Annotated in this window: 54 protein-coding genes and 1 pseudogene (1 of these 55 only partly in view); 4 read left to right on the top strand and 51 right to left on the bottom strand. The window is 36.1% G+C overall.

Going from position 1 to position 57671, the window contains the following annotated elements:
* From ESZ47_RS00275 to ESZ47_RS00175, 21 genes are all read right to left on the bottom strand, one after another.
* Positions 1 to 1740: the start of a PD-(D/E)XK nuclease family protein gene (locus ESZ47_RS00275; protein WP_148603702.1), read on the bottom strand. Its footprint begins 1740 nt before the window's first position; 1740 of the gene's 3480 nt are visible here — the first part of the coding sequence; its start codon is at positions 1738 to 1740; its stop codon lies off the left edge, out of view.
* On the bottom strand, positions 1740 to 2531 hold the full coding sequence (locus ESZ47_RS00270) for an alpha/beta hydrolase (protein WP_148603700.1): 792 nt from the start codon (positions 2529 to 2531) through the stop codon (positions 1740 to 1742). Before ESZ47_RS00270 ends, ESZ47_RS00275 begins: the two co-directional genes overlap by 1 nt.
* A 90-nt stretch (positions 2532 to 2621) precedes the next feature.
* Positions 2622 to 4403 (bottom strand): DNA-binding protein, encoded by a 1782-nt coding sequence (locus ESZ47_RS00265; RefSeq protein ID WP_148603698.1) that lies wholly within the window; start codon positions 4401 to 4403, stop codon positions 2622 to 2624.
* A 103-nt stretch (positions 4404 to 4506) separates the two neighbouring features.
* On the bottom strand, positions 4507 to 4911 hold the full coding sequence (gene rpsP, locus ESZ47_RS00260) for a 30S ribosomal protein S16 (RefSeq protein ID WP_148603696.1): 405 nt from the start codon (positions 4909 to 4911) through the stop codon (positions 4507 to 4509).
* Positions 4912 to 5042: 131 nt separating this feature from the next.
* The gene (locus ESZ47_RS00255) at positions 5043 to 5246 is read right to left on the bottom strand and encodes a hypothetical protein (RefSeq protein ID WP_148603695.1); all 204 of its coding nucleotides are present in this window, start codon (positions 5244 to 5246) and stop codon (positions 5043 to 5045) included.
* 183 nt (positions 5247 to 5429) lie between these two features.
* Positions 5430 to 8222, bottom strand: coding sequence for an isoleucine--tRNA ligase (gene ileS, locus ESZ47_RS00250; RefSeq protein ID WP_148603692.1), 2793 nt, complete (start codon positions 8220 to 8222; stop codon positions 5430 to 5432).
* A gap of 297 nt (positions 8223 to 8519) precedes the next feature.
* Positions 8520 to 9182: a DivIVA domain-containing protein gene (locus ESZ47_RS00245; RefSeq protein WP_148603690.1), complete on the bottom strand. Its 663-nt coding sequence runs from the start codon at positions 9180 to 9182 to the stop codon at positions 8520 to 8522.
* 53 nt (positions 9183 to 9235) lie between these two features.
* Positions 9236 to 10033 carry a YlmH family RNA-binding protein gene (locus ESZ47_RS00240; protein ID WP_148603689.1) on the bottom strand — a complete coding sequence of 266 codons (798 nt, stop codon included), beginning with the start codon at positions 10031 to 10033 and terminating at the stop codon, positions 9236 to 9238.
* Positions 10030 to 10293 carry a YggT family protein gene (locus ESZ47_RS00235; RefSeq protein ID WP_148603687.1) on the bottom strand — a complete coding sequence of 88 codons (264 nt, stop codon included), beginning with the start codon at positions 10291 to 10293 and terminating at the stop codon, positions 10030 to 10032. The genes ESZ47_RS00240 and ESZ47_RS00235 overlap by 4 nt, the downstream gene beginning before the upstream one ends.
* Positions 10294 to 10296: 3 nt before the next feature.
* Entirely contained in the window at positions 10297 to 10743 is a 447-nt protein-coding gene (locus ESZ47_RS00230) for a cell division protein SepF (protein ID WP_148603685.1), read from the bottom strand.
* Between the two features lie 9 nt (positions 10744 to 10752).
* Positions 10753 to 12045 (bottom strand): cell division protein FtsZ, encoded by a 1293-nt coding sequence (ftsZ, locus tag ESZ47_RS00225; RefSeq protein WP_148603683.1) that lies wholly within the window; start codon positions 12043 to 12045, stop codon positions 10753 to 10755.
* 23 nt (positions 12046 to 12068) lie between these two features.
* Positions 12069 to 13400 carry a cell division protein FtsA gene (gene ftsA / locus ESZ47_RS00220; RefSeq protein ID WP_148603681.1) on the bottom strand — a complete coding sequence of 444 codons (1332 nt, stop codon included), beginning with the start codon at positions 13398 to 13400 and terminating at the stop codon, positions 12069 to 12071.
* Between the two features lie 91 nt (positions 13401 to 13491).
* Positions 13492 to 14196: a cell division protein FtsQ/DivIB gene (locus ESZ47_RS00215; protein ID WP_148603679.1), complete on the bottom strand. Its 705-nt coding sequence runs from the start codon at positions 14194 to 14196 to the stop codon at positions 13492 to 13494.
* Positions 14196 to 15287: an undecaprenyldiphospho-muramoylpentapeptide beta-N-acetylglucosaminyltransferase gene (gene murG, locus ESZ47_RS00210; RefSeq protein ID WP_148603677.1), complete on the bottom strand. Its 1092-nt coding sequence runs from the start codon at positions 15285 to 15287 to the stop codon at positions 14196 to 14198. The genes ESZ47_RS00215 and murG overlap by 1 nt, the downstream gene beginning before the upstream one ends.
* 2 nt (positions 15288 to 15289) lie before the next feature.
* Positions 15290 to 16648 carry a UDP-N-acetylmuramoyl-L-alanine--D-glutamate ligase gene (murD, locus tag ESZ47_RS00205; RefSeq protein ID WP_148603675.1) on the bottom strand — a complete coding sequence of 453 codons (1359 nt, stop codon included), beginning with the start codon at positions 16646 to 16648 and terminating at the stop codon, positions 15290 to 15292.
* 45 nt (positions 16649 to 16693) lie between these two features.
* Positions 16694 to 17656: a phospho-N-acetylmuramoyl-pentapeptide-transferase gene (gene mraY / locus ESZ47_RS00200; RefSeq protein ID WP_148603673.1), complete on the bottom strand. Its 963-nt coding sequence runs from the start codon at positions 17654 to 17656 to the stop codon at positions 16694 to 16696.
* A gap of 9 nt (positions 17657 to 17665) precedes the next feature.
* Entirely contained in the window at positions 17666 to 19804 is a 2139-nt protein-coding gene (locus tag ESZ47_RS00195; RefSeq protein ID WP_148603671.1) for a penicillin-binding protein, read from the bottom strand.
* 2 nt (positions 19805 to 19806) lie between these two features.
* Positions 19807 to 20181, bottom strand: a complete 375-nt coding sequence (ftsL, locus tag ESZ47_RS00190; RefSeq protein WP_148603669.1) for a cell division protein FtsL — start codon at positions 20179 to 20181, stop codon at positions 19807 to 19809.
* Positions 20182 to 20223: 42 nt separating this feature from the next.
* Entirely contained in the window at positions 20224 to 21162 is a 939-nt protein-coding gene (rsmH, locus tag ESZ47_RS00185) for a 16S rRNA (cytosine(1402)-N(4))-methyltransferase RsmH (RefSeq protein WP_148603667.1), read from the bottom strand.
* Between the two features lie 36 nt (positions 21163 to 21198).
* Positions 21199 to 21630 (bottom strand): division/cell wall cluster transcriptional repressor MraZ, encoded by a 432-nt coding sequence (gene mraZ / locus ESZ47_RS00180; protein WP_148603665.1) that lies wholly within the window; start codon positions 21628 to 21630, stop codon positions 21199 to 21201.
* A gap of 150 nt (positions 21631 to 21780) precedes the next feature.
* Positions 21781 to 22122, bottom strand: a complete 342-nt coding sequence (locus ESZ47_RS00175) for a DUF3397 family protein (protein WP_148603663.1) — start codon at positions 22120 to 22122, stop codon at positions 21781 to 21783.
* A 100-nt stretch (positions 22123 to 22222) separates the two neighbouring features.
* Here ESZ47_RS00175 and ESZ47_RS00170 point away from each other — a divergent pair, with 100 nt between their 5' ends.
* Entirely contained in the window at positions 22223 to 22429 is a 207-nt protein-coding gene (locus ESZ47_RS00170; RefSeq protein WP_148603662.1) for a DUF4044 domain-containing protein, read from the top strand.
* Positions 22430 to 22470: 41 nt separating this feature from the next.
* Here ESZ47_RS00170 and ESZ47_RS00165 read toward each other — a convergent pair whose 3' ends face one another.
* From ESZ47_RS00165 to ESZ47_RS00065, 21 genes are all read right to left on the bottom strand, one after another.
* Positions 22471 to 24177, bottom strand: a complete 1707-nt coding sequence (locus ESZ47_RS00165) for a DAK2 domain-containing protein (protein WP_148603660.1) — start codon at positions 24175 to 24177, stop codon at positions 22471 to 22473.
* 8 nt (positions 24178 to 24185) lie between these two features.
* A complete protein-coding gene (locus ESZ47_RS00160; protein ID WP_148603658.1) occupies positions 24186 to 24545 on the bottom strand; it encodes an Asp23/Gls24 family envelope stress response protein in 360 nt (119 codons plus the stop codon).
* Positions 24546 to 24743: 198 nt separating this feature from the next.
* A complete protein-coding gene (rpmB, locus tag ESZ47_RS00155) occupies positions 24744 to 24944 on the bottom strand; it encodes a 50S ribosomal protein L28 (protein WP_004900506.1) in 201 nt (66 codons plus the stop codon).
* Positions 24945 to 25034: 90 nt separating this feature from the next.
* Positions 25035 to 25349 carry a thioredoxin gene (gene trxA / locus ESZ47_RS00150; protein ID WP_148603656.1) on the bottom strand — a complete coding sequence of 105 codons (315 nt, stop codon included), beginning with the start codon at positions 25347 to 25349 and terminating at the stop codon, positions 25035 to 25037.
* A gap of 1 nt (position 25350) precedes the next feature.
* A complete protein-coding gene (locus ESZ47_RS00145; protein ID WP_148603654.1) occupies positions 25351 to 25998 on the bottom strand; it encodes a thiamine diphosphokinase in 648 nt (215 codons plus the stop codon).
* Positions 25998 to 26654: a ribulose-phosphate 3-epimerase gene (gene rpe / locus ESZ47_RS00140; protein ID WP_148603652.1), complete on the bottom strand. Its 657-nt coding sequence runs from the start codon at positions 26652 to 26654 to the stop codon at positions 25998 to 26000. Before rpe ends, ESZ47_RS00145 begins: the two co-directional genes overlap by 1 nt.
* Before the next feature lie 14 nt (positions 26655 to 26668).
* On the bottom strand, positions 26669 to 27556 hold the full coding sequence (rsgA, locus tag ESZ47_RS00135; RefSeq protein WP_148603650.1) for a ribosome small subunit-dependent GTPase A: 888 nt from the start codon (positions 27554 to 27556) through the stop codon (positions 26669 to 26671).
* A 51-nt stretch (positions 27557 to 27607) separates the two neighbouring features.
* Positions 27608 to 29530 carry a Stk1 family PASTA domain-containing Ser/Thr kinase gene (gene pknB, locus ESZ47_RS00130; protein WP_148603648.1) on the bottom strand — a complete coding sequence of 641 codons (1923 nt, stop codon included), beginning with the start codon at positions 29528 to 29530 and terminating at the stop codon, positions 27608 to 27610.
* A 2-nt stretch (positions 29531 to 29532) separates the two neighbouring features.
* Entirely contained in the window at positions 29533 to 30267 is a 735-nt protein-coding gene (locus ESZ47_RS00125) for a protein phosphatase 2C domain-containing protein (protein WP_148603646.1), read from the bottom strand.
* Positions 30267 to 31613: a 16S rRNA (cytosine(967)-C(5))-methyltransferase RsmB gene (gene rsmB, locus ESZ47_RS00120; protein ID WP_148603644.1), complete on the bottom strand. Its 1347-nt coding sequence runs from the start codon at positions 31611 to 31613 to the stop codon at positions 30267 to 30269. Before rsmB ends, ESZ47_RS00125 begins: the two co-directional genes overlap by 1 nt.
* Positions 31606 to 32568 carry a methionyl-tRNA formyltransferase gene (gene fmt, locus ESZ47_RS00115; RefSeq protein WP_148603643.1) on the bottom strand — a complete coding sequence of 321 codons (963 nt, stop codon included), beginning with the start codon at positions 32566 to 32568 and terminating at the stop codon, positions 31606 to 31608. The genes rsmB and fmt overlap by 8 nt, the downstream gene beginning before the upstream one ends.
* A gap of 105 nt (positions 32569 to 32673) precedes the next feature.
* Positions 32674 to 35085 carry a primosomal protein N' gene (priA, locus tag ESZ47_RS00110; protein ID WP_148603641.1) on the bottom strand — a complete coding sequence of 804 codons (2412 nt, stop codon included), beginning with the start codon at positions 35083 to 35085 and terminating at the stop codon, positions 32674 to 32676.
* 2 nt (positions 35086 to 35087) lie between these two features.
* Entirely contained in the window at positions 35088 to 35636 is a 549-nt protein-coding gene (locus ESZ47_RS00105) for a GNAT family N-acetyltransferase (RefSeq protein ID WP_148603639.1), read from the bottom strand.
* A 38-nt stretch (positions 35637 to 35674) separates the two neighbouring features.
* Positions 35675 to 36817, bottom strand: coding sequence for a nicotinamide-nucleotide adenylyltransferase (locus ESZ47_RS00100; RefSeq protein WP_148603637.1), 1143 nt, complete (start codon positions 36815 to 36817; stop codon positions 35675 to 35677).
* 48 nt (positions 36818 to 36865) lie between these two features.
* The gene (gene pnuC, locus ESZ47_RS00095; protein WP_148605684.1) at positions 36866 to 37630 is read right to left on the bottom strand and encodes a nicotinamide riboside transporter PnuC; all 765 of its coding nucleotides are present in this window, start codon (positions 37628 to 37630) and stop codon (positions 36866 to 36868) included.
* Positions 37631 to 37727: 97 nt separating this feature from the next.
* A complete protein-coding gene (gene msrB, locus ESZ47_RS00090) occupies positions 37728 to 38165 on the bottom strand; it encodes a peptide-methionine (R)-S-oxide reductase MsrB (RefSeq protein WP_148603635.1) in 438 nt (145 codons plus the stop codon).
* Between the two features lie 105 nt (positions 38166 to 38270).
* Positions 38271 to 38855, bottom strand: a complete 585-nt coding sequence (yihA, locus tag ESZ47_RS00085; protein ID WP_148603633.1) for a ribosome biogenesis GTP-binding protein YihA/YsxC — start codon at positions 38853 to 38855, stop codon at positions 38271 to 38273.
* Positions 38856 to 40106, bottom strand: coding sequence for an ATP-dependent Clp protease ATP-binding subunit ClpX (gene clpX, locus ESZ47_RS00080; protein ID WP_148603631.1), 1251 nt, complete (start codon positions 40104 to 40106; stop codon positions 38856 to 38858).
* Between the two features lie 131 nt (positions 40107 to 40237).
* Complete coding sequence (tig, locus tag ESZ47_RS00075) at positions 40238 to 41533, bottom strand: trigger factor (RefSeq protein WP_148603629.1); 1296 nt, start codon at positions 41531 to 41533, stop codon at positions 40238 to 40240.
* Between the two features lie 346 nt (positions 41534 to 41879).
* Positions 41880 to 43295 (bottom strand): dipeptidase PepV, encoded by a 1416-nt coding sequence (pepV, locus tag ESZ47_RS00070; protein WP_148603628.1) that lies wholly within the window; start codon positions 43293 to 43295, stop codon positions 41880 to 41882.
* Between the two features lie 102 nt (positions 43296 to 43397).
* Positions 43398 to 44615, bottom strand: a complete 1218-nt coding sequence (locus tag ESZ47_RS00065; protein WP_148603626.1) for a DUF2075 domain-containing protein — start codon at positions 44613 to 44615, stop codon at positions 43398 to 43400.
* Between the two features lie 104 nt (positions 44616 to 44719).
* On the opposite strand from ESZ47_RS00065, the gene ESZ47_RS00060 reads away from it, so the two are divergent.
* Both ESZ47_RS00060 and ESZ47_RS00055 read left to right on the top strand, forming a co-directional pair.
* Positions 44720 to 45541 (top strand): NAD(P)H-hydrate dehydratase, encoded by an 822-nt coding sequence (locus tag ESZ47_RS00060; RefSeq protein ID WP_148603624.1) that lies wholly within the window; start codon positions 44720 to 44722, stop codon positions 45539 to 45541.
* Between the two features lie 55 nt (positions 45542 to 45596).
* Positions 45597 to 46415: an exodeoxyribonuclease III gene (locus ESZ47_RS00055; protein WP_148603622.1), complete on the top strand. Its 819-nt coding sequence runs from the start codon at positions 45597 to 45599 to the stop codon at positions 46413 to 46415.
* Positions 46416 to 46451: 36 nt separating this feature from the next.
* On the opposite strand, the gene ESZ47_RS00050 is transcribed toward ESZ47_RS00055, so the two are convergent.
* The 8 genes from ESZ47_RS00050 to ESZ47_RS00015 form a co-directional block, all read right to left on the bottom strand.
* A complete protein-coding gene (locus ESZ47_RS00050) occupies positions 46452 to 46985 on the bottom strand; it encodes a 3'-5' exonuclease (protein ID WP_148603620.1) in 534 nt (177 codons plus the stop codon).
* A gap of 1 nt (position 46986) precedes the next feature.
* Positions 46987 to 47475, bottom strand: a complete 489-nt coding sequence (locus ESZ47_RS00045; protein WP_148603618.1) for a GNAT family N-acetyltransferase — start codon at positions 47473 to 47475, stop codon at positions 46987 to 46989.
* The gene (gene tsaE, locus ESZ47_RS00040; RefSeq protein WP_148603616.1) at positions 47472 to 47921 is read right to left on the bottom strand and encodes a tRNA (adenosine(37)-N6)-threonylcarbamoyltransferase complex ATPase subunit type 1 TsaE; all 450 of its coding nucleotides are present in this window, start codon (positions 47919 to 47921) and stop codon (positions 47472 to 47474) included. The genes ESZ47_RS00045 and tsaE overlap by 4 nt, the downstream gene beginning before the upstream one ends.
* 69 nt (positions 47922 to 47990) lie before the next feature.
* Positions 47991 to 49145, bottom strand: coding sequence for a class C sortase (locus ESZ47_RS00035; protein ID WP_148603614.1), 1155 nt, complete (start codon positions 49143 to 49145; stop codon positions 47991 to 47993).
* The gene (locus ESZ47_RS00030) at positions 49138 to 50325 is read right to left on the bottom strand and encodes a class C sortase (protein ID WP_148603612.1); all 1188 of its coding nucleotides are present in this window, start codon (positions 50323 to 50325) and stop codon (positions 49138 to 49140) included. The genes ESZ47_RS00035 and ESZ47_RS00030 overlap by 8 nt, the downstream gene beginning before the upstream one ends.
* A 138-nt stretch (positions 50326 to 50463) precedes the next feature.
* Entirely contained in the window at positions 50464 to 51990 is a 1527-nt protein-coding gene (locus ESZ47_RS00025; protein ID WP_148603610.1) for a SpaH/EbpB family LPXTG-anchored major pilin, read from the bottom strand.
* Positions 51980 to 53104 (bottom strand): pilin N-terminal domain-containing protein, encoded by a 1125-nt coding sequence (locus tag ESZ47_RS00020; protein WP_148603608.1) that lies wholly within the window; start codon positions 53102 to 53104, stop codon positions 51980 to 51982. Before ESZ47_RS00020 ends, ESZ47_RS00025 begins: the two co-directional genes overlap by 11 nt.
* On the bottom strand, positions 53101 to 55785 hold the full coding sequence (locus ESZ47_RS00015) for a SpaA isopeptide-forming pilin-related protein (protein ID WP_148603606.1): 2685 nt from the start codon (positions 55783 to 55785) through the stop codon (positions 53101 to 53103). Before ESZ47_RS00015 ends, ESZ47_RS00020 begins: the two co-directional genes overlap by 4 nt.
* 476 nt (positions 55786 to 56261) lie before the next feature.
* Here ESZ47_RS00015 and ESZ47_RS00010 point away from each other — a divergent pair, with 476 nt between their 5' ends.
* Positions 56262 to 57359, top strand: coding sequence for a helix-turn-helix domain-containing protein (locus ESZ47_RS00010; protein ID WP_148603604.1), 1098 nt, complete (start codon positions 56262 to 56264; stop codon positions 57357 to 57359).
* 78 nt (positions 57360 to 57437) lie between these two features.
* On the opposite strand, the pseudogene ESZ47_RS09415 reads toward ESZ47_RS00010, so the two are convergent.
* Positions 57438 to 57671: pseudogene (locus tag ESZ47_RS09415) on the bottom strand (hypothetical protein); the annotation flags it as partial.

The raw sequence follows: 57671 nt of genomic DNA, 5'->3' as shown, positions 1-57671 counted from the left end.
TCCAGCTTGCAATGTAGTCACCATATCTATCAACGAGACTTGACGTGTTCCATCAATGTTGACCATTTCATCTAGAGTTTGCGTAAACATTTGCCAAACTTCTTCTATTTGTTGTGCACGTGATAAATCACCTTGCGCAATAAAATCATTTTTCTGCTCAATAAGTGCCTCGGTAACATGATATTTTTGTAACCATAGTATAAGATGCGTTACTGATTGACGTAGATTTTGTGCCTGTGAAAATCCTTGATCTAATTCATCAAATGCGTCAACAATAAAATGGCGTAGATATTCTAAACGATGATTTATTTTTTCATCTTTAGATACTTCTGTATCATCATTGTCACGAGTTACTTGAAATAATTTGAATTCTCGTGAAAAATCACGCCATTTTGACTCATAAGGTCGATAAGCGTACAAATAATTATCCATATACGAAACAATATCAAAAAACTCATCACGCGACACCAATTTATTATCAGATATTGGTCGTAATAAACCTGTTTTTAAAATGGCTAAAATAGTTTGATAATTAAATTTATTTGGTCCAAGTAAATTTAAAATTAATTCTACTAATGGATGATTCATCATATTGATGTCAACATCTAAAAAATATGGTAAATCAAATTGTGCCATAATTGCTTTAATATGTGCTTCATAAGGCGTTAAGTCTCTAGCTAAAATAATAATATCACGTAAATGCAACTCTGGATTTTCAGCCAATGATGCTCTAATACGACGGGCAACTTCTTTAATTTCAGTAATTGGATTTTCAGCAGCAAAAGCTTTTAAATTAACATCATTGCGTGAACCCTTAAATGGCCGATACTCACCTAAACTTTCCCATGCTTCCAAAACTTGCCTACTTGTTCTAGATTGTTTTCTTTCTTGTTTAGCAGCCACCACTTTCACTTCTTGTTGCGCCATCTGCGCTACATCTGTCAGTTGTTGCACGGTAGTCATTGGTTTAAAAAAGACATCGCCTGATTGCTGGTGGCCTAATTGTTTAGTATTCCCAAGAATTGAAATTGTTACGGGATATTTTATTACAAGTTGATTAACAACCATCATCTCTGCACTAGTAAAGCCATTAAAGCCGTCGAAATAAAAAGCAACATTGGACAAATCAAAAGTACTTAACTGCTTTGCAAAAGTTAACAGCACCTCTTGATTAGTAATTTGATTGTTACCCATTAGTTGATTAAAAATCTCTGATACAATTGCTAAATCGCGTAATTTAGCATTCAATGTTTGACGTAAGAATACATTGTCAGCAGATTGTTCCAAAATCTCTAGTAAATTTTCTGGCGTAACATTACTAGCACGCAACTCAACTAATTGAGATACAAGTGCTGCAACAAAACCACTTTTAGCTTGCATACGAGAAAAGACCGGCAATTTATCAGCTTGCTCGCGTAAAATATTTGAAACCATCATAAATAAACCAGTTGGTGCAATAATATCTGGTTGATCTTCAGGAGTATTTTTCATCAAAGCCCAGGCCAAACGAGTTAATGAATAAACCTGTAATCGACTTTGTGCATACAATTTAGTTTCATCGTTACCATTAATTATAGAAAAACGTTGCAGTACATCTACTTCACTATCAAATTTCACGTGATTAGGAACAATGTAATAAACTGCTAGTGCACTGTGTTGTTGAAATTGTTGTTGAATATTCTCCAACATTTCACCACGTAAATCGTGTCGGCCATTTCCCATCAAGATGTTGAGTGTCATTAACTCAATCTCTCTTCCTGAACATAATCAATTGGTAACCATTCTAGCACACGTTCTATCTGTTTGTTCCAATAATACCATTCATGTTTACCAGGTGCGGTTTCATAAACAATATCGTAATTTAGTTGTTTCAAAGTTGCTATTGTCTGATCATTCATTGGCTTCAAGAAGTCTTGTTCACCAATCCATGCATATAATTCTGGACGCTTTTCACATTGATTTGCTAGTGCCAGAAGATCATTTTTGGAACCTGAAAAGTCCTTAAAACTACCGAATATGCCTTCCCAATAAGGTAACTTACCCATACTTAAAAAATCTTCTTCTCTTGCTTGCCCTACCAAGGCCCCAGACAAGGAGGCAGCATAACTAAATTTATTAGTTCCTAGTGCCAATTTAAATGCACCATATCCACCCATTGACAATCCGGCAACAAAATTTTTTTCTCTCTTAATCGACAGTTGTGGAAATAATGTAGCCACTTTCTCTGGTAATTCGTTCGCAAGAGCATCAAAATAGTTTAAACCATAAGTCGTATTTGTATACCATGCTAAATCAGTAGACGGCATAATAATCGCTATAGGTGTTTGTCTCACTAAACGTTCAATTGATGTTCGACGTTGCCATGTCGCATAATCTCCAGACATACCATGAAGTAAATAGAGTACAGGAATATCTGTTAATGTTTCTGACGTCCATGTGGGATTATGATCTGATAATTCAGGTAAAATCACACTCATCATGCGATCCATACCAAGTACTGTTGAATAATAATTAACCTCTAAATAAGCCATTTCACACCACTTTCCATTTATTTATTACTGTTATTTTAACAGAAAAAGCGTACGAGTGTTCGTACGCTTTTGACAATCTAGATCATCAAATTAATTTAATCCATTAATTTTAATTTCTTCGATTGTTGCTATTTTAGCATTATCTAACATATTAGCTCTAAAACTTACCTTATCACCTTCTTTTAAGAAAACTGCTTTCGGTTCGTTATTTGTGTCAATTTTAAAGATAGCTTTTTGCCCTTCAACCATGAAATTAATAATTGTATTTTTACTATCATTAACGATTGCAACACGTGTCACACTGCCACTAATACTTTTATCGTATTTCTTATTAGTTGAATGATTATTTGTCCCATTAGAAGCTAAATCATTACGATAAGCATCGAGTGCTTCTTGGGCATTATCACCATCGATAACAATATCATTGTCGATAGCATTGATATAAACATACTTCTTAAATATCCCTTTACTATCTAACAAAGATATAACCCACGTTGGTGTACCATCAATGTTATATAAAATAGGCATCTGTGCAACCCATTTTTTCTCAGGATAAATTTTATCAGCAATGCTTATTGCACCATCTGAGTCCATTAATCCTGTATGTTTGTCACGATAATAAGTTAGTTGCCCTGTTCGAGCGTTGATTAAAGAATATCCTAATGCAGAATCTTGATTATTATTACCAGAAGTAAAATCAGTAAAGTACAATAAGTTCCCCTTTGAATCAATTAAAGGGGTAATTTGACCGGCTGCATAAACGCCATTGTCAGTAGGTACTTTTACATTACGCTTGGCACCAAAAGAGGTTTGATTCCACCATCCATTTTGGTACCGACCATAAAACTCATTCATTTTATTGGCTGCAGAACTCGTAATTGGGGCATCTACAAATTTAGGTGCCTTATTGGCTTGATAGACTTTAACTTCGCCAGTCTGTGCATTTAAAACAGCCGTCTTAAATTCATTAAATTTCATTCGCCCAGAAACACCATATTCACGATATAATGTTTGAACATAATATGGTGTACCCTTCTCGTCAATTTCTAAGTTCATACGCCCCATACTAGCATATGTGGGTGCTGCTGCGTAAATTTTACGGGCTGCATCATTATTTAAGTAAGCTGACGGACTATACTTCAATGGCTTTTTAACAAATTTAGGCTGCGCATTTACATCAGTTGCACTAATGATAAAGTATCCTGGTACTGATTTATTTTTCAACCATTTGAAAAATCCATTAAACTCGACTGTCGCTACATACACATACTTTCCATCAACAACTTGTGCTGTTATCCCATCCAATTCATACATATTTGAATTTGGAATCACACTAAATTTTTGTTGCATTTTTCTTTTCGCTGTATCGGGTGCCAAAGCAATAGGCATATCCTTTGCAGATGTCAATAATTCAGCAGATTCTTTTGTTTTAGATGGAATAGATTGATACACGTTATTAATACTCGTTATTTTTGTAACGAACGCAATCGCACCAACAGTAATCCATAATAAGAACAGCGCAGCTACTACAAAAATATAGCGACGAAAAAAGTAAGTTTTTGTTCTATCACTTACATTTTTGGTACCATTTTGATTCATCCAACTATTAATTTTGTTAAATGAAGAAATACCAGCGTAACCAATTAAATTGATTACTGCTGCCACAAAAGCAAATAAAAGATTAATATTAATTAATGTTGTTAAATTTTTAGGTGGTAATTGAATATACAATACAAAATACGCCAAAATAAATTCAATCACTGTACTCATAATGAACCATTTTATTTTACGATTCAATAGTAAAGCGACCACATTAACAATCAACGTACCAATCAAAAATACCAAGGTAACATTTATAAAACTTAGTAGCATATTAACTCTCTCCCTATTAATAGTGTTACAAACAACAAATCTTATCTAAATAAAGAAAAACAGCCACTTCTAATTTCTAGAAGCGACTGTTTGATCATTTATATTAAACAAGTGCTAATAAATCAGCTTTCTTAGCTGAAGATGGGTATGAAGTACCTTCGGCATCCAAATATGCTTTGATTTCTGCAACTGTATTCTTATCAGTTGGCTTCTTAGCTGAAGATGGCTTAGCTGACTTTTTACCAGACTTTGATTCGTTGTACTTTGCCAAAATACCAGCATTGCTCAACAAATTGCGAACTGTGTCAGAAGGTTGTGCACCATTACCCAACCATGACAAAATTTTTGCTTCATCTAGCTTAACTTCTGCTGGTTGTGAGATTGGGTTGTATGTACCAACTGTTTCAATAAAACGACCATCACGTGGTGAACGTGAATCTGCAATAACGACACGGTAGAACGGACGCTTCTTTGCACCCATGCGCTTCAAACGAATTTTAACTGCCATTGTGGTAGTCCTCCAAATTTCTTTTGTGTTTTTTACACATCAATTTACTATATAAGTATGCCACAAGTTTTAATTTATGTCAAGTAAAAGTCCTTGACATAAATTACTTTTTTGAGCCGTGTTAATGATGACTACTGTTTCTCATCATCATGACGCGCTGTATTCATTTCTTCACTTAAAATAATTAATTTGTCTAGTGCACGGCGTGCTAATATGGAATCATGCTTACGATTTGCTGGATTCGTAATACCACCAAGTGTGTGTGGCGTGTTTAAATCATTAATAACCTTTATCAATTCATCTTGCCAAATTCTAAGCTGATCATTTCCAACCATTATCCTTACTCCTATAAACACTTTAACAACTATTCTATCAAAATTATAATAAAATAACAAACAAGTTACCATATACTAACTCTTCATAAAATAAACTTAATCCAATTTAACATTTTTGATATATTGTCATGAATTTCATGGTTATAAAAAGCATTACACTTAACAAGTGTAATGCTTTTCTATTTATTCAAAGCCTTCAGTGATGGCTTCAGGATAGAATTCACGAATAATTTCAGCTTCATGCCTTGATAATTCTGGGAATGTTGGATCAGCTCCTAAATCTTCATGGAACATACGATCACGCGGCGAAACACTACCATCTGCATGAGCAACAGATAGTTTCCAACCATCGTACTCCTTAATATTATCAGTAGTATCAGTATCATTAGTGTGTAACTGTGAAACCATCAATAATAACCGAACATCTGCGTTTAATGTATCCAACCATTGCTTTTGCTCAGCAGTGAGATAAATTGTCAATGCAGCTTCCGCGTTTTTTCCAATCAAATCTGCTTCACGAGCTTCTTCTAAGACTTTATTTACTGCATCACGCAGGTTCATAAATACTGACCAATTTTCAAACAATTCAGTAGTATCACCCAGATTCTCTGCATCAGGCATTTCTGTCAAATAAGCAAATTCAGCTGTTTCATGTGGCAAATATTCCCAAACTTCTTCAGCCGTATGTGGCAAAATAGGTAATAACAAACGTGTAAGATCGGTCAAAACCTTATAAAATACTGTCTGCATTGAACGACGAGCATGTCCTGTTGGTGCTTCAACATACACTACATCTTTAGCAATATCTAAATAGAATGCTGACAAATCGACATTAACGAAATTAATCACACGCTTGAAAATATCATTTAAGGCATACTTATCATACGCTTCACGTACATCACCAACAAACCTGTTTTCCAACGCATAAAAATACTGATCATGCGCAGCCAACTCACTATATTTTACAGCATCTTTTTCAGGATTAAAATCTGCCGTATTCGCCATTAAGAAACGCAATGTGTTTCTTAACTTTCGATAATTTTCTGAAACTTGTTTTAATATTTCATTTGATACGGGCATATCTTGTGAAGTATCGACAGAAATTGTCCACAAACGCAAAATTTCAACACCTAACTTATCTGCCACTTCAATTGGTGAAATTGTGTTACCAAGTGACTTAGACATTTTATTGCCTTTACCATCTAATGTAAATCCTTGTGACAATACTGATTTATACGGTGCAATTCCATTCACCGCAACAGAAGTAATCAAAGAAGAGTTGAACCAACCTCGATATTGATCAGAACCTTCTAAATACATATCTGCTGGGTAATCCAATTGTGGCCGTGTGTTTAAGACACCATTCCATGAAGATCCAGAATCAAACCAAACATCCATGATATCTTCTTCTTTAGTAAATTCACCGTTTGGAGAGTGTTCGTTAGTATATCCTTCTGGTAGTAATTCTTTAGCTTCATGCTCAAACCAATAGTTCGAACCATGTTTAGCAAATAATTCAGCAACATGTTCAATTACTTGTTCATCCAAAACAGCTGTGCCATCTTCTGCGTAAAAAATTGGCAACGGCACACCCCAAACACGTTGACGTGAAATAACCCAATCACCACGATCACGAATCATGTTATGCAGACGAACTTTACCCCATTCTGGGAAATATTCAACTTTATCTAGCTCTGATAGAATTTCATCACGAAACTTTTCAACAGACGCAAACCATTGTGGGACTGCGCGCCAGATGATAGGCTTTTTTGTTCGCCAGTCAAATGGGTACGAATGTGTAATTTTTTCTTTAGCTAAAAATAAGTTAGCTTCTGTTAATTTGTTAATCACAATGCCAGTCACATCATCATAGAATTTGCCTTCGAAATCATCACCAGCAGCGGCAGTCATAAATCCTTTGGCATCAACCGTGACATCAACTGGTAGATCGTACTGCTTACCAACGTTATAATCATCTTCACCAAATCCTGGCGCTGTATGGACCAGGCCAGTTCCTGAATCTAATGTTACATGATCTGCATTCATAACAACCTCTTGTTGATCAGCATCCCATGGATGATAGGCTGTAATTTTATCAAGTTCTTGGCCTTTGTAAGAGGCCACAGTTTCCCAAGAATTCCAACCAAATTTAGGAGCTACCGTTTCAAGTAATTCAGTCGCCACAACGAACCTACGGTTTTCACCCTCAGGTTGAACAACAGAATAATCAAAATCAGGTCCTAATGTGATTCCTCGAGAAGCCGTAACCGTAAATGGTGTTGTTGTCCAAACCACAAAGTAGGTATTATCATCTAAAATACCGTGACCATCTTTTACCTTATTAGCATAAAATAGGGATGTTGAATCAATATCATGATATTCAATTTCGGCCTCAGCTAAAGCAGACTCAGAAGACCATGACCAATAAACAGGTTTAGCACCTTTGAAGATATAACCTTTGGCAACCATTGTACCGAATACTCGAACTTGTGCTGCTTCAAATTCAGGTTGTAAAGTGATATATGGATTATCCCAGTCGCCTAATACGCCTAGTCTTTTAAAGTCAGAACGTTGTGTATTAACCTGCTTTAGGGCGAAATCTTTTGCTAAATTACGCCACTCGTGCTTTGGCATACTTTTACGATCATGCCCTAATTTTGTCAATTGTTGCTCAATAGGCAAACCATGTGTATCCCATCCTGGTACATATGGGGCATAGAAACCTGACATATTTTTATAACGAACAATAATATCTTTTGTAATCTTATTTAATGCGTGACCAATATGAATGTTTCCATTAGCATATGGCGGTCCATCATGTAGGTTAAAATGTGGCTTTTGTTGATTTTGAGATAGTCTTTTCTGGTACAAATTCTGTGCATACCATTTAGCTTGACGCTCTGGTTCAGTTTTAGGTAAGGAACCACGCATCGGAAAACCTGTTTTCCCGAGGTTCAATGTATCTTTATACTTCATTAATAATTCTCCTTAATTTATAATTTGTTAGCCATTCAATATATTTAAACAATAATGAAAATGCGTCCCTATGCTCAAAAGCATAGGGACGCATTAGCGTGGTACCACCCAAGGTTTTAGTAATATATCAAATATTACCCTCAAAATAGTTTTAACGGACTTCACCGTTTTAGCTTACTTGAAAGTTCAGCTAAACAAAAAGTAACTGATCCGATTGACGACAGGGACGATCATCTCTAACCACCATGACTCGCTGCGCGTATGAACGCCAACCTTGCTGTGTTACGCTTTTTATAATTAATTATTGTCTTCTTTTTGTTCTTCTTCCGGAAACACTACAACCGGACCTTGTACATTATCCTGTCCTGAATCTTGCTCGGTATCATCTGATTCCGAAAAAGCTACTGGCTCAGGTTTTGCAATTTCTCCAACACGATTAGCAGTTATTTGCCCTATTGGTAAACGATGAACTGCTTCTGCCAACTCACCGCTTTCTAATAGTTTACGCTGAGATTCCAATAATTGCAAGAATGAATTTTTAAAATTCTCAACTTCTTCACGTAATTGGTTTTGCTCATTTGTTAATTCAGCATTTTCTTGTGCTAAACGAATTACATCTGCATCTGCTTTTGCACGTGCATCATTAATAATTTTTGTAGCTGATTCTTGTGCATGCGTTAACTGCTTTTTAACTTCAATATCAGCATCTTGCTTTAAACGATCTGCAGCTTCTTGGGCAACAAATATGGATTGATTAACTTGATCACGCTTTGCCTCAAGCTCATCAATTTTCACCTGTGCTTGTTCATTTTGTCGCTTAAGGTCATCTCGTTCAGCAATAAGGGCTTCATAATCACCGTTAATTTGATCTAAAAATGCGTCAACATCTGTAGCAATATACGCCTTGCTTCCTTTTTTGGTAAATTCATGAGTTAAAATTTCATCAGGTGTGAGTGCCATAATTTTCTCCTTTAGTATGTTTTTGTGAACTATAGATATTTATCCCTATTTCCCTAACGTCGAATAATATTAATGATGGACTTAATTTTATTTTTTTTACTCAACCCATCCAATAATTTAATTTGAATTCGACCATACTTTCTCACTGAAATAATATCTCCGATTGCTACTTCGACATTAGCTTTAGATATTTCAGTCCAATTCATTCGAACATGATTTTCTTCAATTAAATTTTTAGTATTAGCACGTGTCAAGCCAAAACCTGCCGAAATAACTGTGTCAATTCGTAAGGAAGAAATCAATAAGAATTCTTCTTTCCAATCACATAAAACTGGCATTGCCTCAGCGATATCACGGTTAACTAACGCCACCTTTGTACGTCCAATCTGAGTAACTGTGTCTTGGATATAATTCAACATTTTAGAGTCAACTATTACTTGCCAGTGAGTATGATCTGAATCATATAAAATATCACCAACAACTGTTCGGCCGACACCGCTACTTAATATGGCTCCTAAAATCATTGCATGATGTAACGTGACAAACTTATAGGAATAGTCTATTTCAAGAAGAGATAATTTAAAATCTAAATTATCTATTGGATAACCTTTTGGTAAGATAATAGCTCTTTGGCTCTCAGCACCGAAAGTACCCCCACTAAAATGTATGGACAATTCGTTTGAATGATTTATTAGAGACTTCAGTATATACTGTTCTCTCGGATTAAGAAATTGTGTTAATACAACACGATAGCTATCCTCTGCTTGTTGAATCCAATTACTAGCTTGCCTAATAAAAGACTGTTCGTTTGAACGAAAATGCTGTTCAATAACTGCTAGATTGTTTGTCATAGGAACAAATTAACCAAATGAGCCAAGCCATTTCGTGCAAAATTTAAAGCAATAATTGCAACAATTGGTGAAAAATCAATCATTGCGACCGGTGGAATAAATCGGAACATGTTCAAGTATGGCTCAACAATTCTACCAAGAAAACGTCCTAAACCAGATTCACGCGCGCCAGGTAACCAAGACATCAACACGTATACAACAATTGCGTACTCATAAATTTGAATTAATCCGAAAACCCATTTAATAATTTCTACTATCATATACTAGTACCGACTATTGGGTTCAAGGTTATCTGTTAAAGTACCAGAAATCTCAAATGTATTTGGCGTAACCAAGAATATAGACTGTCCAATGCGCTCAATTTCTCCATTAACAGCGTATATTGTTCCGCCTAAGAAATCCAAAATTCGCTTAGCTTGAGCTTCATCAATTTGGGTAAAATTAACAATAGCTGCTTCTCCACCTAATATTTGTGAAGCAATTGAACGAGAATCTGAGTATACTTTCGGCTCGAACAACGCAATTTTACTGTTGGCGCTGTTCAATCCTGTAGTAGCATGCGTTTGTGGATTTTGACGAACAAATCGTGTTTGAGAAGCGTTCTGTTGACCTGTTTGATCTTGCTGATGGCTTTGTTCATAGCCATCTTCTTCATAATAATCGTCTTCTTCATTACTGAACAGACGTTTTATTGTATCCCCTAATGCCATGAATTCTCCTTAACGCTTCTTGAAAAATGGTGGTTGATCAACATCGTCATCATTTGACAAATCAATTGATGTACTTGAAGTGGGTGTGTTAAACACGTCAAATGACTGCTTTTGAACGTCATCAAAACGTTTTTCTTCAGTAAACACATCCTTTGTATCGTTCGTAATGTTCCAATCTGCAAATGGATCATTTTGTGTTATTGTTGGTTTTTGCGTCACATTGGTTGGTACTGGATTTTCAAATACAGAGTTAGTTGTTGGTGCCTCATTGCTATTCTTTGTGTTTGTACCAAAAACTGTAGCAGCTGAGGCAGCTGTCTGTTCAGTCATTTGAGGTTTTTCAGTAATATTTTGTAATCCTGTTGCAATCACTGTTACTCGAATAGAATCCTCTAGGTTTTCGTCGATTGATGTTCCAAAAATAACGTTAACATCATGACCTGCTTCTTGGCTAATCACTTCTGAAGCTGTTTGTGCTTCAAATAATGACATATCCAAACCGCCTGTAATATTTAACAAAACATCTTCGGCTCCTGCCATATCTACTTCCAAAAGGGGAGAAGAAATAGCTTGCTTTGTTGCATCAGCAGCACGTGTTTCACCACTTGCTTGCCCGACACCCATCAAAGCAGGTCCAGCATCTTGCATTACTGTTTTAACATCCGCAAAATCGAGGTTAATGAATCCAGGATTTGTAATTAATTCTGAAATACCACGAACACCTTGAGCCACAACTTCATCAACTACTTTAAAGGCCTCTGATAGCGGTGTGCGTAAATCTATACGATCTTTCAAACGTTCATTTGTAATTACAATCAAAGAATCAACAGATTCCGACAATGCTTGTAGTCCTTCTGCGGCATAACGGCCACGCTTAGGGCCTTCCCACTTAAATGGACGTGTAACAACAGCAACAGTTAAGGCTCCTTGCTCTTTAGCAATGCGTGCTACGACTGGAGCAGCACCATTACCAGTTCCGCCACCCATTCCAGCAGTAATAACAACCATATCAGCACCTGACATTGCAGAAGCAATTGCTTCTGAAGATTCTTCAGCAGCCTTAGTTCCTCGTTCTGGATTAGAGCCTGCCCCCAAACCGCCTGTTAATTTAGGACCAATTTGAATCTTAGTATCAGCTTTTGATTTGTCTAACGCTTGTACATCAGTATTGGCAACGATGAATTCAACGCCACTAACACCTTCTTCTATCATGTGGTTAACAGCGTTGGAACCACCTCCACCAACACCAATAACTTTAATGATTGCGCCAGCTTGTTGCGCGTCATCAATTGAAAAATCCATGAGTCGTCTCCTTAAATGTTCGATTATTCTTCATTAAATAAATTGCTAATTTTTTGGCGTATTTTGTTAAAAAAACTTTGTTCCGGCTCATTAACAATTTCACCATCATATTGAAAAGTTTCTAGTGACTGTTGCGCCACATCTTCTCCAAAATCGTTCGCTAATACGACATCCTGTTGTCCTAGTTCACGTCTTTGCATAATTGTTTGCTTGATAACTTGCTGTGTCATGGTTTCACGTGAAGCAAATATAGCGTACGATAATGCTCGTGAATAAGAAGGATGCCGCAAGCCAATTTGATCTGGCACAAACAAACGAACATTATCACCCAACACTCGTTTTGCAAAATCAACCATTTTAGGTAAAGCGGCGTTTCCACCTGTAAGCACAAATCCACCTGGTAAATTCAGCGCACCAATTTGTTTTAGTTGTTCAAAAGACCTAGTGTACATCTGCTCTAAACGAGCAGCAATAATTTCTGAAAGATATTGCTCATCAAATTGCTTTGTAACGTCTTCACCAATTACCTCAACAGGAAATTCATGGGCAGATATTGTTTGTTTAGGATCGGCATATCCATAATCCCGTTTAATTTTTTCAGCATTGATATATGATGTTCCTAATACTGTAGATATATCTCTAGTAACATTATCACCACCTTCAATATCCACAAAAGTGAACTTAAGTTTGCGATCATGAATAATAGATGTACTTGTTTGTCCACCGCCGAGATCAATCAAAACAGTTCCAAAATCTTGTTGCCCGTCGTTTAAAATGACTGACCCCATCGCTAACGGTGCTAATACAAACTCACGAAGAGTTAATCCTGCTTTTTGTATGGCCATTCGTGTATTATCTAGAACTTTTTCTGGTCCCACATAAGCAATCCCATGCATTTCTAAACGCACACCTATCATCTCGTGTGGATCCTTAATGCCATCAAACCCATCAACGATAAATTCTTCAGCAACTAATTCTATAACATCTTGATCAGCTGGCAAACCTCGTGATAATGCTTGTGTTGCAACATTTTGTACATCTTGATATGTAATTCGTTTATTTTGGTTTGCAATTGACACCAAACCATCAACATCAATAATTTTAATTTGATTAGCTGGAATACCAGCTACCACTTCATTAATTTGAATATTTGCTTTTTCTTGTGCCTGATTAATCGCTTCGCGAATTGCATTAGCAGTTGCATCGATGTCCACAATCACACCACGACGCAAACCCCTAGATGGGGCATTCCCTGCACCAATTACATTAAACTGATTACCAGCCATTTGTGTAATGACAACTTTAATTGAAGTAGTTCCGATGTCTAATCCAACCGTCACGCCTGAATTATTCATGCGTTGTGCCCCTTTATAAATTATTTTTTTAAAATATACCTAATACTAATGGTACCATAAAATATAAGTGTTTGACTACTGATTTGATAGTCTATTTTGCGCCATATGCATATGAATAGGCACCATATTGTAAATCAACTACACCTTTACTTTCCATTTGAGCAGCGATTCCTGAATAGTAAACCATTTTTTGACCAAAAGTTTTCAACGTTGCAAATACTGTATTGCCATCAACCATAATTATTTTAAGACGATTACTGTTATCTTTTGTTGGTGAGTAAATAATTTGACTAATATTTTGCCGTAGTGATAATTCAAATTTTGAAAATGTTATAGCTGCTTTCGTTAAAGATTGATCATTTTTAAAATTACTATAAATCGGTGCACTACCATCTGGCTGGCTAACTTTTTTTAACTCTGCGCGCCGATTTAGTCGATACCACTGCTGCTGCTTTTTAATAAAACCTGCACTAACATTCTCGACTACTTTAATAGATATCGTGTTATTTTCTAAAGATATTTTCGCTGAATATACTTTACTATCTTTTTTTATCAATTGATGAGCTATAAACTGCTCTTGACCAACGATACGCCACAATGGTGTTTTACTATTAATACCAACATATTTTTCGACCTGTTTCGCTGTTAACATACTCGAATCAATGTTCACTGATTTAATAGTACGCCATGGTTGTAAACTCAAAATTAAACCAACAATTAAAACGGCAAAAGCCGCTAAACTTAACCAGAGTTGTAGCGGTCTTTTTTTCGTAAATTGTGATTTAATGTTATTCATCATTCACCAATCGCATCAAGTATTAATGCATATAATCGATCACCAGCATCTTGCATACCAACTTTTTTAGCATTTTTGGCCATTTTCTTACTAACTGATTCGTTAAGCAATAAAGAATCAGCCGCAACTAACAATGCCTCCCCTGATAATGCTGGTTCTGAAATCATTAGTGCAGCACCTGTATCAACTAAGCTTTGTGCATTCTTAGTTTGATGATCGCCAGTAACAAATGGGCTTGGAATCAATATAGACGGGATACCTAAAGCAGTAATTTCAGCAATAGATGTTGCACCAGCTCGGGATACAATAGCTGACGTTTTTGAAAGTACATCAGGCATATTGTCAATATACGGTAAAATTCTCACATTATCTGCCGGTTGTGTTGTTAACTTTTCCAAAACATTGTCATATCTTTTAGGCCCAGTAACAAGAATTACTTGATAATTTCTTGTGTTAAACTCTTGCATTGCATCAATAACAGCTAAATTAATAGCTGGTGCACCTTGTGAACCACCAAAAATCAACAAAGATGGTTTGTTGTCACTTAAACCAATTTGTTGCCAAGAAAAATCAGACTGCAATGATACTACTTGTTGCGCACGCGGGTTTCCTACAAAAAAAGCCTTTCCTTGAGGAAACTGTGTTCGAGCTATATCAAAAGCGACACCTATTTTTGTTGCACCACGAGACAAAAATTTATTTGTGACACCGGCAACAGAGTTTTGTTCATGAATAACAGTTGGGATGTGTAGCCTTTGAGCTGCATATACCACAGCACCACTAACATATCCACCTGTACCCACAACAACGTCTGGTTTAAAATCCTTAATAATTTTTTTAGCTTGCTTAACAGCTTTTAAAAATAACGATACTGTTTTTATATTATCCAATGATAACGATCTCTTAAAACCTTGTACAGTAAGTTTCTCAAAAGGCATGCCGGTAGCAGGAACAATACTTGATTCTACACCACGTTCTGAGCCAACATACAAAAACTCTGTATCTGGTTCATGTTTATTAATTACTTCTGCTAGTGCTAATGCTGGGTAAATGTGCCCGCCAGTTCCGCCACCTGATAGAATTACTCTCATAATTAATCCTTTCGTAATTTCAATACTTCTCTGAGTGCCTGCACATATTGATTGCCACGTTCCTCAAAACTGCTATATTGATCCCAACTAGCATGAGCCGGTGAAAGCAATACCACATCTCCAGGGGAAGCTAACTGAGTAGCTATTGGCGCAGCTTGTGTTACATCTGTTACTGCAATAACTGGTTTCTCAGCATCTCGGGCTAACGCAACAACCTTTTGTTGCGTCTCACCAATGGCAATAACTGCTTTTACGTTCTTTAGGTTTGGTAATAAACGATTAAGATTATCCCCTCTGTCTAGTCCACCACCAATCCAAATCGTTGGACTGTCAAAACTATTTAAAGCCGTCTGCGTTGCCTCTATATCTGTTGCTTTAGAGTCATTAAAATATTTAACATCATTCACAGTAAATAAGTATTGTAAGCGATGTTCCACGCCACTAAAAGTTTTAAGCACTTCTTGCACAGCTTCTATGGATACATTAGCTAGCTTAGCAACTGTCACCGCTGCTAGTATATTTTCTTGGTTGTGTGGGCCAACGAGTTGGATATCTTTTGTAAGCATTACACGATTTTCTGCCACCATTAAAGTATCATCTATAAATTCAACTGAAAATCCTTTTTTTGTTCTTGAAAATTCTACAACTCGAGCATTTGTCTGAAGTTTGAATGCTTCCGTATCTTCTCCATCCGCATTTAAAACTAAATATTGATTAGGTGTCTGGTTGCGCGTCACACGGAATTTGGCCGCAACATAATTTTCACGTGTTTTGTGATAATCTAAATGATTTGTAAAAATATTAGTAATCAAAGCAATATCTGGTTGAATATCGGGTAACCCTAATAGCTGAAAACTAGACAATTCAAGTAATAGCGTATCTTCTTTCGTTAGTTCAGCAACAACCTCACTAACTGGTATTCCAATATTACCTGCGGTCGTTACCTTTTGACCATCAGCACTCAGCATATCGCGAATCAGGGAGGTAGTCGTTGTTTTACCGTTTGAACCAGTTACAACAATTAAACGCCCTTCAAAAGAGCTTAATGCGACTTCGACTTCAGTCAGAATAGGAATATTCAGTTTTGTAGCTTTTCTAACCAATGCGTGTTCATAATTAATTCCGGGATTTTTTATTAAATAGTCATACGTATTATCAAGTATATCTGGTTGATCAGTGTTAACTAAGTCTACATCTGCAGCTAATAGTTCACGGTATGTGGCATCTTGAGTATCGAAATCCCCTCCATTAACTACAGTAACATAAGCCCCTAATTCCAGTAAACGTTTTGCCGCAGCTTTTCCGGAACGTGCCCAACCAAATACCATTACTTTTTTATTTTTAAAATCTGTTGTTTTCATAAACACTAACCTGATTTCTATAATTATGTACGCGGTAATTCCGCTTTAATTCATATATGCAATACCAATAACTCCTAGTATTGCCGTAACAATCCAAAATAACACATCAATTTGCCATTCATTCCAGCCAAACTTTTCAAAAGAATGATGTATAGGTGCCATTGGAAAAATACGTTTTTTCCAATAATGGTATCCAATAGTTTGAATAATAACTGATAATGTTTCGATAACAAATACTAATCCAAACCATAAAAGTGAAAAAGGAATACCTAAGAGAATTGACTCAATAGCTAATCCAGCTCCTAAAGCTAAAGATCCCGTATCACCCATAAAAATTTTTGCTTTCGGCTTATTAAAAATCAAGAATCCAACTAAAGCACCAATAATCGAAAGATTAAATATAGCAATAATTTGATTATGAACATTAAATGCTATCAAAGTGTACACCAGATAAACTATAATACTTATCCCAGTAAGTAGTCCATCTAATCCGTCTGTTAAATTTGTTGCATTTGACCAACCAACTAGCCAAAACCATAGGAAAATAAAATAAAATATACCTAAATTAACATCCCCAATCATAGGAATATGTATCCCCAAAGGCATATGCATGAACCACATAATTCCCATTAACACAACAGCACAAACTGTTTGTGCTATTAACTTGGGTATAAAACGAAATCCGTCGTCTGCATGATGTATCATCTTTAAAGCATCATCAATACCACCAATTAAAGCATACGCTACGACTGCCAAAACTGGTATTAACATGACTACCAACCCTACTTTACCAGCGTAAGTAACACTACCAATCAATGCACTTAAAATCGCAGCTACTATAAATAGTGCTCCACCCATACTTGGTGTTCCAGCTTTTGATTGATGATCAGGCCCTAACTTTCTAATTACAGCCTGTTCTTTAGATTGTTTTAAAAACTTAATTACCGCGGGCATGAATACTACGGTAACAATAAATGCGCGAGTAAACGCCCACAAATTATCTGCCATTTTCTCCTACTACTCCTTCTCTTTTAAAGCAATTGATATAACGCTACTCTTGACAATGAGTTGATTTTCACCGACACTCTGCTGTGTTATATACCCAGAGCCGTCCCACGTCAATTTAAATCCTACTTGTCTAGCAAAAGACTGTGCATCAACTAAACTCCAACCAATCATATTTGGCATATAAGTATTGCCTTTCGCCGTTAAAATCACTAATTGATTCGTTAATGACTTTTGATTAGCTTGCAATGATTGACTGTTAACCTTCCCTTTTGAACCAACTAAGGCCACTCTGAAACCAGCTTTTGTCATAATACTTTTAGCATCAGCAACTGATTTACCAACAACATTAGGTACTGTCTGCTTAGTTGTCTTTGATTTTACCGCACTATCACTATCATTTAAAGCTTGTAACATCAACGGCTTAAATAATTTACTCATTGTAGGCTGTATATCACCATCGGGCAACTGTGATGGTTGTTGAACGGCCATATAAAATATATATTTAGGATTCTTCTCTGGTGCTAAAACCATAACTGAATGGATCGCATCTTTATAAGTTTGCGAATATTGACCGTTCTTACTAATCTGAGCTGTACCTGTCTTAGCGGCAATTTGATAACCATAATCCCTTAAATCAAATTCCTTTGCTGTACCATCTGATTTGTTAACAACGTCAATCATATATTTTCTAACTTGTTTTGCAGTACTAGCTTTAATTGGGTGCGCAACAGTTTTAGTCTTACCTTGTTTAACAATTTCGCCAGTAGCAGAATCTACTACTTTATCAATAAAATACGGTCTAATTTCTTTGCCATTATTAGCAATGGCCGAATAAGCTTGTATCATCTGCAACGGCGTGACCCGTATAGCTTGTCCAAACGCCGTGTTAGCTTGATCAATACCATAAGAGAATGAGAACGATCCAGATTCCTCGCCATTTAGTCCTGATTGAGTTGACTGTAAAAATTTGAACTTTTCTAAATAATTACGCCAAGTTTGCGAACCTATTTTTTGCTCTGTTTTTGCAAAAGCTACGTTTGATGATCTCCAAAAACCTTCACGATAGGTCATTACGCCCTGATCATTTCCAAAGGAATCTGTCACTTGTTTACCATCAATCAAGTAAGTTCCTGACTGGAAGGTAGCATTAGGCTGCCATTTCCCTGTATCAATGGCAGCTGCCATAGTGATACCTTTCATGGTTGATCCAGGTTCAAATGCACCTTGATCTAGTAAGTTTGACCAAACTGTAGGTGATGTGGCCTTATTATTTGGATTAAAATTTGGTCGTTGTGTCGCTGCTACTATTCGTCCAGTTTTAGCCTCCATAAGCACCGCGACAGCTCTTGCTGGTTTTGTAGACTTAACAAATGTGTCCATTCGTGTTTCTAATGTTGTCTGCAATGACGAGTCTAATGTCAGATACACATTATCACCGTTCTTAACGCTTTGGCTACTATCTGCCTTTTGCCCAATGTAACTTTTAATACCATTTTTACCTGACAACAATGTGTTAGCTGCAGCCTCAATGCCCATGGTTCCTGTAATAGTTGACTGTCCGTTGCTTTTCTCAGTCATATTAACATTTCCAATCAGATGAGAAGCCATTTGGTCATTAGGATACGTTCTAGCTTGGTGAGACGTGAAGGAAATACCTGTCAGTTTCATTTTTTCAATTTTGTTATGTTGCGCAATAGTCAAATTTTTTCCAGCTGTTCCAAATTCAACTTGAAAATGTTTACTTGATAGTCTTTTATAGATTTCTTTTTCTTTTAAATTGATTACTTTACTAAGTTGCCGTGCTACTTTTGATTTATCTGTTACATAAAGTGGCTTACCATTAGTATCTTTTTGATTTTTATTCAGTATGGCATACATATTATAAACAGTCGTATTTTCCGCCAGTACTTGCCCATCAGAATCAAATATTTTACCACGTGAAGCGATAACATTTTGTTTGCCCATAAAAGCTTCTCGGGTGGCTTTTGTAAGATTGTGACCATCCACTGATTTATTGCCCGCAATAATAAAAAGACGTACACCAAGCCCTAAAATCACAACAGTTGTTGCGCTAAGCAACAGAATACCAAATATTCTGGTATTCTTAGTGATTTTTTTTACTGGTATCCGTCTCGCTCTATTTTTCATAATTATTGATTAATATTGCGCACACTGTTATCAGACAGTGTCATGCCATATTTTTTTGCGACCTTATCTAGATTTTTTTTGCTCATGGCAGTTTGTACTTGTGTACGCAAGTCATCATTGTTCTGCTTAGTCTCATCAATTTTTGTTTGAATAGCACTAACACTAGTAGATGCCTTTGTTGTTTGCATACTTGTATACACCACACCCACCATTAGAGCTAACACAACAATTGCTACCATTGCTACCATTGCTCGTTCTTTTTTAGTCCATGTTGCAGCCTTATACTTTTGATGACTTTTAGTCTTGGTAACTGGCTTAGTAGTTTTTAAAGGTGCCTGTTGTGTTAAAGGCGTATATTGATATGCATTTTGTGCCATGTAACATTCTCCAATTTATTTGTCATCATTAATTATAATAAGCTACTTTCGACGTATGCCACGCAATTTTGCTGATTCAGCACGATGATTGACAGACATTTCTTCAGTACTTGGTAGTATAGGTTTGCGCGTTAATAGCTCATAATCTGCCTCAAACTGTCCTGGCAAAACGGGTAACCCAGCCGGTAATTCAGGTGATGAAGATTTTTCACGAAACATTTGCTTTACTAAACGATCTTCTAAAGATTGAAAAGTTATTACACTGATTTTGCCATCTTTTGCTAACAAATTAAGTGCTTGAGTCAAAGAGTCTTCCAAAGCACCTAGTTCATCATTTACAGCAATACGAAATGCTTGAAATGAACGTTTTGCTGGATGTCCGCCCTTGCGGCGAGCTGGAGCTGGAATCGCTTCTTTAATAATGTCAACTAATTCAAAAGTTGTATTAATTGGTTTTATTTCGCGATGTTGCTCAATCTTCCGAGCAATTTGCTTTGGAAAACGATCTTCTCCATATCGACTAAGGACACGCATCAATTCATTAAAAGGCCATTCATTCACAATTGTTTTAGCCGTTAAAATTTGGCGCTGATCCATGCGCATATCAAGTTCTGCATCGTAATTATAGCTAAAACCTCGTTGCCCATCATCAAATTGTACCGAACTAACCCCTAAATCATAAACAATTCCATCAACTGATGTGATGTGATGTGATGCTAACGCTGATGTTAATGTACGAAAATTCTGATGGATTAGAACTAATTTCCCATCAGATATTTCAGTGGCATATTGTTCTGTATTATATTGTATGGCTGTGTCATCTTGGTCAAAACTGTATAGCGTGCCAGTCGTGAGTTTTTTTAAAATTTCACCAGTATGACCACCACCACCTAAAGTTGCATCAACATAAATACCCTCTGGTTTGATATCTAATAAGGCAATGGCCTCATGTAAGAGTACTGTTACATGTTCAAATGGCATCGCAGACCTCATTTCTTAAAACTATGTTCAATTAGTTCAAAGGTCAAAGTCTACCAAACCCTCAGCAATATTATCAAAATCTTCCGCAGTTTCAGCAGTATAGTCTGCCCAATTTTCTGCACTCCATATTTCAAATGAATCACCAACACCAGTAACTACAACACTTTTTTCTAATGACGCGTATTCTCTTAAATTATTGGGAACAACAATTCGTCCCTGCTTATCAAACTCAGCTTCTAATGCGCCAGCCATAACAAAGCGCCTAAAGGCACGTGCATCCTTTTTGCCTATTGGTAATTGATTTAACTGCTCTTGTAGCTTTTCCCAGACAGACATTGGCATTGCACGAAGTGACTTTTCCATCCACTTTGTAATAATGAACTGGTCCCCAAGTTGATTACGAAATTTCGCTGGAATAATTAAACGGCTCTTTGTATCAAGCGTATGTGAATATTCACCCATGAACATAGAGTCACCTCCATTAAAATTTCTATACTATTAATTTACCACATTTCACCACTTCCCTCCACCCAATTTCTCATTTTGTCACAAACTAGTAAATTTTAATATGTAAAAAGGCTTGACTATCAGTGATAGTCAAGCCTTTTTTTGTGGTGTTTAGTGGAGGAATAACCCAATAATTGTTAGCAAAATAAACAATACCGCTGCAACCATGCCACTCCATTGCCAATATCGATGCCAAAAAAATTGCCAGCGCCAACTGCGTTGCAACAGAACCCATGCTAACAACATACCCACAACTAACCAACTAATTAAAATCCATGTAATATAACTCACACCAAATATGTATCCCATCGTTTGGTGCAATACTATCCAGTTAGATAATGTCACAATATCAAGTGTTCCAAGAGGAAACTTCTTCAAAAGCGTCCATTTTTTTAAAATAATCACTACTAACCAAAAACTCAATCCGCCTACTGGCCAAAACCACCATTCCATGTTAATTACCTCGTATCTTACTTTAGCGAATTCGTGTCGAAATTTCAATTCTTTTAAAAGATATGTTAGACTATAAGGTAACATATTAGAGGTGAAATGAATGACTGACGAACAACAAAATCGACCGGTTAACCCAAAACTACAAGCTGAAATCGAAGCTAAACTCAACCAACATAAAATACCAAAGGTGGATAAAAAGCCACGTACTCGTCTTGAAAAAATGACATTAGTGATGTCATGGTTTATGGTTATTTTAATGGCTGGGTCTGTTATTTACGCAGCAATTAGCGCTCTCGGTTGGTTATAAGAATAAAAAGCGTACCATTTTTAACGAATGGTACGCTTTTTTTATTCTACTGCAATAAAGAACGGATAAAGTGGTTGCCCACCATCGTGAACTTCAATTTCTAAATTATCATCCAATGTCTCAACAAATGCTTTAATTTTTTGAGCAATTTTTTCTTTGGTCTCTTTACCAAAAATGATTGTTACAATTTCAGAATCATCATCAATCATTTTTTCAATAGCTTCTTTAGTAGCAGATTCAATATCAGAAGCCACTACTTCGATATCCCCATCGATGATTCCCATCCAATCACCATGACGAATGTCATGTCCATTGAACTTAGTTTCTCGGACAGCTTGGGTAATCTGTGCTGATTTGACATCAGCCATCATTTCAGACATTGACAAAGCATTTTGGTCAATGTCTGCTTCAGGATTATATCCCATCATTGCTGTTAGTCCCTGTTGGATAGTACGTGTCTTCACTACTTCAACCGGAATTTTAGACAAGGAAACCGCCTGTTCAGCTGCCATAAAGATATTACTGTTATTTGGTAATATAATAGCTCTCTTTGCACCACTATTTTCAATAACATTGACAATATCTGCCGTTGACGGATTCATAGTCTGCCCACCTGAAATCACAGTATGAACACCCAAACTTTTGAAAAGATCAGCGATACCGTCACCAGCTGCAATGGCAATCACTGCAGTATCAGATACAGGAACCTGCATAGTTGCCACCTTTTCATTGCGGGCTTCTTCAGCCCGTTGGGCATCGATAACTGACTGTTGTTGGTCACGCATATTATCAACTTTGACCTTCAACAAAGAACCAAATTGAGTTCCCCAGCTAATTACTTTCCCAGGGTTTTCTGTATGGACGTGAACTTTAACAATTTCATCATCATTAATTACTAATAATGAATCACCCAATTTTGCTAAGTAATCATAAAACGTTTGATAATCAAACTCATGATCATAAGTCGTACCTTTGCCAATTTGAACCATAATTTCAGTACAGTACCCATAGGTAATATCGTCCGGATTCAAATTACTATTAGCCTGAGCGCCAGCGTGAAGTTCTTTGACCATTTGATCGAGTTCAGCATTATCAGGTGCTTTGATATCTTCCTCGCTGAAATCACCACTGATCACTTGATAAAATGCTTGTAACACAAAAACCAGGCCTTGTCCGCCAGAATCAACAACACCAACTTCTTTTAACACCGGCAACAAGTCCGGAGTAGAATCTAAGGCAGCTTGAGCAGCTTCTTGGACAGCTGCCATTAATTCAATAATATCATCTGTTTGGTTGGCCACTTTATTTGCTTTAGCTGCAGCTTCACGAATAACTGTTAATATAGTACCCTCAGTAGGCTTCATTACTGATTTATAAGCTACTTGAGCACCACTCATCAAGGCATCCGCCCAATCACGAGCAGACAAAGTGTCTTTATCAGACATACTATTTGAAAATCCACGGAAAATTTGTGAGAGAATGACACCAGAGTTACCTCGTGCACCCATCAACAATCCTTTTGATGTAGCTTTGGCCAACGCACCAATACTTGTTTCAAGTGAATCTCGCTCATACTGGGCACCACTAGCCATTGAGAGGCTCATATTTGTTCCAGTATCACCATCTGGTACGGGAAATACATTTAATTTATTAATTTTATCTGCATTTGCAGCAAGCATTGATGCAGCAGCATTAATCATCTTACCAAATTCAACATTGGTAATTGTTGTTAGTGAATTAACTGACATACTCTCTCCTAGTCACTGACACGAACACCTTGAACAATCACATTAACTTCGGAAACATGAATACCCAAATATGCGTCAAGATTATACTTTACTTTACCCTGAACTGATTTTGAAATCTCGGACAATTTAGTACCGTATTGTGCAACTAGATATACATCCACTGCTACACCACTATCTTTTTGATGTACTACAACACCCTTAGCATAATTTTCACGATTCAAAATTTGATTGACACCATCACGAAAAGTAGCTTTAGAAGCCATACCTACAACCCCAGGATTTTCAATTGCAGAACCACCAACTATTGTAGCAATAACGTCATTTTCTAGGCTAATGTCACCATTTTGCGTTTTAATTATAATCGCCATATTTTTTTAGAACGTTTATTAATATCAAAAAAATTCAATTACTTTGATACTAATAAATGCCTTTCCTCCTCACAAAAGAGTTTACTAGGTATATTTTACCATAGATAGATTATGTTGCATTGACAGGCACTCAAACTATTAATAAAAAAGACCACCCAATGGTGGTCTCAAAACGTTATTAAACTAAAAAACATTAGTTTAGACGCGTTCGATAGATCCGTTCTTCAATCCAGCCTTCAAAGTGCGTGCTGTTAAATAAACCTTTTTTGCTGCAGCACCGTTAATTTTAACCGTAACTTTTTGCAAGTTTGGCTTCCAGCTACGACGACTTGAGTTCAACGCGTGTGAACGTTGGTTACCAAAGCGTGTACGTGCACCAGTAATAGCATCTTTTGCCATGTTTAACCCTCCTTCTTCGAGCTATTTATTTTTTAAAAGCTCTTTCTACAACAATATTAAATTTTACCAGAAACTCAACCCTTTGACAAGTTAATTTGTATATTTCGCTAAAATCTTTGCTAATTGTTCCTTGTTATGAAAACCTGTCAAACGATCCATTACTTCCCCATCTTTTTTAATTAACAGTGTGGGAATAGCGCGAATACCAAATTCGGCCGGTGTTTCAGGATTAGCATCAACGTCCATTTTAACAAATTTTACATTATCAATTTCATCTGATAAAACATCTAAAACTGGTGATTGCATGCGACATGGTCCACACCACGTAGCCCAGAAGTCTGTAATGCTGACACCAGTGTTTGTTTCTTCAACAAAAGTTGCATCTTCTACTGTTTTGACTGACATATTATTTACCTCCATCTACTGATTGTGTAATCATTACGATTCCTGTATCAAAGGATATGTGAACAGAATCCGAAACAAATTCATTTGATGACCACATTTTATACTTATTTTTTGTTAGTGTCAATGTATACTTAGCATCTTTAATTTCAAAGTTAGAGACATCGTTAAGTGGCATAAAACCCAAATACTTGGTGTTAGCTTGCTTGATAATTTCACGCAACCCTGGCTTAGCATAGCTAACAACGTTCATATAATCAATGAATTGTGTTTTTTCAACAATACTATGAAATTTCTCATCAGCCATCAACCACAAATTACTTAACGTATGATCAATTCTTGCGCCAGTTGCGCCAAAAATTTTAATAGTATCAGGATGTTGACCTTGAGCATACATTAACCCCAACTCAGTATCTGTTTCATCCTTCTCAGCTTTCACATGGATAATATTTTGGGTTGAAAGGTGTTTTTTAATAACTGATAACTCCTCGACTGTTAACGAATCAAAGTCACCGACAGCCAGAATCATTGGTATCTTTCTTTGATATAAATACCAAGCACCGCGATCAGCACCAATCCAAACCCCTGGCTCTTGAAATAAATTTTTTGGCCACAGTTCAGTGGGACCACCAGCTAAGATGTTAATTTGCATTATTTGATCAAGTCTTTCAAAATATTAATTTTAGCAGCAGGGTCAACTTTATCATACACGTAAGAACCAGCCACAAATACATTAGCACCAGCTTCATAAGCTGACTGAATTGTTTCGTTGTTGACACCACCATCAATTTCAATATCAAAATCAAAACCACGTTCTTCACGGAATGTTTTTAATTGTGCAATTTTTTGAAGTGTTGATGGTAAGAATTTTTGTCCGCCAAAACCGGGATTAACCGTCATAACTAATACTTGATCCACAATGTCCAATACAGCTTCAATAGCTGAGACAGGTGTTCCCGGGTTAATCACAACTTCGGCTTTAACACCCTTATTTTTAATCATTTGCAAAGCACGGTGAATATGTGGTGTAGCTTCAACATGAACACCGATAATATCTGCACCAGCATCGGCAAACTCTTCTACAAAGCGTTCTGGATTTTGAACCATCAAATGAACATCCAAAACCATATTAGTTTCCGGACGTAATTGTTTCACCCAATTAGGTCCATAAGAAATTGCTGGTACAAATGTACCGTCCATAACATCAATGTGCAAATACTCTGCACCAGCAGCTTCAACAAGCTTGACATCACGTTCCAAATTTGTGTAATCTGCGCTCAAAATTGATGGTGCAATAATTCCTGACATGCTATTACCTCTTTTTAATTATCTGTCTTATATTTTGGTTTCTGCGCTTTAATTAATTCATAAAACGCTTTGTAACTATTATACCTTGACGTAAGGATTGTGCCAACAGCAACAGCCTCTTTAATCGCACACTTGGGTTCATTTAGATGTAAACATCCTCGAAAACGGCACCCTGGCCTTTTCTCAACAAATTCCGGAAAGTAGTCATCTAAGTCTTCAACGGGAAAATCAAACACTTCATAAGATGAAAAACCTGGTGTATCCGCAATTAAAGCTTCATTAATTTGAATTAATGTTACTTGACGCGTTGTGTGCTTTCCTCTACTTAAGGCTTTAGACACTTCACCTGTCTCTAACCCTAATCGTGGAGATAAATGATTGAGCAGCGTAGATTTTCCTGCACCAGTTTGTCCCATGAAAACTGAAACCTTCTTTTGTAAAGAAAATTCAAGTGTTTTTAAAACATTTTTTTCATCTGAAAGAATAACATTATATCCTATACTTTGATAATCAACGGCTATCTGATGAAGGTGCTTAATTTCTGATTCATTTAACAAGTCCACTTTGGAAAAATAAATCAGAGGTGTAACATTGGCAGCCTCTAGTGCAACAAGTTGACGATCTAACAAATTCGAAGCAAAATCCGGCTCTTTTACAGCAGTCACAATAACCGCCAAATCGATATTTGCAACTAACGGGCGAACTAAACTGTTTTCTCTTTGATGAATAGCCCAAATAAACCCTTCATTGTTTTGACTTTCAAAATCCACAAAATCACCTACTAATGGTTTTTGTTTAGATTTTCGAAATTCACCACGTGCGCGTGCACGCTCAATGTCCCCATCCGATAATTGTATGTCGTAGTAACCGCTGAGCGATCTAATTATTCGTCCTGTTTTCATATATTAATAATAACAAAAAAAGCCGATAATATCGACTTTTAAATATAGTAACTATCGGCTTGAAGTACTTTCAGATTGCGAAGAATTGGAAGACACATCACTAGAATCATTGTTATTTGATGTACTACTTGAGGAGCTGCTACTAGAACTTGATGACGATGAGCTACTACTTGAGCTTGATTGCTCTGGCCCTTGAGAAATTGTGATAAGCAACGTATTATCTTTAGTAATTTTTGAGCCACCACGAATAGACTGACTAATGACATGATCTTTCTTGACTGAATTAGAATAAGTTGTGTTGAAGTTTACCGTTACATCATTTTGAGTTGCCCAATTTTGAACATCACTCTGTGTACTATTTTTAGTAAAATCAGGTACTGTAATTTTAATCGGTCCGGTAGAAACTGTAAATGTTACTCCTGTCGCGGTTGGATCAACCTTATTATTGGCATTAACAGATTGGGCAATTATTGTGCCCGACGCTACACTATCAGAAGCTTGTTGTACTTTCTGCACATCATAACCTTGTGAACGTAATTGCGCTGCTGTTACATCGTAATCTGAACCAACGTAGTCTCCAAAACGCACTTTAGCCTTGCCAGAAGAGATAACTAAGTTGATATTATCACCCTTTTTGGCATCTGCTCCTTCTTTTGGCGTTGAGCGTACGACGCTACCCTTTTTGACTGTTGTTGAGGTAGTCGATGTTACTGTACCAACGTTTAGCCCAGCATCTTGTATTTTCTTTTCAGCTTGTGCTTGAGTCAGATTCGACAAACTTGGAACGGTAATTTGACTGGCTTGAATATGTATAAATGCAAAAATAGCAATTAATACAATGATAAGTAGTGCCAAAAAACCAACAATTTTGAATAACTTACTATCCCTATACTTTATACCGTTGCCTCTTAGTACGTTTCTTACATAATTAGGTGTACGGTCAACAATTTTGGCAATATTTTTTACTGAATAACCTTTTTTACCATATTCAATAATCTGATCTTTGATTGACGGCTCTTCTGGAACCTCTTCTGGCAAAGAATTAACTGAAGACACACCATTTTTTAATTGATCTTGAATTTGTGCCATGGGAATGATACGTGTTTCGTTGTCAATATCAGTGGTTGGTGCAAAGCGTTGTTCGTTTGATCTTCTTGGTGACAAGACCGTTTTTAAATCATCAGCCATAACCGATACATCAGCATATCGATCTTGCGGCTTTTTAGCGGTAGCTTTTAAAATAACATTTTCTAGTGCTTGAGGAATTCTAGGATCAAAATCACGTACTGAAGGCATGTCCGCTGTGGCATGCTTCAATGCAATTGCAACCGGTGTATCTCCTTCATATGGTACCTGCTTTGTTAACATTTCATACAACATGACACCTAATGCATAGATGTCTGATTTTGCTGAAGCCATGCCACCACGTGTTTGCTCAGGAGATAAGTAATGCACTGAACCAATAACAGTATGTGCTTGTGTGATATCTTGATCTGCCTTAGCAATAGCAATGCCAAAGTCAGTAATTTTCACTTGATCATTTTTATCAATTAAAATATTTTGAGGCTTTAAGTCTCGATGAATAATACCAGCATCATGGGCTGCTTGAACAGCGCGCAAAATCTGCATCATAATATCAACTACTTGTTGATAGGCAATTGGAAATTTTTCATTAATGTATGACTTAAGCGTTGTGCCATCAACATATTCCATGACAATGTATTGTGACCCTTGGTATTCGCCAACATCATAAACCTGAACAATATTGTCATCTATTAGTTCAGTTACAGATAAAGCTTCTCTTTGAAAACGTTTTGCTAAATCTAAGTCATTTTTCATATCAAGACGCATCATTTTAAACGTTACATCACGATTAAGAAATTCATCATGCGCCAAATAAACATTGGCCATACCGCCATCGCCAAGCGATCTAATAATACGGTATCTATTGTCAACTAGTGTATCTGGTAACATCTTTAATCCTTTTCATGTGTGACAAGTACCGCTGTCACATTATCTGGTGCGCCTTTTATATTTGCTTGCTGAATCATATCAAAAACTCTAATTTCTAGCGTTTCTTCATAACGCATGATTCGTTTAATTGTATCATCACTTAGTACTTTTGTAATACCATCGGATGTTAAAAACAAAATATCATCATCAACAAATTTATGTTGAGAAATCTCGATATCTGCATATTTATCAACACCTAAAAATCGTGTCACACTATTAGCATGCGCTATTTTTTTAGCATCATCTGTGGCCATTACGCCACGACGCACCATTTCATTTTTTAAAACATGATCATTTGATAACTGTATCAGTTGGTCCCGATGAAGTAGAAAAGCTTTTGAATCCCCAAGATTAGCAACAACTATTTTTTCATCAAATAATATAGCTAGTACAACCGTTGTTGCCATCTGTGACAATTCTTGAAATCGTTGCCCAGCATCGATAATAGCCTTATTTTCAATCTTAGCTTGTTCTTTTATCCATGTAATTGTGGGCACAATTGTTTCCATACTACTGTTCTGCCAAGCATGACCAAAATGTTCGACAGTCATTGCACTAGCAACTTCGCCTCCTTCATTGGAGGTAACCCCGTCAGCTACAATAACCATCGTTCTACCAGCTTGATTTGTAAAGGCGCCAACATAGTCTTCATTATCTCGACGCTTGGATCCGGGATCCGTGTGATAGGCAATTGCCATTAATCATTTTTCCTCAATGTAGCTACGAAAAAACCATCAGTTTGATAATCACTTGGATAAACGTGCAAGGCTTTTTCACTGTCATCTAATTTCAATTTATATGATGTTTTTGTTGGCATCAATTCAAAATTCGGATGGTTTTTTAAAAATTTTGTTACAACATCGTCATTTTCTTGACGCAATATTGTACAAGTACTGTAAACCATGATACCATTTTTTGCAAGGTTTTGGCTAACTGAATCCAATATTTCTGCTTGAAGACGCGCTAAACTAGCGACATCTTCAATTGTTTTATCGTATCTAATCTCAGGTTTTCTACGTAACAGCCCAAACCCTGAGCATGGCGCATCAACCAAGATACGTTCAAATTTTTTGTCAATTTGTTCAGGTACTTTACGTGCGTCAAGGACACGAGCATGAATTTTATCAGCTACATGCAATCTTTCAGCATTGTGATTAATTAATTTAATTTTATGCTCATGAACATCTAACGCCGTAATTATTGCATCTGGTGCACTGTATTGTGCTAACTGTGTTGTTTTACCACCTGGTGCTGCAGCAGCATCTAAAATGTTTTTAACATCCGGTGTTAAATGTAAACTTTCTACAGGCAACATCGCACTTTCATCTTGCAATGTCAACCAACCATCGTGGTAGGCTTTAGAACTCGCCACATGACCGCCACTCACTACAAATGCATGAGCAGCAACTTTTGACGACTCCACAATGAAATTTTCTGCTTCTAATGCTTGCACCACTTCTTCATCAGTGGTTATCACCGTATTAACTCGTACGGATTGCTTTGGTGCGTCATTAATTGACGTAATAATTTGGCGTGCGTGCTTATCCCCATTCTGCTTAATTAGTTCTTCAACCAACCACACAGGCAAACTATATTCAATTGAGAGACGCTCAACATCATCCTTAATATCAGCCACATCACGCAATCCTTGACGACTAATATTATGTAAAATAGCAGTAACAAACTTTCCTATGCCAACATGTCCAAGAATTTTAGCAACTTCAATTGATTCGTTAAAAATAGCATGTTGTGGTATTTTATCCAGATATTGCATTTGGAAAACAGCTGTATAAAGCAATTCACGAACCCACGGGTTAATTTTTTTGCTACCAATAAATGGTTCCAACCAGTATTCAAAAGTTAAACGATGTTGAATCACACCATAAACTAATGTTGTTAGCAAGCGAGTATCTGCTTCACCTAATTTATGTTGCTTAATTATTTGATTTAATTGCAAGTTTGAATATGCACCGTTTTTGATTTTAGCTAGTGTTTGAACCGCTAAAACACGGGGATTATCACTGTAAACTCGTTTATCACTCATTAATTATTGCCCATTTCTGACCTACTTCAAGATCTTTTCCAGCACCATTCAAGTATGCACTGATTGCCATTTCTGATTTTCCAGCAGGTTGTAGGCGATTTATTTGAACCACTGTACCATCTGCAGCTGCAATTTTTAGTTGTTTTTTATTTCTCTCAACAATACTACCTGGGGTTTGGTTAGTTTCATCTAATAAAGGTGTAACATCAGTGATTTTCATGCGTTGGTTCAACACTTGTGCAAACGCAGGATGAGTTGGATATAAACCTCGTATATGCCAATCCAGTTGTTTGGCGGTTTCCGTTGCAAAATTTAAATTTTGCATTTCATGTGGAATATTTGGTGAGAAAGTAATTTTTTCTTTGTCTTGTGCCACAGGGCTAATGTCCCCTGTTGCGATTTTGGGAAGTGTTTCTAAAAGTAAGTCACGTCCAGCTATACTCAACTTTTCAAACATAGTACCAACATTATCTTGGTCAGTTATAGGGATTTTAACCGTGTCGATAACATCCCCTGCATCCATTGTTTTTACCATATACATAATTGAAACACCAGTTTCTTTGTCACCATTCATAATCGCATAATGAACTGGTGCACCACCTCGATACTTTGGTAATAAAGATGCATGTGTATTAACAGCAGCAATCTTAGCTGCATTTAATAGCTTAGTTGGCAAGAATTGTCCAAATGCAGCTGTCACAATAAAATCAGGATTAATATCAATAATTTCCTGCATTTCAGGCGAACCACTTATTTTTTCTGGTTGTAACACAGTGATACCATATATTTGCGCTGCAGTTTTAACCGGACTTGGCGTTAAAGTATGTTTTCTTCCTTGTGGACGGTCTGGTTGCGTTACAACAGCTTTTACATCATAATCGTTATTTTTAATCAGTGCTTCTAATATCGGCACCGCAAAAGCTGGGGTTCCCATCAATACTACTGAATATGTCATTTTATACCTCTCAAGCAGGTGTTGCGCTAACGTTTTATTTTTTTCACATGACAACACAAAAATATCCGAGTATTCTCGGACAGTTATCATATTCATTATAACACATCACATAAATGACACCGGATCACGGTCAATGCTCAATTGTAAATCTCCTTTTGCTTTTTGCGCGCGATATTGCAATTCCTGCAATAGTTTATCCATTTCATGTCGTTGCTTGAATTTTAAAATAATTTGAAAATAATAGCGCTTGCGCATTTTAGCAATAGGTTTAGGTGATGGACCTAAAATAATAACATTTTTATCAGCGTGTAAACGTAACCAGTGCGCAACCTTCAGCATTTGCATTGCTACTTGATTTTCTTCTGAGTGACTAGCTTGTATTTGTACGGTGTAATAGTATGGCGCATAATTACCAGCATGCCGAATTGCCATTTCTTGACGATAGAAGCCTTCATAATCATGTTTTTGAGCGTAAGCAATTGCATAATGTTGCGGATTAAATGTTTGTACAAAAACTTCACCAGGTTTTTGAGCACGTCCAGCACGACCACTAACCTGTGTTAACAACTGAAAAGTGCGTTCACTGGCATGAAAATCTGGTAAGCCCAAAGATGTATCTGCATTCAGAACACCCACTAGGGTAACATCAGGAAAGTCTAATCCTTTAGCAATCATCTGTGTCCCCAATAAAATATCTGCTTCATGGTTACCGAATTTTTGTAACATACGGTCCATACTACCCTTTTTTCTTGTTGTGTCTTGATCCATACGAATAACGCGTGCTTTGGGTAACAATTCATGTAATTCAGCTTCAACCTTTTCCGTCCCAGTACCATAATAACGGATACGGTTAGAACCACATTGAGCACAAACAGTTGGAATAGATTCTTCATGACCACAATAATGACATTTCAGGGTATGCGTATCCATGTGTAGCGTCATGGCCAAATTACAATTCGGATCACAAGGGACGTAACCACAATCACGGCACATTACAAAACTTGAAAAGCCACGACGATTAAGCATCAAAACAGTTTGTTCACCTTTTTCTAATCGGTCAATCAATTGTATGCGTAATTCGTTTGAAAAATTAGTCTCTGGTCCCTGTGCCAATGTCTCTTTCATATCAATAATTTGTACACTTGGGAGCTTTGCATCACCAGCTCTTTCGGTCAATGTTAATAATTCATAAATGCCTTTTTGTGCACGTGCACGACTTTCTAATGAAGGGGTTGCTGAACCTAAAACAACTGGTATTTGATAATAATCACCACGCCAAAGTGCGATTTTTCTTGCATCATATCTTGGATTATCGGATTGTTTATAAGTTGTTTCATGCTCTTCATCGACAATAATCAAACCAATATTATCTAAAGGTGCAAAGACAGCTGATCGAGCACCCACAACTATCTTGACATCACCACGTTCAATTCTCCGCCACTCATCATAACGCTCACCATCACTTAGCCCTGAATGTAAAACTGCCGTTTGTGCTCCGAAACGTCCTTTCACTCGTCTAACCATTTGTGGTGTTAAAGCAATTTCTGGTACCAAAAAAAGAACTGTTTTCTCTTGTTCAAAGACATGTTGTGCTGCCTGCAAATATACTTCTGTTTTTCCTGATCCAGTGATACCTTCTAACAAAAATGGCTGGAATTTGTGAGTATCAGAAGCACCTACAACTTGTTCATATGCTTCTTGCTGTTGTTGATTTAATTTTAATAATTCTGTAGGTTGAACCTCACTACGAAAAGGGTCACGAAGTAATTCAACTTGCGTTTTTTTGAGCCATTTTTTAATCGCCGCCTGATTAAATATCTCATTACTCAGGCCAAGAACTTCTTGTAATTCTTTTTTGGCCCAAGTTTCTCCTAAATGACCTAGTATAAATTGTAGTACAATTTTTTGTTTCTTCGCGGACTTATTCAGACCCTCTAACTCTTCTTCTAAAAATGCAATATCATTACTAAACTGGTAAGCTAATTGTGTTTTGATTTTAACCTTGTTATGAACTTCTATTGTCACTTCAATTTTATGTTGGCGACGTAACTTTAATAGCATTGCGATGTCTGTATCATTAAAATCACTAGATTTAAATGGAATTTCATCTAGTCCTTTAAATATTCGCTCACGCACGTCCTCATCAACTTCATCAATAATTTTTATTGTACGTTCGTAGTTTGCTTTAAATGCACTGGGTAGCATTGTTTGTAAAATTGTAATTCGGAAGGCAAATGTCTCCTCAGCCAAATAAGAAGATAGACTTAATAACTCAGTATTTATCACTGGTGTCAAATCCAATATTTTTGTAATTGGCCTTAATTGTTCTTCAGATAATTCTGTTTGGGATATTAAGCCAACAACGAACCCCATAACTTGCCGTGCCCCGAAGGGTACCGTCACACGCATTCCTAACATTAATGAATCAACCATATTTTGAGGCACAATATATGTGTAGGGCTGATTAGTTTGCATTGTTGGTACATCAACAATGATTTGTGCAAATTGTTTCGTCATAACTACATTTTACCAAATGAGCTTAAAGCCGTCATTTCTTCTCGTAAAATACCATATTTCATACTATCCCAATATTTACCTTGCCACCAACGTACTTGACGAATTTGTCCTTCTAACTTTAATCCTATTTTATCACTAACACGCATCATTGCTTTGTTGCCTGACCATGTCGTTAATCCGATATGCGGTAAATTTGGATATTGTTGAAATAATGCAGCTAACCACATTTTAAATGCTGTTGAACCTACGCCTTGTTGCCATATATTTTGACGATAAATCACAATACCTGCTTCTAACCATGATTGCAGTTGCCCATCCTCAAAATAAGCACTAACAGCACCAATAATTTGATCATTCATAATAACCAAGCGACGATTGCTATTGTTTACATAGTTTTCCGGACCGATTTTATTAATAAACTCTTCTCTTGTTGGTAGGATATCTTTAAAGTATGGGCCATTCCACTTTGTCCATTCTGCATTTGGATCGCTATAAGCAATATCCCAAAAAAGTGCCAAATCATCTGTTTTAAATTTTCGTAATGTTATCATTTTCACCTTTCAAAAAAACTGGTATAAAACCAGTTTTTCTAGATATGTTTAATATTGAATCCTGTTCTTGTTTGAATGGCCTCTAACGCCTGCAAATATCTTGCATAATAGCCATAAGGATCGTCGCTCCCGCCTTTTGCATCAAGAATAACAACCTTATCCATAAAGCCATATTCTTCAATAACTTTCAACAAATGACGATGGAACTGCCAACGTGAATCGTCATCAGCAGTCGACATATTACGAAAACCATCATTTACATAAGGTGTAACTGGTGGAATTAATAAAATTAAATCAATCAATTCTTCACCAATAGTATTGTCAAAAAGTGGTTTTAATTGTGCATTGTCTGCTTCATTTAACCACATATCTGCATAAACTTTAGTCACCATGGCATCAGTATCAAATATGGTTAAACCGTTATTGGCAGGAGAATTAATTTCTCGTGAGTTAGCATCATATTGACCTTGAATCAAGCGAATATAATCTTTAACAACTAATTCGTCATCACTAACATTAGATCGTTCTTGATATTCGCGAGCATATTCTTCAGAAAATGGCGAATTACTTGTTCTAGCTAAACGACGAACTAGTGTCGACTTCCCAGTTGAAGCTGATCCCATGACTGTAACTTTTTTGGCAAAATGACGTCGGAAAACCCGATTAATATAGTCCCAGTTTCCAATAGGATTTTTTCGAATTTCAGTAGCTGATATTTTCAAAACTGTACGATCCATTAAGCTCACTTTGAATTGACCATTTTGAGGTAATCGGGATTCTAATTCTGTCTTATAATTTTGTTCTCCTGTATAAAAAGTTATTTTTGCATCCTTATTAACGATATTTCTTTTAACAGTTTCAACTAAAATACGTGTCCATTCATCCCAGCCATCAGGCATCATAGGTATATTATCTTCATTAATGTAATCTACTTTGATGTCCGTCTCATCACTAAAGGCTTCACGTAAATAGCGAAAACGCTTTTCAACAGGTAAACCTATTTGGTAACCGCGATCGTTTGTATACCCCGATGCAATAACCACAACGCCATCATTTAACGCAGCAGCTTTGTAAATTTCTGCTTGGTGTCCAACGTGCATAGGCGCTAAAGTACCAAAAAAAACGCCAATGTGATCTCCATGGAGATCATCTGTAAATAAATTTCCTGCAATTGTTCTCATAATTGTATACTGTTTTATTCCATTATTCTGTGAACATTAAGATGTTCGTTATTTTCGTGTCAGCTTTCGCCACTGTATGATACCGTAAATCGCGTTCACTGTTAGTGCGAGGTTCATTCCTAACATAGCAAATGCACTAGGATCCGCATGCCCCGTCCAAGCACGTCCCCACAAAATGATTTCTACAATATCAAAAAGTAACCAAGCATACCAAGACTCGGCAAATTTAGCTGTTTGTAAAATTTGTGCACCCATTGATATAGTCGTTGTGAGACCATCCATATAAGGTTGTCTAGAACCAGCCTGGTGTAATATCATCCCAACAATTACTAAAATGATTAAAAATATGGGTATAACAAACAACCATTGCTTTAAAGTCATATACTTTGTTGATACAACATCTTGCTCATCTTTTTCGGACAACACATCACGCTTCATAAACCCTAGCCAAGCAGCAACACCAACAAATTGCATAACAACCCAGAACGCACTTAAAGCGACTTCACCAAATAATTGTGATTGAAAAGCCAAAGGCATGTACATCAGTGAGTACACCAAACCCCAAAAATAGTTAGTAATACGGCCTTTTGCAACTAAAACAACAGTAATAATGTTCATTATTCCAGTTGCTAATCCAAACCAATCCAAAGTTTGGTTATGCAAAACACCAAGTGTCCATACTAACATCTGAAGAGCAATTAACACTATAAATAACATACCTTCAGCTAACTTCCAACCGAATAACAACTCTTTAGTAATGTTAATCGGGTTAAAATAATGCCAAAAACGCTGCCAAACTGGCTCCTTAACCATCATATTTCTCCCTAATAAATTATTTATTTTATTATATCAGTAATCGTCATGAAAAAATTATTGAACGGAGAAATTTAAATAAAAAGCTGTAGTTATTTTAAAATAATACCAAGTACTTTCCGTACCCTTTTTCATCCAACTCTTTTTTAGGAATAAAACGTAGACTAGCTGAATTAATACAGTAGCGTAATCCACCTTTTTCCGGTAACCCATCATTAAAAACATGACCCAAATGCGAATTAGCTTCTTTAGATGTTATCTCTGTTCTGATCATGCCCAATGAATGATCTGTGCGCTCTTGTAAATGTTGGTCATCATCAATTCCTTTCGTAAAAGATGGCCAACCACATCCTGCATCATACTTGTCAGTTGAACTAAATAACGGTTCGCCACTAACTACATCAACAAAAATACCGTCTTCCCACCATTGATCATATTTACCAGTGAAAGGGCGCTCTGTTGCAGCATGTTGTGTTACTTCATATTCTTCGGGTGTTAAACGCTCACGCAATTCTTCATCACTATAATTTGCCATAAAAACCCCTTTTTATTTTTCAATTTTACACGTGTTTCACTATACGTCAACTAATTCAGCTTTTAAGTTAGCGTAATAAAAAAAGCTGACAACGATGTCAACTTTTTAAAGATGATTTTCAATCCAACGCCATACTTCTTCTTTACCATATTTCGTCTCTGACGAAAAAAACTGAAAATCACTATCTTCGTTGCTAAAACCAAGCGATTTTTTGATGACTGATTCAGCTTTGTTGAATTTACCACGTGATATTTTATCAGATTTAGTAGCTACAACCAAGATCGGGATATTATAGTAGTGTAACCATTCATACATTGAAATATCATCTTCACTGGGTTCATGACGAGCATCAACTAAACTAATAACGCCACGTAATTGTTTACGACTCGTAATATATTCTTCAATCATGACGCCGAAAGCCTCACGTTGCGCCTTTGACACTTTAGCATATCCATAGCCTGGCACATCCACAAAATATAGCTTATCTTCGACATCATAAAAATTCAAGGTTTGTGTTTTACCAGGTTGCGAAGATGTACGTGCAAAATTTTTCCTTTGAATCAACGTGTTAGTCAATGAGGACTTCCCAACATTTGAGCGACCAACTAATGCTATTTCCGGTTTTCCATCTGTGGGATACTGAGCTGCAGACACAGCGCTCATGACCATTTCAACATTGTGTACGTCCATCTATTCACTCACCTTTTTTAACTGTAACTCAGGTTGTTCGCCTTGTTCTACACTAGCCTTTGTAATAATAACCTTAGCTACATCATCGCGACTTGGAATGTCAAACATGACATCTTTCATTACATTTTCAATGATTGAACGCAAGCCACGTGCACCAGTGTGACGTTTAATGGCAACTTCTGCCATAGCTTCTAGTGCATCTGTTTGGAACTCTAGTTCAACATCGTCAAGCCCCAAAAGTGCTGTGTATTGCTTAATCAAAGCATTTTTAGGTTCCGTTAAGATACGTGTTAAATCAGAAACAGTTAGTTCGTCTAATACTGTCACAATAGGCAACCGACCAATAAATTCCGGAATCAAACCAAACTTTGTCATATCTTCGGGCTGCACATGATGCAAAATATTATCATCGTTAAGAGCTTCTGCATTTTCGTTAGCATCAGAACCAAAACCTATTACGCGCTCACCTAAACGTTCCTTAATAATCGTATCAATCCCAGCAAACGCCCCACCAACAATAAATAGTATGTTCGTGGTATTCACTTGAATTAATTCTTGTTGCGGATGCTTACGTCCCCCTTGGGGTGGCACACTAGCTGTTGTTCCTTCTAACATTTTCAAAAGTGCTTGTTGAACACCTTCGCCAGAAACATCACGCGTAATAGATACGTTCTCTGATTTTTTAGCGATTTTATCAATTTCATCAACATAGATAATACCACGTTCAGCTGATTCAACATCAAAATCAGCCGCTTGTAATAATTTCAAAATAATATTTTCAACGTCTTCACCAACGTATCCTGCTTCAGTCAACGTTGTTGCATCAGCGATAGCAAATGGCACATTCAAAATACGTGCTAAACTTTGCGCTAAATAAGTCTTTCCAGATCCAGTTGGACCCATCAAGGCAATATTTGATTTTTGTAATTCAACGTCCAGTGTTGGCGCAACATTTTCATTAATACGCTTATAATGATTGTATACAGCTACAGCCAACGTCTTTTTAGCATCGTCTTGTCCGATAACATAATCATTTAATTCATCAACAATTTCATGTGGCGTTGGTAATGCTAATACTTCAGTTGCACGGTCAACTGTTAACTCTTCTTCAATAATGCCTTCTGCCAAAGCGACACATTCATTACAAATGTACACATCATTTGGCCCAGCAACAATTTTTTTTACTTCACTTGCTGATTTACCACAAAAGCTGCAGTGAATTTCTTCTTCAAAATTTGGTGTATTCGCCATGATTTTTATCCTAAACTTTTAGTTACTCATTCCATTTTACCAGTTTATCTGTATACACGAAACAATAATTTACGATTAACATTAAATTAGGTGCAAAATAAAAAGACCTCACGGTCCTTTATAACGAGACATTAAACTGCTTTAGCAGAGTCGGTAACTTTCTTAATAGCTTCACGCATAGCAATATCATGCTTCAACATTGATTCAGAAATGGCAGCGCGCACCTTATCTTCTTCCATGTTGTATTGCGCAGCTAAGTTAGCAACTTCTTCAGAAACTTGTTCTGCTGAAGGATCGATCTTTTCAGCGGCAACAATCGCTTCCAATACCAAGCTAGTCTTAACACGCGTTTCAGCACCTTCTGCAAATTGTTTGTGCAAATCATCTTCAGTTTGACCTGAGATTTGGAAGAACATTTCACGAGAAATACCTTGTTGTTGCAATTGTCCCAAGTATTGATCGATTTGACGATGTACATCTTCATCAATCATTTCGGCTGGAATTTCATCCCCATCAACTGAAGCATTTTCAACAGCCTTGGCAATAGCAGCATCTTCAAAAGCAGATTTAGCAGCTTGTGCTTTTTCATCAGATAACTTCTTAGATGTCTTTTCCTTCAATTCTGCCAAAGTTTCAACTTCTTCATCAACATCCTTAGCAAATTCATCGTCTAATTCAGGCAATTCTTTACGCTTCAGTTCATGAATTGTTACTTCGAACAAAGCTTCCTTGCCTGCCAACTCAGCAGCTTGGTAGTCTTCAGGGAATGTCACATTAACATTGACATCTTCACCAGCCGTGTGACCAACTAATTGTTCTTCGAAACCAGGAATGAATTGACCTGAACCCAATCCAAGAGAAAAGTCCTTACCTTGTCCACCATCAAACTTAACACCATCAACTGAACCGTCAAAATCAATCACAACAGTATCGCCATTTTCGGCTTTAACTGATTCTTCTTGCAAAACTAATTCTGCTTGACCATCTTGCAAACGCTTGATTTCAGCATCTACATCAGCGTCAGTAACTTCTTCGTCTTGTGCTTCAACTTCAAGGTTCAAGTATTCACCCAACTTAATAGCTGGCGCTGTCTTGATAACGGCCTTCAAAGTCCAAGCTTCACCCTTGTTCATTGAAACTGGTTCGATATTTGGACGACCAACTGGTGTGATACCAGCTTCATCAATTGCAGCTTCATAAGCAGCAGGCAAAACGATATCCATCGCTTGTTGGTACAAAGCTTCTTCACCAAACTTTTGGAAAAATAGTTGCTTAGTTACCTTACCCTTACGGAATCCAGGAATACTAACTTCATTCTTGTTGCGTTGGAAAGCTTGTTCCAAACCTTCTTCAACTTGCGCACGTGCGATTTCAAATTCTAATGTGCCTTGGTTCTTTTCATCCGCGGCTGGTGTCCATTTAGACATGTTATTTCCTCCGAGTTTTCAATACTATATAATTTTAGACTAAATTGAGGAATATCACAACCGTTTTGTCTATTTTTGTTGGCTCAAATAAGACTTTTAGATATTTTTAAGTTATTTTATTTATTAAAGAAATAATCAGCGTTCAAAAATTATTTTAACGCTTATTCTTCACACGGACTGCTTGTCCAACACGCAAAACTTTTATGAGTGAAAAACTAATTAAGCCAACAGCTACAGTAATTAAAAATGCCATAGTTATTTCTCCTTTATTTGATTGATTACCATTTTAACTTTTCTATATTAAATTGAAATCAATTAAACGAAAATAAAAAACAGCCGTAGCTGTTTAGTCTAAATTAGTAATTTCAGCAATTGATTGCGCATAAATTGAAATGGAGCGATACAAGTCATCAAGTAAAGCAAATTCATTCACCTGATGCATCGTATCTGGTGAATCTGGGAATAAAGCCCCAAAAGCTACACCACGTTCCATCAAACGACCATAGGTGCCACCACCGATTACTTGATCATGAGCTGGTAGCCCAGTTTGATCATGATACACACGTAACAATGTTTTTACAACAGGATCAGTTGGTGCCACATAATGCGGCTCTTGTGCATGGCCACCGATAGTTGGTTTTACATCCCATCCATTCAATTGAGAAGCAAGACCCGCTTCAATTTCTTCCGGTGTGATTCCCTTTGGATAACGGAAATTAAAGTTGATAAAGGCCTCGCCATCATCAACAAATTTCTGGATACCGACATTCATGGACAAAGGTCCCATCACATCATCAGTATACTTAACACCGAATTTTTCGCCGACAGTATCATCGTGTGCTGGTGTTCCCAAATAAGTTAAGAATGACTTAGCTGTACCACCAAAATCAAAATCTTGCAGGAAGTTTGCTAAGTAAGTTCCAGCATTTTCTCCTGTTTCTGGCATCGCCCCATGAACTTGCTTACCATTTAAGACAAACTTGATGATTTCACCATCAGTTTCAGTTGAACCAGAAACCTTAGGATTATCTGCTAAAAACTCTTGGAATTCTGTTACAATCTTTTCTGCATGAGATGATTTTACTGTTGCACGAGCAATTCCAGGGACCATATTCGTCCGTAAACCAGATTCAAAGGTAACTAATGTTACTTCACCACTGTTTGTAGCCTCACCTTGGATAATAACTTGAACATTTCCTTTTTCACCATTGATAATTGGATACTCCGCATCTGGTGAAAATCCGAATACTGGTGCCGGTTCAACTTTAAAATAGTGCGTCATGCACGTCCAATCATTTTCCTCATCAGTACCAAAAATTAAACGAACGCGACGTTTCAGAGGTACTTTTAAATCAGACAAAATTTTGAACGCGTAATATGCTGACATACCTGGCCCTTTATCATCTGATGCGCCACGTGCGATAATCTTACCATCTGTAACAACAGGTTCAAATGGATTAGTTTCCCATCCCTCACCAGCCGGCATGACGTCCACATGTGATAGAATAGCAACATATTCTTCCGCTTCTTTTGGGCCAATTTCTATGTATCCCACAATATTATCAAGATTTTTTGTTGTAAAGCCATCTCGTTTTGCAATATCTAACATCTTAACTAATGCATTTTTAGGTCCAGGTCCTAATGGTGCATCTGAGGTGGCCTGTGTATCATCTCGAACTGACTCTACTGCTAGCAAAGTCTTCAAATCTTCAATATAAGCTTCTTCTCGTTTCTCTGTTTCTTGTTTCCAATCAACTGTCATATTTTTTAACCTTTCTAATCATTCATAGGGTCATTATACCCTGTTATTCTGTTTTTTTCTAATCGTTATGTCATGTTTTTAAGAATAATCTTTAAGATATTTTCAGACAAGATCTGCATTTCCTAACAATAGCGATAGTTTTCGCCTTAATGTATCATCTGCGACACAAATATATAAGCCACAACGACCTCGTTTCAATAGAATATTGAGTGCGTTGAGCATAATATCTTCTTTATCTCTAATACTAAAAACATGACCTTTAGTTTGACGAAAAGCAGCATTATCTTCATATTTATCAGTATCAATAACGATACTATTTTTTTCTTCATCAAATGTGATACTTGGCCCGATAATAACCCCAGCGTAATTCAAATCAAAACCTTGAATGGTGTACACCGACCCGACTTCACTAAATGTATCTGGTCGTAAAGCCCAAGGGGTATTGCCGGTATCTAACTTATCCCATGGTAATTTAAAATCTCCTACTGTTACATACCAGGTGCCACGATTAACCGTGTAAGGGTAGTCTGTCGTAGCCAGTAGTCTTGACATACCGACTTCTTCATTTCGCTTTTGTAGTAATGAATACATTTGGTTGGCGTCAGCGAAAAATTTAAACTCAAAACCATTAACTGGCGCTAATTTTGTAATCAGCCTATTTTGCGTTAAATTATCAATCCACTCAACGACGTCGTTATTCTCACCTAACATACGGTATTGATGCGTTAATTGATAACTTACAGGTTTGTATTGATTTACAATATTTTCAAGTTTTTTTTCGGTCCACATGCTTTTAAATTTTAAGACTTGGTGGCTATCAAAAACAATCACTATTATCTTAGACCGCTTAATAATTTCAATTAATTGATTCGTTTGGATAAATTTATTATAGGGGTCTGGTTCCGTTAATAATAAATGCGCTTCATCGATCAACACAATATCAGCTTGAGTAGATATTTTATCCATTTGATGAATGAATGTTGTTGGTTTCAAAACGTTCTTTTTCTTTAAAATATCTGTTTGACCGGCTAAATCACGATATATTTTCCAAATTTCCGCATGGTTGACTAATAAGTAGTTATTCGTTTGATAAAGCGGTGAATTTTTATTTTCAAAAGCCTCGCGCTGAATTTGTTTGAATATTTCAAATAATACGACACTCTTTCCAGAACCTGCACCGCCCTTAATAATAAAGAGTTTTTTTTCCTCTTGTATTATCTGTTGTTTAGAAAAATCTAAAACTGATTGAATTAATTTTTTTTGTTCAATTGATAAATCTTCTTGGTCTGAAAGAATAAAACTATTTTTTTCCATAAACATATTGTACACTTATCTAAAGTGTCAGTCACAATTCTAAAACTGCTAGTCACTGCTATTATCAGCTTCTTGTGTATTGATATAAAATAATGTTAAAGGACGAAACTATGAAAACATTGACAGAAGATATTTTATATCGTGTAATCAATAAGAGGCCACAAGAATCGCACAAAGGTACATATGGACGTGTCTTAATTATTGGCGGTACTACACAGTTTGGTGGTGCAGTGATTATGAATGCTTTAGCCACGGTTAATTCTGGAGCAGGACTAGTCACAGTTGCTACTGATTCATCAAACTTCACTGCATTACATTGCCATCTTCCTGAAGCAATGGTTGTCGATTTCAATGAAGACTTAACAGACTATATCAAAAAATCAGATGTTATTTTAATTGGGTCAGGTCTGGGAAACCGTGTAGATATTGTACAGCACACTTTTTACACAGTTACTCCACATCAAATTCTTATTGTTGATGGTTCTGCATTAACTTTAGTAGCAGAACATAAATTAAAATGGCCAAAATCACAACTAATATTAACACCGCATCAAATGGAGTGGCAACGTCTAAGTGGCGTAACTATTAATGAACAAGCGTTTGAAGCTTTTAATATGTTAGCACAACACCGAATGAACATTGAACCAATTGTAGTACTGAAACAACACCACACTCAAATTTATACACAACATTCTGTTTTTCAAATACCTGTTGGTGGTCCATATCAAGCTACAGGAGGCATGGGTGATACACTAGCTGGTATGATTGCTGGTTTTACTGCCCAATTTATGTTTTCAACTTCCGATTCCGTTTTAGCAGCAGTGTATGCTCATTCTGCCATTGCTGACGAATTGTCAAAGACACAATATGTCACGTTACCTACAAAAATCAGTGCTGCAATACCAGAATTTATGCATCATTATGCTAAATAAAATTTACACACAATTATGTTAGAATAAATTATATTACAATTAGGGGGACAACAATTTGAAATTTATCTCATGGAATATTGACTCTATCAATGCCGCCGTTGAACACAAAAGTATACGTGGCGAAATGACGTGGCAGACTTTAAATGAAATTGCAACAATACGTCCCGACGTCTTTGCTATCCAAGAAACAAAACTTAAAGCAACAGGACTAACGAAGAAACAAGCCGCGACAATTAGTGAGCTTTTTCCAGAATATTACCTATATTTAAACTCTAGTACAGCGCGTTCTGGTTATTCTGGCACGTTAGTTCTTTCAAAGGCTGAGCCGAAAAGCGTCTCCTATCCTGCTATTGGTGCTCCAGGGGATATGGATGCAGAAGGTCGAATCATCACTTTAGAATTCCCTGAATTTTTTTTATCAACCGTTTATACACCTAATTCAGGGAGTTCATTAGCACGTTTAGATGAGCGTGGTGAATGGGATGATAAGTATCGCTCATACATTCAAACTTTAGATACTAATAAACCAGTTATATTCAGTGGCGATATGAACGTTGCTCATCAAGAAATTGATTTAAAGAATCCTAAAACAAATCGCCATTCAGCTGGATTCACTGATCAAGAACGTGAAAAATTTTCTGCTTTGTTAGAGGCCGGATTTACTGACACTTTCAGGGCCTTAAATCCTAATACACCAAGTGTTTATACTTGGTGGGCACAGATTAGTAAAACCAGTAAAATTAATAATTCTGGTTGGCGTATTGATTATTATTTAGTCAGTGATCGGATTGCCAAGCATGTACAAAACTCATGCGTAATAGATACTGGAGCCCGTCAAGATCATGCACCAATTCTACTAGATATTAATATTTAATAAAAAAAGTCATACAATGCCTGTACGACTTTTTTATTACTTATTTTTTACATAGGGCTTTAACACTTCTACGCCGAAGTGTTCTGCTTCATAAATTAAAATATTTGCAGCTGCTACCGCATCGTCAAGAGCATTATGATGATGATTAAGTGTAATACCCAAATTACCAGCAACAGTGTTCAACTTATGATTTTCAAAATTTGGAAAAACTTTACGACTTGTACGAACAGTATCTAGCAACAAATAGTGAGGTTCTTCAATACCATAATACTCTAAGGTACCTTTTAAAATACCATTATCAAAAGTGGCATTATGAGCAATAACTAATTTATTTTCCGTAAAAAAAGGCGAAATTTTTTGCCAAACTTCGGGAAATTTCGGGGCATCAGTTACATCTTGTGCATTTAAGCCATGAATGGCTGTATTATACGCACTAAAACTCGTTTCTGGTTTAATGAGTGAATAAAATTTATCAACGACTTGATTATCACGAACAACGGCAAGTGCGATAGAGACTGCGGAATGTTTCTCACGATTAGCTGTTTCGAAATCCATTGCTATAAAATTCATACTATAACTCCAAGATCATTTTCTGTACCTGCGTCACACGACCATTCGGTAAAATATACCGTTGCTGGCTTCCAACATTTCGAAATCCATATTTCTGATAAATATGCACAGCTGGAACATTATCAGTCTGAACATCTAACCAAACTGATGGTAAGTTATTTATTTGAGCCCACTCTAACAATGAATTCATTAACTCTTGTCCCAAACCAGCACCTTGGTATTGCTTCAGAACGGCTATACCTATTTCTTCGTGCTCAATTGATCCAATACCAACTGGTGAAGAGGCACCACCCTGCTCGGCTATTAGCAATAAAGTAATTGCTGGATAGTCCGTACTTTCAACATCAACTTTTTCATCTCGCATGCTTGCAATCAGAAATGTATCGGTTTCTCTCATTAACTGTTGAATTAGTTGTTGCCATTCCACTGCCTTAGAAAGGCTAGCCTCCTCCAAGCTAAAGGTGATAGGTTGATTCATGTCAAACATTATAATTGTTCCTCTATCGCTACAACTGAGCCAAATCCGATAATGCTTAACTTACGCTCGTCATCTCTTTCACCACGCGTGAAAGTAATATCCAAACGATCGCTAGGCAATAAATCTTTCATATATTGTGGCCATTCAATCAATGTTACACCATCTGTACCAATGAAATCCTCAAACCCTTGATCAGCAGCACCCGTTACTTCTAAACGATAGGCATCAAAATGATAGACTGGAAAAGTTCGCCCCTTGTAAGTATTCATAATATTGAACGTTGGACTTTTAACACGGGTACCAACGCCTAACTCCTGAGCAAATCCTTGCGTAAAAGTCGTTTTACCAGCCCCCAAATCACCATTGAGGGTGATAACTAACCCGGGGTATACTAAAGCAGCTATTTTTCTCGCTAAAGCTTGTGTTTGTTCATAATTGTTGGTCAAAAATTCTTTCATTTCTTCATTATAGCACGAGAAAAGTCAGAATACCGAGCTAAAATATTTCTACAGTTTTAACTTCCGCTACTATCTAATAATCCACAGTTTATTGTTATCCGAATGGAAAAAAGGTTTTGACTTTTTAGTTGGGTAAAAGGTCATATTCTTATCTTTTAGCTTTTTTACGCCAGCAATAACCCCGTTATTTTTGTTAGTTGTAGCTTCTTTAACATAGTAGAGTCTACCTGGAATAGCATCAAATGTAACAAGCCCTTCATCATTCGAACGACGAATTAATAGTTCTCTATCTCTTTTTAAAGCAACTTTTTTGTTCTTAGAAAACAATTGAAAGGCGACAGATGGAACAGGATTACCATCTGAATCTAAGCGATAAAATGATAAATCAAACTTTTTTTTGGCTAACTTGATACGTATGATGCGTTTATACAAAAAGAAAAATTGCAATATGATTAATAAAATAATACCAATAATAGTAAGAGCTTGCTTAATATTATTGAACTTATCAGCGTTTTCAATATTTTTTGCCATATTTTTATTATAAGGAACTCGATATCCTGTCACCAACAAACGATGTGAATTGACCATATAAGGTGTGCAGGTTATTAGCGTTACCAAGTCTTTATCAGGTTCAACTTGCAGCCCTTGGTAATCTTCAGGTTTGACAACTTCAATTTTAAAAACTTTATAGGCTAATTTTTTATGAAATACCGTTAATACAAAAGTATCATTTTTCTTAACATGATTTAAGTTTGTAAATAACATTCGTGAAGCCAAGCCACGGTGCGCGGAAATAACACTATGCGTGCCTTTCCCACCCAGAGGAAAAGATGTTCCTTGTAAGACGGTTGCACCATAGTTAAGTGTTTCTTCATTGGTCGTATCAAAAAGCGGAATATGCACGTTAATTTTAGAAATACTAATTGTACCAATTAAATGCTCCTTCAATACCCCATTTTCTTTGTCAGTGGAACCAGAAAATGGGTCGCTCCCAAGTTGAATACCTTCTTTCCTTAACTGTGCATTTTCCTCTTGCATACGTGCTTCTTTTGCTGATATATCTTTAGTAGTTTCTTTTTGAATGGTTTTAATTCGTTGCTGGTCAATGAAGTGATTCAACGCACCAACGTAAAAAGGATACAATGCTACTAAAAATCCTATAAGAAAAATAATATTTAAAAATATACTTTGCTTATTCTTTTTTTTACTGGTTCGCTTAGTCATTTGTTTCATCACCTTCTGTGTCAATTTGGTAACCATTTTTAACTACTTTTCTGATATAGAATTTTTTATCTTTTAAATGTTTAACTGTTGCTTTAAAAGGTTTGATATTCATGTTTGAATTCATCGGAATTATTTTATACTTGCCACCACTAATTTCACCAAATGATACATAGCCTCTTGAGTCACTCGTAGACTCACATAACTCACCTTGGTCATTTAATATTCTTTTACCAAAATAATCTACTACAGTGAATTTATAACCAGAAATGAGACGTCCATTATTATAAACAAAAAATGATAACTGATAATTTCTTTTATGTGACAATAGTTCAATAAGCTCACGTTTGATGATATAAAAAATTAAAGCCATAAAAATAAGAAGCAGTGCCGTCAAACAAAGTAAATATTTTCCTTGATACGATACTGCCTTTTTTTCTTGTTTATCAAATGAACCCTTATCCAAAGGCACCCTTTTCCCAGTAACTAACAATCGATGTGTGTTTACCATATAGGGTGTACATGTGACCAAAGTGGCCAAATCTTGGTTATTTTGTATTGTGATATCACTTAGATCTGTTGGTAAAACGACTTTGATTCGAATAACTTGATAAGCTAAACGTTTCCCATACACTTTCAAAAAAAACTTATCGCCTTTTTTTAATTCGTGCAGATGAGTAAATAATTCTTGATTAGGCAAACCACTGTGCCCCATCAAAACGGTATGCGTACTTTTGCCGCCAACAGGATAAGAACTGCCAGGCAATAATGTAATTCCTTTATACAAAAGGCTGTCAGTCGTTGTATCAAACACTGGTAAACTCAGAGATATTTTAGGAATGAATATACTGCCTAACGAGTGCTTTTGATAGTACTCCCTACTCTCCTTGGGTACATTTTCCAACGTTTGCCCCAAGATATTCTTGACAGGTGATATACCAAGTTGTTGATTTTCTTTTGACTTTTGATTGTTTTTTTTGATTAATTTTTCGAGTTTCTTGGCACTGGCTTTCTGATTGCTTTGATTTAGTTGATTCACAGCATTTAATTCTTTTTGGGCCACATAGTTATTCACGCCATTAGCAATAAAAGGATACATGAACACCAAAAAGCCAATGAAAAACATTAATGCAATGAACAGTTTCAGAAAAATATTAGCGTTATTTTGTTTTTGTTCTGCCATCGTTCTAGTTATCCTTTGAAACCACGGCTCATAATATCAATGAAAACCATTATTCCAAAGAATTATGAACATAGTATTCATTTTTATAAAAAAAGTGCTTACCACGAACATGGTTTGCACTTTAGTTTTCAAATATGATTAAATATTTTGGTTCTTTTTATTACGCTTATTCCAAACATATGCGCCACTCATCAAAAGTGCACCTGCAATCAAGAACAAGTAGATACCAGAACCACCAGTTGATGGTAAGATACCCTTCTTAATGTTTGTCACAGTGATTGTTTGATTGTCAGCATAGCTTCCTTTAGTAACTGTAAACTTAACAGGAGCTGTCAAAAGCGCATAACCAGCTGGAGACTTTGTTTCAACAAGTGCATAGCTTTGACCATCAGCCAACTTGTTTGAATATTCAAGACCTTTTAATTCAACTGATCCTTGATCATTTGATGTATATGTTGTCGCTGAGTTATTATTTGCAGCCCATGTATATGAACCATCAGCTGCTTGCGTTGCGTAAGCTACTTTGTCACCATTAGCATTTAACTTAACCAACTGGAACTCTGCACCAGCAAGCTTTGCAGCACTTTGCTTGTCTTGCTTAACGAAATTCACACCACCAGTGTAAATTTCAGGTCCTTGAGCCGGTGTAGTAGTAACATCTGTTCCATTACCAATATTTAACGTAGCCGTGTTGTTCAATGCTTTGTCAGGAACAGCAGCATTAGTCAAGGTAGCATTATAAGTAACTGTTAACTTTTTACCGGCAGCAGCCTTAACAGCAGCTGCCGTTGGATTAAACGTTATTTTAAAACCTTTACCATTTTTGTCAGTTGCATCAGTTGCTGAAACTGTATAATCAGTTCCTTCAGTTAATCCTGCAACCTTTACTGTAGTAGCATCATCATCAATCCCTAAGTTAGGTGTATCAACTACATTAAATGTATCTTTATCCGCAATGTTCCATGGTACTGCTATTTGCAATTGATAACCAAATTTTTGACCATAAGTGGCATTATAAACCTTTGATCCATCAGGCAATGTCACAATCAAATCTTTTTTACTTTCGTCACTTAAATCTTTTGTAATAGCATCAGCTTGTTCGTTCTTGGGATAAACATGAACATCAGAATTAATTTCTGAGTCTGAGCCTGACTTATAAACGGGTAAAGCTAACACAATTGGAGCAGCTTTTTGTGTAACATTTGTTGGTGAATTTGTTTCAACAAACAAGTAAACCTTGTCTTTATCTCCGTCCTTAGACTTCAAATTTGAAAAAGTTACTGTGCCATCGGCTCCAGCTGTTACACCTTCTGCAACTTTTGTGGCGTAACTTGGTGCTGCATTAGTAGCATCTGATTGAACCTCTTGGGATGCTTTTTCAGCAGTGTCCCCATTTGAACGTAAGTTCAAATAATGATCAGTTACATCATAAGCTGTAAAAGTAACACCTGCTAATGGCGTTCCACCAAAATTATTATCTACTTCACCTGTATTGGTCTTATTATCCGGTACTTTACCTTCATCAAAGACCCTTTTATGCAATGTAACATTAACACTATCTGTTGTGTCCGCAGATACATTAGTAACACCGAACAAAGCTGATACTAAAAGAGGAAGTACGAGTAAAATTGCATTAGCCATTTGTGACCATGACTTACTTTTCATTTTTAAAACTCCTTTTTAATTGTAATTTTTTCTTATAAATTTTTATCAATATTACCAATAAAATAATCAACAAACCGACTAAAGAAATTGAACCAATTGCTATTCCTGTTTCGGGTAAGAATGGCAAGCTAAATGGTGGTTCCTTAGTGGGCTGCTTCTGTTGGTAATTCAAAACTCTCGGACTTGCATTTTGATACACGTCATTGGGTATCACACCCGCAGCTATTTTAGACAACGGCTCGCCATTAACAGTAATTGGCGATACATTAGCTAAGCTAGTGACTGCTGGAATATTAACACTAATGTGTTGTGCCTGAGAAGATATTTCAAAGTTTTTTAATGTTTGAACCTCTTGAAAATAATATTGACCCGCTGGTAGCTTACTATTATTCAAAGCAACTAAACCGGCATCGTCAGATACGACTTTTTTTACTTCTTTCTCATGTAGTGGATCATCAGTGGTTTTCCAACTATTGTCTTCAGTCAGGTATTTTTTTTGGTTGTCAACTGTTTTATACAACACAAATTTGACACCTGCTAATGGTAATTCTTTATGATCAAGCGTTTTTCCATATTTAAAAAAATATGGTATGCGTGTCACAATAGCAGATTTGGTCTCAATTTCAAGCTTGTTTTTATCCATATCTTGATTGCTTAGCGAAAATGCAACTGGATCACTAACCTGCTCATAAGACAAACCATCACTTTCAAGTTGGCTACTTTTTTGTTGCACAATAAGATAAGCTTTTCCATATTCTTTTGAAACATGAAATGTTGCTTGTCCATTGGCATCAGTAGTTTTAGTATCCATCAAACGAATATGATTGTCTTGAATATAATTTTGAATACCCTGATTTTGAGATTTTAAATCTTCAAAATAATTTTCATCATTTTCATGCTTCTGGTAATCAGCCGTCAAATCATACAATTGAAATGTTACGTTGCTGCCAGGAATATTGGATACTGGATTTGATTCATACACACTCAACTGATGATGCAATTCTATCGTAAATTGGTTATCAGTATCGGCTAAAACCTTTAAATTGTCTTGTTGAAAGCTAAGCAACCCAAATGAAATACAGGTAATGATAAACACAATCATTTTTTTAATCATGATCGGTTACCCCTCATTATTCGGAAAATATAATAACCGCTAGCACCCAAGGCAATTAATATAAAGGCACCAGCTATCAACATGTAGCGCACAATACCAGTGCCGCCTGTAGATGGGAAAACAGTTTTATTTGAATTGTTGACCGTTAGGCTAATCTGATTGTTACCTGCATCATTTTGTAAAGTTGATTTCCAATCGCCATTATTGTTAGTTACCTTAACACTGCCATCATCAGAAATTATCATTGTGACATCTTTACTAGCAATGTATCCATCAGGAGCTTTTGATTCTTTCAAAGTATATGTTCCTGATGAAAGATTTTCAAAAGTGAAAGTCGACGTTGGATCGGTTTCTTTGTAAACTGATGTTTTGCCATCAGAGTCAGTTAATGTGAATTTAGCACCTTTTAACGCATTTCCAGTTGTTTTGTCAACTTTATTAACTGTCAGATCAAACTTCTTGAAAGTATCATTTTTGACAAATCTAACAACATTATTCTTATCAGTATTGTTTGATTTGTCAGTAGCAATAGAAAAACCATCTTTATAGCCGTTGCCATCCGTGGTTGGTGATTTTACATTAATACCTTGACCGCTACTTGACCATTTTCCATCTTGCGTTAATGTTATTGGATAAACCGTAGAATCAAGTTGATACCCAAATGGACTCTTAGTTTCTTGAATGGTGTAATCCCCTGGTGTCAGTTGCTGTAACTGATTATCTTTTAATGTATAGGACTGCTTTCCATCCGTTGATTTAACAATAAATTCAGCACCAATGAGTTTATTTTTCGAGTTACTTGCATACTTATCAATAATCAAACCATATTGTGTATTTGTTATCGTTGACTCATTTGTTTTGTTAGTAATGCTTGAAACGTAACCATCCGTACTTTCGTTTAGCACCTGATAATTGAACGTTCCACCTTTGTTATCATAAGCTGGTAACGAAACCGATTGATTATTTCGATTCAACTGTTTGAAAGTTTTAGACCAATTATCCGATTTACTTAAAGTACCAGTTGCCCGCCAATCGTTTGATTGGTTGTTCATAGTTCGCGTTACTTCAAAACTAATACTATCTGGTCGCTTCGATGAATCAGTCAGCTCTTGCCATTGTTTGATAACCTTTAGCTCCGTTCCAGGTCCTTTCGCAGAAGGAACACCAAATTCCACAGCGTTACTATCCTTTGTCGGCGTAAATGTTGTTTTGCCATTCATCTGATACCAGTAATCCGGTTTAAAATTATCTGATTCAGTGTTTAAATGCACCTGATAATGTATTTGAATTTCTTGATCTTTCCCCAGATTAATATTACTTACAGAGATACTTCCGTTTGATTTGGTAACTGTTGGTAAATTCTGAACAACGCTATCTCCCACACTCTTAACAGTCGGCGTATCATCCCCATAAATGAATTGAGATCCTAACGGATCTGAAATTGTTCCTTGGTTAACTGTATTAAATTGACTTAAAACATCTTTTGCTTGATTTTTTAAATAGGTTTCAACATCAGACGCACTGTTAGCATCTCGATAAAGGCCAGCAGAAGCCAATAGTTGCATATGCTCACGGACTTGAATATCACTCAAATACGTGTTGCTACTATTATTTGTGTAACCCACATCCTTAGATAACTGAATGCCAAGTGCATGTAATTCAGTACCTTGATTTTTGGCAAGTAATGATTCCCCTAGTGTGGCTGGCCATGTATCACGGATAATTTTTCCTGTAGCTGAATATGAGGTTGGCACTCTGTTTCTTCCACTCACTCGCCATAATTGAGAAGTAAATCCAGGTTCATCTCGATTTGAAGAAAATGATGTACCATAATCCATTCCTTCAATCGTTGTTGCTGCAGTTACTTTATACGAAAACGTCGGCACACCGTCTGTTAATAGAATCATCATTTTCTTATGATCATTACTATCATTTGTAAGCATGTTTTGACCTGTACGAACACCTAATTGAGTAAAAGTTCCGCCTTTAAACTCTTTAGACAGCAAATTATTAATTCTTGATATATGTGCTGGATTATCAGATGAATCAATATTTTCAGACAATGTTCCCGAATTACTTATGTATCCTGGACTTGAAAAACCAACCACACCGACATTAACGTACTTACCAATTCTGGCATCATTGATAGTTTGCAAGAAATTCTTTACACCCTGCCGTGCTGCCCCAACTCGATCATTACCACCATTTACCGATGCATTCATTGAACCAGACATATCAACAACTAACACAATATCTATCGGCTTAATGTTTTTAACTTCATTTCCTTTAGCATTTAAATAAACATCATATAATCCTGGTGTAGATGTCTCTTTAGCATATTTACGAATTTGATAATCTGGGTTGTTATTATCTGTTCCAAATTTCAGATAAGAATTACTTGTATTATTTGAATCACCATTCCAAGTATTTGTCTTATCCCAGCCACTTAAAATATTTCCACCCTGATGATTTATTACATTACTTTGTCTTGGAATAGTCCATGAATTAGTTGGAAACACACCTGTATCATTATTTGTATACTGAGGCGTAATATCACTCGCAGCAGATACTACAGTAAGAGGTGTGATCAACGCATTCACTACTAAGGTTGATAATATTAAAAAAAAACCAAAACAATGCACAAATAAGCTGTTAACAAACTTATGAATGTTAATTTTCATATTTTTCCCTTCTAAGAATTCCTCCGTTCTTGGCTTAACAATGAGTAATTTTAATTTTTATTGACCAAATAATTTCATCTAGTAAATAACCTTAATGTTAAACGTTTAACATAACGATGTAATAAATACCTTATTTTACCTATAAACTCAGAAATTAAAATTACACATAATTTATACTGAACTCATATTTCTTATATTGTGTTCAGTATTTTATTTTTTACTTTCCATTTTTCTTCCTCCAACTTTATTGTGAATATTCTCTCAAAGTAAACATTGATATCACAAGCATCATTATCCATGAATTAACTGATGATTTCATGACAAAAAAAGGATTTTCATAGCACATAAAGATACTTTCGGATTCGAATCGTGTTTATTAATACGAAGTTTTTATACAATTATGAATAAATGTATCAACACACACGTATCACAATAATATAAACATTATTTAAATACTTTACGATAATGGGGGAAAAATGATCAATATTAAAAAATTAGCAAATATTTTGAATGCTGACGTTATTTTACTAAGCATTCGAGATAAAAAGGCAAATTACATAGACAATTGTTCGAACGATTATGATAAGGACGCCGTTAATTTATTAACTGAAAACGTAAATTTATTAACTAATCATGCATATCATTCGTTAAATTATAATTCAGGACATATTTTGACTGTTCGTGTCACTGTTGAAAAAATTATTTGTTTCTCATTTAACTACAATGAATATAGTTCATTAAACAATGAATTATTAATGCTCCATTCCCTTTCCAATTTAAAAGTTACTGCACAATTAATTTATACTCTGTATACTAATGATTCAGCACCAAATGATGAAGTACTCATTACTCGATTTACTGATAAAATTCATATCGATAAAAAGAATTATATGCCGTTTGATCCCGCATTTTTTTTTAAGGTAGAAACTGTCATTATCAAAGCAATCGTATATTCCGATAAAACAGCATTAACAAAAGCACTAGAAGACTTATCTCATATAACGCTTATTGGTGAAAGGTTTGCTTCTAACAATATTATACGTGGTGAAAAAGATACCTTAATTTCGTATGTAGCTGTCTTAAATCGTGCAATTGTCCAGTGGGGATACCCCATCAAAAAAGCGTTTCAAATTCATAATAATCTTGTCCAAGAAATTGAATTATCACCACAATTTATTGATTTTTTTCAAGTAATTAGAAAAATCACTTGGCATTATTTTGAAATTATGAAAATTTATAAAATTAATAATTTTTTACCTCTTCATCAAAGAATTAAACAATATATTAAAGAACATATTCATGAAAATATTACGTTAGATGGTATTGCTAAAGAACTTAACGCATCAAAAAAAGCATTAAACCCAGCTTTTAAAAAAGAATACGGTACAACTATTACAAAATTTATTAGATATTCGAAAATAGATATCGCCAAAGAATTACTCATTACTTCAAATCTATCCTTACTTGAAATTTCTACTTTGCTATCATTTTCTACTACTAGTTATTTTGTCAAAACTTTTAAAGAAATAACTGGCTATACACCTAATTTTTTTCGTCAAAATCCAGACTTGTAAATTTATGCATATGAAAAACACCTATTTCAGCTTAAGCCGAGTAATAGGTGTTTTTTTAGTCACTAATCCACAAATCAATTATTTTAATTCATCTGTTTTTTTAGCTTTTCTTGCTGCTAATATTGCTAGAATTGTAACTACTGCTGTTATTTCCTCCACATAATTACTTTGTCTAGCATTGGTTTTTGGTAATTTAGCAGTGTTGTTAATCTGTTGATTTAAAAGATTCGTATCTCTAATTAATAACGCTGACGTACTTAAACTACTTGAATCACTCATTGATGCTGACGTGCTGTCACTCACACTGGTTGA

The organism is Leuconostoc litchii, from assembly GCF_008107645.1.
GTDB lineage: Bacteria > Bacillota > Bacilli > Lactobacillales > Lactobacillaceae > Leuconostoc > Leuconostoc litchii.
The sequence above is the reverse complement of the archived record's forward strand: the minus strand, read 5'-3'. Positions and strand labels throughout refer to the sequence as shown.

Coding starts and splice junctions, on each gene's coding strand:
- ESZ47_RS00165 (WP_148603660.1), bottom strand. CDS start 24,177: ATGTCAGTTAATTCACTAACAACAATTACCAATGTTGAATTTGGTAAG.
- ftsA (WP_148603681.1), bottom strand. CDS start 13,400: ATGAATAATTCAGGCGTGACGGTTGGATTAGACATCGGAACTACTTCA.
- mraY (WP_148603673.1), bottom strand. CDS start 17,656: ATGGCAGATAATTTGTGGGCGTTTACTCGCGCATTTATTGTTACCGTA.
- ESZ47_RS00035 (WP_148603614.1), bottom strand. CDS start 49,145: ATGACTAAGCGAACCAGTAAAAAAAAGAATAAGCAAAGTATATTTTTA.
- trxA (WP_148603656.1), bottom strand. CDS start 25,349: ATGTCAGTCAAAACAGTAGAAGATGCAACTTTTGTTGAAGAAACAAAC.
- ESZ47_RS00125 (WP_148603646.1), bottom strand. CDS start 30,267: ATGGCAATTGCCTATCACACGGATCCCGGATCCAAGCGTCGAGATAAT.
- ESZ47_RS00100 (WP_148603637.1), bottom strand. CDS start 36,817: ATGAGAACAATTGCAGGAAATTTATTTACAGATGATCTCCATGGAGAT.
- fmt (WP_148603643.1), bottom strand. CDS start 32,568: ATGACATATTCAGTAGTATTGATGGGAACCCCAGCTTTTGCGGTGCCG.
- rsmH (WP_148603667.1), bottom strand. CDS start 21,162: ATGCCATTTGAACATGTAACAGTACTCTTACATGAGGCCATTGCCTTA.
- priA (WP_148603641.1), bottom strand. CDS start 35,085: ATGACGAAACAATTTGCACAAATCATTGTTGATGTACCAACAATGCAA.
- murD (WP_148603675.1), bottom strand. CDS start 16,648: ATGAAAACAACAGATTTTAAAAATAAAAAAGTAATGGTATTTGGTTGG.
- pepV (WP_148603628.1), bottom strand. CDS start 43,295: ATGACAGTTGATTGGAAACAAGAAACAGAGAAACGAGAAGAAGCTTAT.
- ESZ47_RS00025 (WP_148603610.1), bottom strand. CDS start 51,990: ATGAAAAGTAAGTCATGGTCACAAATGGCTAATGCAATTTTACTCGTA.
- pnuC (WP_148605684.1), bottom strand. CDS start 37,630: ATGGTTAAGGAGCCAGTTTGGCAGCGTTTTTGGCATTATTTTAACCCG.
- ESZ47_RS00160 (WP_148603658.1), bottom strand. CDS start 24,545: ATGGCGATTATAATTAAAACGCAAAATGGTGACATTAGCCTAGAAAAT.
- ESZ47_RS00145 (WP_148603654.1), bottom strand. CDS start 25,998: ATGCAAATTAACATCTTAGCTGGTGGTCCCACTGAACTGTGGCCAAAA.
- ESZ47_RS00235 (WP_148603687.1), bottom strand. CDS start 10,293: ATGATAGTAGAAATTATTAAATGGGTTTTCGGATTAATTCAAATTTAT.
- pknB (WP_148603648.1), bottom strand. CDS start 29,530: ATGTTACCAGATACACTAGTTGACAATAGATACCGTATTATTAGATCG.
- ESZ47_RS00175 (WP_148603663.1), bottom strand. CDS start 22,122: ATGGAATGGTGGTTTTGGCCAGTAGGCGGATTGAGTTTTTGGTTAGTA.
- yihA (WP_148603633.1), bottom strand. CDS start 38,855: ATGGACGTACACAATGTTGAAATGGTCATGAGCGCTGTGTCTGCAGCT.
- ESZ47_RS00010 (WP_148603604.1), top strand. CDS start 56,262: ATGATCAATATTAAAAAATTAGCAAATATTTTGAATGCTGACGTTATT.
- tsaE (WP_148603616.1), bottom strand. CDS start 47,921: ATGAAAGAATTTTTGACCAACAATTATGAACAAACACAAGCTTTAGCG.
- ESZ47_RS00255 (WP_148603695.1), bottom strand. CDS start 5,246: ATGGTTGGAAATGATCAGCTTAGAATTTGGCAAGATGAATTGATAAAG.
- rsmB (WP_148603644.1), bottom strand. CDS start 31,613: ATGAGTGATAAACGAGTTTACAGTGATAATCCCCGTGTTTTAGCGGTT.
- ESZ47_RS00020 (WP_148603608.1), bottom strand. CDS start 53,104: ATGATTAAAAAAATGATTGTGTTTATCATTACCTGTATTTCATTTGGG.
- ESZ47_RS00230 (WP_148603685.1), bottom strand. CDS start 10,743: ATGGCATTAGGGGATACAATAAAACGTCTGTTCAGTAATGAAGAAGAC.
- ESZ47_RS00245 (WP_148603690.1), bottom strand. CDS start 9,182: ATGGCACTCACACCTGATGAAATTTTAACTCATGAATTTACCAAAAAA.
- ileS (WP_148603692.1), bottom strand. CDS start 8,222: ATGAAGTATAAAGATACATTGAACCTCGGGAAAACAGGTTTTCCGATG.
- ESZ47_RS00270 (WP_148603700.1), bottom strand. CDS start 2,531: ATGGCTTATTTAGAGGTTAATTATTATTCAACAGTACTTGGTATGGAT.
- ESZ47_RS00265 (WP_148603698.1), bottom strand. CDS start 4,403: ATGCTACTAAGTTTTATAAATGTTACCTTGGTATTTTTGATTGGTACG.
- ESZ47_RS00170 (WP_148603662.1), top strand. CDS start 22,223: ATGACTGACGAACAACAAAATCGACCGGTTAACCCAAAACTACAAGCT.
- ftsL (WP_148603669.1), bottom strand. CDS start 20,181: ATGGCACAAAATGCATATCAATATACGCCTTTAACACAACAGGCACCT.
- rpmB (WP_004900506.1), bottom strand. CDS start 24,944: ATGGCAAAAGATGCTATTACTGGTGCACGTACACGCTTTGGTAACCAA.
- clpX (WP_148603631.1), bottom strand. CDS start 40,106: ATGGCGAATACACCAAATTTTGAAGAAGAAATTCACTGCAGCTTTTGT.
- rpe (WP_148603652.1), bottom strand. CDS start 26,654: ATGTCAGGAATTATTGCACCATCAATTTTGAGCGCAGATTACACAAAT.
- ESZ47_RS00050 (WP_148603620.1), bottom strand. CDS start 46,985: ATGAATTTTATAGCAATGGATTTCGAAACAGCTAATCGTGAGAAACAT.
- ESZ47_RS00105 (WP_148603639.1), bottom strand. CDS start 35,636: ATGATAACATTACGAAAATTTAAAACAGATGATTTGGCACTTTTTTGG.
- tig (WP_148603629.1), bottom strand. CDS start 41,533: ATGTCTAAATGGACACCAGCCGCGGATGAAAAGAACCAAGGCACATTA.
- rpsP (WP_148603696.1), bottom strand. CDS start 4,911: ATGGCAGTTAAAATTCGTTTGAAGCGCATGGGTGCAAAGAAGCGTCCG.
- ESZ47_RS00030 (WP_148603612.1), bottom strand. CDS start 50,325: ATGGCAGAACAAAAACAAAATAACGCTAATATTTTTCTGAAACTGTTC.
- ESZ47_RS00215 (WP_148603679.1), bottom strand. CDS start 14,196: ATGAATAACATTAAATCACAATTTACGAAAAAAAGACCGCTACAACTC.
- mraZ (WP_148603665.1), bottom strand. CDS start 21,630: ATGTTCATGGGTGAATATTCACATACGCTTGATACAAAGAGCCGTTTA.
- ESZ47_RS00065 (WP_148603626.1), bottom strand. CDS start 44,615: ATGTTTATGGAAAAAAATAGTTTTATTCTTTCAGACCAAGAAGATTTA.
- msrB (WP_148603635.1), bottom strand. CDS start 38,165: ATGGCAAATTATAGTGATGAAGAATTGCGTGAGCGTTTAACACCCGAA.
- ESZ47_RS00015 (WP_148603606.1), bottom strand. CDS start 55,785: ATGAAAATTAACATTCATAAGTTTGTTAACAGCTTATTTGTGCATTGT.
- ESZ47_RS00195 (WP_148603671.1), bottom strand. CDS start 19,804: ATGAAAAATAGAGCGAGACGGATACCAGTAAAAAAAATCACTAAGAAT.
- ftsZ (WP_148603683.1), bottom strand. CDS start 12,045: ATGGATTTTTCAATTGATGACGCGCAACAAGCTGGCGCAATCATTAAA.
- rsgA (WP_148603650.1), bottom strand. CDS start 27,556: ATGAAAACAGGACGAATAATTAGATCGCTCAGCGGTTACTACGACATA.
- murG (WP_148603677.1), bottom strand. CDS start 15,287: ATGAGAGTAATTCTATCAGGTGGCGGAACTGGCGGGCACATTTACCCA.
- ESZ47_RS00060 (WP_148603624.1), top strand. CDS start 44,720: ATGAAAACATTGACAGAAGATATTTTATATCGTGTAATCAATAAGAGG.
- ESZ47_RS00240 (WP_148603689.1), bottom strand. CDS start 10,033: ATGACAAACAATCTAGCAGTTATTGAACAGCATTTTCGTTCAAACGAA.